The organism is Tahibacter caeni (genome assembly GCF_024609805.1).
Taxonomy (GTDB): Bacteria; Pseudomonadota; Gammaproteobacteria; order Xanthomonadales; family Rhodanobacteraceae; genus Tahibacter; species Tahibacter caeni.
Genome location: NZ_JANFVR010000001.1, coordinates 1 through 56,509, shown reverse-complemented (window position 1 = coordinate 56,509; position 56,509 = coordinate 1). Strand labels below are relative to the sequence as shown.

The window sequence follows — 56,509 nt, the reverse complement described above, 5'->3', positions numbered from 1 at the left end:
TGTCGGGGTGGATGTGGATGCGCAGGCTCATCGGCCGAGCCTGCGCATGGCGACGAAGTTCGTCAAGCGAGGCAGACTGTGGGCATGACTGCGGCGCGCGCCATCATCCACGTCGACATGGACGCCTTCTATGCGGCGATCGAAGCGCTCGATCACCCGCAGTGGCGCGGCCTGCCGCTGATCGTCGGCGAGCTCGGTCCGCGCAGCGTCGTGACCACGGCCAGCTACGAGGCGCGCCGCTACGGCGTGCGTTCGGCGATGCCGACGATGACCGCGAAGAAGCTCTGCCCGCACGCGTTGTTCGTGCCCGTACGTATGGGCCGCTACCGCGAACTTTCGGCCGAGGTCTTCGCCGTGTTCGGCGAAGCCACGCCGGAAATCGAAGGCCTGTCGCTCGACGAGGCCTTTCTCGATGTGACCCGCAGCCTGCGCCTGTTCGGCGGCGACGTGGAGAACATCGGCCGCTTCCTCAAACAGGAGATACTCCGGCGCACCGGCCTCGTCGCCTCGGTCGGGATGGCGCACAACAAGCTGCTGGCCAAACTCGGCAGCGAATTGTCCAAGCCCGACGGTTTCCTGCATATCCGGCCCGAGCAGGTGCATGCGATGCTCGATCCGTTGCCGGTGGGCCGGCTCTGGACCGTCGGCAAGGTCGCCGAGGCGCAGCTGCACCGGCTCGGCATCCGCACGGTCGGCGAGCTGCGTTTCAGCGATTCGCGCCGGCTGCGCCAGGCCTGCGGCAATCAGGCCGAACACTGGCAGCGGCTCGCGCGCGGCATCGACGAGCGCACGGTCGATGCCGACAGCGCGGAAAAATCGGTCAGTGCGGAGACGACTTTTGTCACAGACCTGACCCGTTTGGATCAGGCCGAGTCCTGGCTGGCCCGTCTCGGCGAGCGCGTCGGCGAGCGCCTGCGCGCGCACGAACTGCGCGGCCGCACGGTCACCGTCAAATTGCGCAAGCCGCCGTTCGAGACGCATACGCGCCAGCTCAGCCTGGGGCAGCCGACGGATTCGACGGCCGAGCTACTGCAGGCCGGCCGCGCGTTGCTGCGGCGCTGGTGGGAAAGCGAGGAAAATCCGCGTCTTCGGCTGCTCGGCATCGGCATGAGCCAGTTCGCTCCCGAGCTCCAGAGCGGCCTGTTCGCGCCGGCCGCCGGCGGCAAGGATCAGCTGGCCGACCGGATCAACCGGCGCTTCGGCGGCGGCAGCCTGGTACGCGGCGTGGTGTTGAAATCGCGCCGCGGCCAAACCGAAGAAAAATGAGCGCTGCCGTGATGCGATCCACAATCTGGCACGATTCGTGATTCGCCGTTGTTTGATTTTGCGTTACCGCTCCGCTAGAAAGAGTGCCAGCCCGCAGGGGGTTGCAGGATGCTTCGCATGAATGATCGCAACGTACGCGCGGGAATGCGCCCAGCTCGCATGAAGATCCGCTCGGCCGTGCTCATGATGCACGGCGGCGATGCGTGGTCCAGCGAGCTCGAGGACATTTCTGCAACCGGGGTGCTGGTGCGCCGGCCGGACGATTTCACCGGCAAGGCCGGCGACATGTTCGTGCTCGACATGATGATCGGCGATGAGCTCAACATTCATCTCGAGGCCACGGTTGCGCGCGTCACGACCGACAGCGTCGGCTTCGCCTATGCGCGGATCCCGGAGAACAAGGAAGAGCCGCTGTGGAACCTGCTTGGCGGCTACGCCGACTCGATCGAGTCCTACCGCAACTGAGCGCGCCGCGCCGGCGCCCGGCAGCCGCGAACGCCGTTCCACGACGAAAGCCCGCCGCAAGGCGGGCTTTTTCGTTGGGCCGTTCGTTGTCAGCTGCCGCGCTGCGGCCTGCTTCAGGCGGCGGTCTTCGGCGCGTCGCGCAGCTCGCGGCGCAGGATCTTGCCGACGTTGCTCTTGGGCAGCGAATCGCGGAACTCGATGTAGCGCGGCAGCTTGTAGCCGGTCAGGTTGGCCTTGCAGTGCTGGCGCAGATCCTCGGCCGTGAGGCTCGGATCTTTGCGCACGACGACGATCTTGACCGCCTCGCCGGATTTTTCGTCCGGCACGCCGATCGCGGCGACTTCGAGCACCCCCGGATGCGTCGCGACGACGTCCTCGACCTCGTTCGGATAGACGTTGAAGCCCGACACCAGGATCATGTCCTTCTTGCGGTCGACGATGTAGACGTAGCCTTTCTCGTCCATGCGCGCGATGTCGCCGGTGTGCAGCCAGCCGTCGGCCGTCAGCACCTTCGCGGTTTCCTCCGGCCGGTTCCAATAGCCCTTCATGACCTGCGGCCCGCGCACGCAGAGCTCGCCGATGTCGCCGATCGGCAGTTCGTTGCCGTTGTCGTCCTGGATGGAGACCTCGGTCGACGGAATCGGCAGGCCGATCGAACCGTTGTATTCGGGCAGGTCCAGCGGATTCATGCACGCCGCCGGCGAGGTCTCGGTCAGGCCGTAGGCCTCGACCAGGGTCACGCCGGTGACCTTCTTCCAGCGCTCGGCCACCGCGCGTTGCACGGCCATGCCGCCACCGAGGGTCAGGTGCAGGCTGGAGAAGTCGACCCGGTCGAAGCCCGGCGTGTTGAGCAGGCCGTTGAACAGCGTGTTGACGCCGGTGATTGCCGTGAAGCGGACCTGGCTCAGCTCCTTGACGAAGCCGGGCATGTCGCGCGGGTTCGTGATCAGGTAGTTCAGGCCGCCGAATTTCATGAACACGAGGCCGTTCGCGGTCAGCGCGAAGATGTGATACAGCGGCAGCGCCGTGATGATGATTTCCTGGCCGAGCTTCGCGTTGCGGCCGATCCAGATCGATGCCTGCTGCATGTTCGCGACGAGATTGCCGTGGGTCAGCATCGCGCCTTTGGCCACGCCGGTCGTGCCGCCCGTGTACTGCAGGAATGCGATGTCCTCGTGACCGAGCTCGGTGCGGCGGAAAGTCTGCCGCGCGCCGCGCGCGAGCGCGTCGTTGAAGCGGATCTGATGGTCGATGCGGAACGCCGGCACGAGCTTCTTGACGTACTTGACGACGAGGTTCGTGATCAGCGCCTTCGGAAAGCCGAGCAGATCGCCGAGTCCCGTCGTGATCACGTGCTTGACCGGCGTGTCGGCCAGCACCTCGGCCACGGTCGCGGCGAAGTTGTCGAGCACGACGATCGCCGCGGCGCCGGAATCCACGAGCTGGTGCTTGAGCTCGCGCGGCGTGTACATCGGATTCGTGTTGACGACGGTCAGGCCGGCGCGCAGCACGCCGAAGATCGCGATCGGATACTGCAGCACGTTGGGCATCATCAGCGCGACGCGGTCGCCGCGCTTGAGGCCGAGGTCGCCGGTCAGGAACGCGGCGAACTGGCGGCTCAGGCGATCGACGTCGTCGTAGCTGAGCACCTTGCCCATGTTCGAGAACGCCGGCCGGTCGCGGAAGCGTTCGCAGGCCGATTCGAGCACGGCGACGACCGACGCGAACTCGTGAAGATCGATCTCGGCCGGAACGCCGGATGGATAGTTCGCGAGCCAGGGTCGTTGGTTGCTCATTTCGTGGAAGCCTCGGGCTGGATTGGCGTATTGGCCGCTGTACCGCGGCGGATTCCGCCCGATTGGAGCACAGGCGCGGAAAATGCAGCAAGCCGCATTGCAGCGAGGCGGCTGCTGTGCGCCAATCGCATTTCCACGATTTCCGGATGACGCCATGCGCCACGCCCTGCGATTTGCCGCCGTCCTGGCGCTGCTGCTGCTGCTCGCCGCCTGTAGCCGCACGCCCGACGAAACCCGCATCCGCGACGCGATCGCGGCGATGGAATCCGCGGTCGAAACGCGCAATCCGCGCGACTTCATGGCGAATGTGACCGAGGATTTCGCCGGCCAGGACAGCAGTTTCGACCGCAACGCCCTGCACAACCTGCTGCGCGCGCAGTTCCTGCGCAACGATTCGGTGTCGGTGCTGATCGGGCCCATCGACGTGGCCGTGCAGGGCGACCGCGCGACGGCCTCGATGACCGTCACCCTGGCCGGCGGCGCCGGCGGACTGCTGCCCGAGCGCGGCGCGATCTACGAGGTCGAAACCGGCTGGAAGAAGGTCGGCGGCGACTGGCGCTGCCTCAGCGCGCGCTGGCAGCAGCGCTGAGCCGCCGCGTGGCGCGGCCTGGAACGGCCGCGTATAGTCCCCATCTGATAGCCGTTCCACTGTCATTTGGGAGAGATCGGATGAGCGCCACGGCCGAAGACGTCTCGCGCTTCCTGCAGTCCAACCGCGGCACCGCCCGGTTCCGCGTCCCCGCGACGGCGCTGCAGTTCGACGCGTTGCTGCGCAAAGGCCTGGCGCTGTCGGTCGCCGACGCGGCGGCCAGCCACCTCGGCATCGCGCGCGAGCGGCTCGCGCGCCTGCTGCGCGTGAGCCCGTCGACCCTGGAACGCCGCTTCAAGGACAAGGCCGACCTGACCGGTGCCGAGGCGGACGCGCTCTACCGCATCATCGGCGTGCTCGGCGTGGCCCAGCGCGTGCTGGTCAGCGAGGACAACGTGCGCTCGTGGATGAGCCGGCCGCAGCCGGGCCTGGACGGACGCACGCCGCTGGAGCTGCTCGACAACGCCGCCGGCACCGAAGCGGTGATCCTGCTCCTCGAACAGATCTATCACGGCATCGCGCCGTGATCGTCTGGCGCATCATCCGTCAGGAATTCCTCGCCTCGCCGCTGTCGGTCGAAGGCGCCAAGGCCTGGCCCGGCCGCTGGCATTCGGCTGGCACCGCCATCCTGTACACGGCGTCGACCGAGTCGCTCGCGCTGCTCGAGAAATTCGTCCACCTCGCGCTGGAGTTCCGTACGATCCCACACGTGAAGCTCTGCATCGAGCTGCCGGCCGATGCCGTCGTCGAAACCTTCGAGACGGTCGCGACCAGGCCGGTCGACTGGCGCAACGCCGATCCGACGGCCGCGCGAGCGCTCGGCGATCGCTGGGCGCGCGAATCGGCTGCGCTGGGCCTCAGCGTTCCGAGCGTGCTGTCCTCGAGCGAGCGCAACGTGCTGCTGCGCGCGGATTCGCCGCAGTTCGCCCAGCTGAAGATCCTCGCTACCGAACCTTTCCTCTACGACGAGCGCATGTGGAAGGCGGAGACGCGCGCCACGCAGAAGCGCACGCGCTGAGCGCAGCGCGGTCGGTTCAGCGCCGCGGCGCGAGCGGAGCCGCGCAGGCGCCAGGCGCCACCGCCGGCTGTAGCGGCATGTGGGTGTCCTGATCCGCTGTGCCGGCATGCACGGTTCCGGCGCGCGGTTCGTGGCACGCCTGAGTGACTGACGAAACGCGCATGCCGTCAGCCGGCGGCAGGTGCCGGTTCGCCGGCAAGTGCGAGCGCGCCGCCGATCAGCGCATGCGAATCGTCGGCCGGAGCGAGCCGGATCATCGCGTCCCAGTTCTGCCCCTGCTGCCAGCCCTGCCCGGGAAGGCACCGGACGATCGCCGCGCGCAGCGGTTCGCCGAGCCCTTCGGCCAGGCCGCCGGCGAACAGGAACCTTTCCATGCCGAGCGTGTAGTGGATCATGGCGACCGCTCGCGCCAGCGGCTCGGCGAAGGCGTCGAGTTCGACCGCGGCGCCGTCGCCCGCGGCGGCGTGTCCGATCCGGCGCTGCCAGGCGCGACCGGACGCCAGTGCACCCAGATGGCCGCGACCGCCGCAGTCGCACGTCGGGGCGTCGGCCGACCTGTCGAAGACCATGTGGGTCAGTTCGCCGCCGCGGCCGTGCGGGCCCACCTGGGGCTGGCCGTTGATGAACACCTTGAGGCCGACGCCGCTTCCGAGCGTGAACAGGGCGAAATCGGGATGCTCGGCGACGAAGCGGAAACCGGCCGCGCTGACGTCGTTGTAGATGCGCACCGGCATGTCCTGCAGTCGCCCGGCGAGCAGAAGGTCGAGCGCCAGCGGGCACAGACTCGCGCCTTCGCTGCCCCACAGGGTCGGCAGGGCGGCGACGCGCCCTTGTGCATCGAGCGGACCGGGAAAGGCCGCGGCCACGGCATCGGCTCCCACACGCCGACGGGCCTGGTCGGCGAATGCCACCATGAAGCCGATCACGTCGTCGAGCCGCTCCTGCGCGGTGACTTCCGGGACGAGCAGGTGGCTGGGTGTCGGCCGGCGCTGCTGTTCGAGCACTTCCGCACGGCGGCCGTCCACGGCGACGACGGCCGCGCGCATGTTGGCGCCGCCGATGTCGAAACTGGCGATGATCCGGGTCGCCACGGGTTCAGGCTTTGCCGGACGGTGGCGGCGCGATCGATTCGCGCAGCACGAGCCGGGCCGGATGCATGCTCGGATGCTGCTCGGACTCGCCGGCACGCAACTGCTCGAGCAGGATGCTGGTCGCGGTCTTGGCCATGTCGCGGATCGGCTGCTGGATCGTGCTGATCGACGGCCAGACCTGGCGCGAAATCGGCGCATCGTCGAAGCCGACCACGGAAAGCTGTTCGGGGATGCGCAGACCGTGGACGAGCGCCGTCTTGATCACGCCGCCGGCCATCTCGTCGTTGGCGGCGAAGATCGCCGTCGGCGGCGACGCCAGTTTCAGCAACTGGCGCGCGCCCTCCTCACCGGCATGAAAGAGGTTGTCGCCGACCGCCACCAGCTCGCCCTGGAAGGCGATGCCGTTCGCGCGCAGGGCCTTGCGATAGCCCTCGAAACGCAAGCCGACAGCGCGGTGATCGGGATGGCCGGTGATGAAGCCGATGCGGCGGTGGCCGAGGCCGATCAGCACTTCGGTCAGGTCGAACGAGGCGTCGAGATCGTTCGTCTCGACGAACGGGTGCGCGGCCTTGTCGACGGTCGGTGCGATCCGGACCAGCGGAATGCCGGCGTCCTTGAGCAATGCGATCGCCTCCATGTGGTCGGAGATGGGGGGCGACAGCAGCACGCCGTCGATGCGCCGGTCGAGAATCAGCTCGGAGATTTCATCGGCCAGATCGCCATCGCGAAACTCGCCCGGATGGATGACGAGCTCGTAACCGTGCGGCCGGCACATCTCGAGCACGCCCTCCTGGATGTCGAGCACATAGTGAGCACCGGGCTTGCCGTAGATCAGGCCGAGCATGAAGGAGCGATTGGCGGCGAGGCTGCGCGCTGACAGTCGCGGCCGGTAGTTGAGCTCGGCGATCGCCGCCTCGACTCGCTCGCGCGTCCGTTGCCTGACGTTGGGTTCGCGATTGACGACGCGGGAGACGGTCTTGATCGACACGCCCGCCCTGGCCGCCACATCGTCGATGATCGCCTTGCTCATCGGTTCGGCCTCCACGCCGAAGCGCTTTGTCTGCCCCGATTGTATAGGCAAGCACCTCGGCGGGCCGGCGTGGCGCGATCGGTCATGGAGCGGATCGCACCGGCGCGCGTGCGGCGATTTCGGCGACCAGCCGCGCGTGCGTGCCGGCGTCCAGCCGGTAGAACAGCATGACCGCACACGAGGCGAGCATGCCGAACATCGGGAACAGCGTGAACAGGTACCGGAGTCCCTCGACCGTCGACGGCGCCTGTTCCTGGTTCGGCACGTAGCCGATCCAGACCAGATAAAGGCCGACGAAGGCGGAGGAAAGGCCGAGCGCCGACTTCTGGATCAGGGTGACCAGGCCGAACACGAACCCCTCGACGCGCACGCCGGATCGCCACTCGCCGTATTCGACCGTGTCCGGCACGATCGACCAGAAGTTGACGGCGATCGCGGCCGAGCCGAACGCGGTGACCGCGACCAGCACGAACACCGTGGTCGGATCGGGTCTGTCGACCAGAATCAGCACGCCGAGCGCGGCCGTTGCGACGAGCAGGCCGATGATCCACGCCGCCCGCTTGCCGGTATGGCGGCTGATCAGCGTCCACGGCAGGATCGCCAGCATCTGCACGAACGGGATCATGCTGGCGAGGTCGCCGGTCATGGTCGGCTCGCCGCGCATGTAGTACTGCACGAAGTAGGGCAGGCTCGCGCTGGTGACCGTGCTGGCGAATCCGAACAGGGCGATCGCCGCGGCCGCCTGCAGGAAAGGCGTGTTCTTGGCCAGCATGCGCAGCAGTACGCCCAGCGGCGGATGAGCCTGCTGCTCGGCGACCGTTTCGAGGCGTTCCTCGGTCAACCCGTAGCTGGCGAAGATGATCAGGGTCGCGAGCGACGACAGGATCGCCGCCGACCAGAAATAGGCCGAGTCGGGACTGCCGATGCCGATCCATGCCACCAGCCGCGGCGTCGCAAAGCCGACCACGGCCGAGCCGCTGAAGGCGAACAGCATGCGCGCGCCGGCCAGCCAGTTTCGCTCCATCGAGTCACGTGTCATCGACGCCATCATGGCGCCGTAGGGGATGTTGACGGCGGCGTAGACCGTGCGGAACAAGAGCTGGGTCACCAGCGCATACACGACCAGGGCGGTATCGTGGAACGGCACCGGCAGGAACACGAAGCTGAAGGTCACGGCCAGCGGAACCGCGCCGAACAGCATGTACGGGCGATAGCGTCCGAAGCGCGTGCGCGTCTTGTTGGCGACGATGCCTATCAGCGGATCGACCAGGCCGTCCCAGATCAGGCAGATCATGACGATGATGCCGGCCGCGCCGCTGTCGAGGCCGAGCACGTCGGTGTAGTACTTGAGAAGAAAGACCTGCAGCGGCAGCCAGTAGAAATTGAAGGCGAAATCGCCGAGGCCATAGCCGAGGTAGCGTCGCGTCGGCAGCCGCTCCGGATGTGCCGCGAGAGGAATTGCGTTCATGGTTTCGGGTTCACTCCGGCTGGAGACGACGAGGCGGCGCGACAGCGCCGCGCCGCCTGTTTCGTGATGGTAGCGGCCGGCCGGCTGCCGGCGAGGCGCACGTCAGGCGATCGCATTGGCGGCCGCGACCTGCGCGAACCATCGCCCCGAGGCCTTGAGCGTACGCGTCTGGCTGCGCTCGAAATCGACATGCACGATACCGAAACGTTGCGAATAGCCTTCCGCCCATTCGAAATTGTCGAGCAGGCTCCACTGATGGAAGGCCCGCACCGGTACGCCCTCGGCCATTGCCGTGGCCATGGCCTTGAGGTGCTGGTGCAGGAAATCGATGCGTGCCTGGTCGTCGATCTCGCCGTCTGCGCCGGGTCCGGTATTGAAGGCCGCACCGCATTCGCTGATCTCGATCGGCCGGTGGCCGGCATGCTCGCGCATGCGCACGAGGATGTCGCGAAAGCCGTTCGCGTCGATGTCCCAGCCGATGTCGGTCTGCGGCAGGCGTCCGCGTCCCTTCGCCCATTCGGCGATGCAGTTCAGGCCCGGAATGTCGCTGCCGCCGGGGGCATGACGGACTAGCCATGGCGAATAGTAGTTGAGGCCGATGAAGTCGAAGTCGGCGCGCACGGTGACTTCGTCGCCCGGCAGGAAGCCGAGCAGCGCGTCGGTCTCGTCGACCGGCAGTACGCCGTCCGGATAGGTGCCGTGCAGGGCCGGATGCAGGAACCACAGGTTGAGAAAGCGATGCCAGCGCTCGGCGGCGGCGGCATCGGCGGCAGTGTCCGAATGCGGATACATCGGCGCGACATCGAAGGCACTGCCGATTTCGCAGTCCGCGCGTCGCGCCTTGAGGGCGCGGAAGCCGAGTCCCTGGGCGAGGTTGGCGACGTGCGTCGCGCGCAGGAAGCCCCGTGCATCGCATCGCCCCGGTGCATGCACGCCGAGCCAGTAGCCGGTCGACGTGAACGTCTTCGGTTCGTTGAGGACGATCCAGTGGCGCACGCGATCGCCGAGCGCGGCAGCGATCATGTCCGCATAGTCGCCGAAGCGCGCGGCGGTATCGCGCCGGGTCCAGCCGCCGGCGTCCTCGAGTTCCTGCGGCAGATCCCAGTGATACAGCGTCACGAGCGGGCGCAGGCCCGCCTCGAGTACGCAGTCGGTCAGCCGCCGGTAGTAGTCCAGGCCCTTCGCGTTGGGCCCCCCGCGGCCGCCGGGCTGCACGCGCGGCCAGGCGATCGAATAGCGATAGCTGTCGAGACCCATGGCCTTGACCAGCGCCACGTCCTCGCTGAAGCGGTGGTAGCTGTCGCAGGCAATGTCGCCGTTGTCGCCGCCGCGAATCTTGCCCGGCGTGTGCGCAAAGCGGTCCCAAATCGATTCTCCCTTGCCATCGACATTCCAGGCGCCTTCGATCTGGTAGGCGGCGGTCGCCACACCCCAGAGGAAGTCCGCGGGAAAGCGCTCAGGCTGCATTCGGTTTTCGTCTTTCGGCATCGTCTCGCTCGTGGTTCTCTGTAGGTTTCGTTCGCTGCGGTGGCGGGGCGCCAGGGGAGCCGCGCTGACCCGATGCATCGCCGTCGACGGGGGCCGGAATCCGTGGACACGGCCGGCAGGCGCGTCCACGGATTCCGGTCATCGCCGGGATGGGGTTTGTCCGATGCGTCGGACGAGCAGCGCGGCGGGTGCCAGGTGTCCTGTCTCGCAATCGCCATTGAATGATTCCGGTGTCTTTTCGCCGCGATACGTCGTTGCGGCTGATCGTGCCAATGCGGCTGCGTCTCCTCGACTCGCCCGCTCTCGCGACGAAATCCACCGGGTTTCTTCAACGCAGTTACACGGCAAGACGCTAGAACCAGACGCCGAAATTCATCCCGACGGTTCGTGGCGGCAGGTATTGCGAGATGTATTCGAAGCCGCTGCCGACGGCTGTCCGGCCTGCGCTCGTGCGCACTTTCTTGTCCTCGGCGTTGTCGACGTAGAAGTCGATGTACCAGGTGCCGTTCGGATTGAGATAGCGCGCGCTCAGATCCGTGCGGAAATAGCTGGCCTGTTTGTCGCCGTCGCCGAGGTTGAATGCACTGAGCCAGCTTTCGGTCTCGTAGTGGGTACTGATGCGCGGGGTCAGCCGGGCACCGCTCGCGAAGCGGAAATCGTGTTCGTAGACCAGGGTGAACGCGGCATCGGGAGCATGCGCGAGTTCGTTGCCCGACACGTCGAGACAGTTGCCGATGCCCGATTCGGCCGGGCAGGGCGGCAGTCCCTGATAGTCGTTGGAGCCGGCGTACCGCAGCGTGCCCAGCTTTTTGTGCGGAATCGCCGAGAACACGAACTGCAGGCGGTCGTCGTCGCTCAGGCGCGCATTCAGTTCGGATTCGAATCCCCAGACCTTGGTGCTGCCTTTCACGTTCGAGAAGCCGAGTCCGCGGCTGCCGTCGACGAACGTGATCGGTGCGGCAAGCTGGAAATCCTTGAAATCTTCGTAGTAGACGGCGTTGTTCCAGATCACCTGTCCGTCGAGGAAGGACGACTTGGCGCCGATCTCGAAATTGGTCAGCTCCTCGTGCCCGTACGGGACGCCGCCGTCCTGCAGGCCGCCGGATTTGTAGCCGGTCGAAACGCTGGCGTAGAGCAGGAAGCCCGGAGCCACGTCGTAGTCCGCGCGCGCCAGCCAGGTCAACTGCCCGTGGTCGTACTGGCCGTCGTTGATGCCGCCGACGCCGAATCCGAAACCGTTCGCGTTGCTCGGAATCGTGCCCGGGGCGATCGGTACCTGCGGAATGTCCGGATTGCCGGAGCCTTGCCAGCCCCAGCCGCGACCGCCGACGTTTTCCTTCGCGTCATCGGTGTAGCGCAGGCCGCCGGTGAGGCGGAACGCGTCCGACACATTCCAGGTGGCTTGGCCGAAGATGGCCTTGGAATCGACGGTCTGCTTGGGCTGGATGAACGAGCCTTGCCAGGCGACCGTGCCCTGCTGAGTGCCATTGAAGATCGGGATGTCGAAACGGATCTTGTTCTTCTCGGCGGCGTAGTAGAGCCCGAGGATCCAGTCGACGGTGTTCTCGCCGTTCGACGTCAGATTCAGTTCGTGGCTGTGATTGCGATACACGGAGTAGTTGGTGCGGTCTTGCTGGTACGTTGCACCGGTCGTGAAACTGGTCGGCACCTGCACGCCGCCGTCCTGATCGAAGTCCGCCGAACCTTCGAAGCGGCTGACGCCGGCAATGTAGGACAACGACAGGTAATCGCTGAGCTGCCAATCCATGCGGCTGCGCAAGGTGTTCACCTCGCGATCCAGCGACGGCGCCGTGTCGATCAGCGCGGACCAGAAATCCTGGCCCGCGCGCGGCCTCTGCATCAGGTTCATGTTCGGCGTGCCGGTATCGCGGAAGTATTCGTAGGCGACGTTCCAGCTGAATGCGTCGCTCGGCTGGAGCAGGCTGCTGATCCGGATCGCGGTCTGGTTCTGCGCGTTGTACTTGTCGCCGCCGGCGACGAACAGATTGGGATTGATGGGCTGGAACGCGGCCGGATCGCCGCCCGACGCCAGGTAGGCGGCGCGCTGCGAATCCATCGAGGGCAGCAGCGCGCCGGGATTCTGGTAGTCGACGTAGCCCTCGTGCTGTTCGTGGGCGAAGGCGACGCGCATCGCCCAGGTATCGCTGATGGGCAGGTTGAACGCGCCGCGGCCGCCCAGGCGCGCGTAGTTGCCGAAGCCGAACTGCAGATTGCCCGAGCTGTCGCCGATCACGGGCTTGGCGGTCTGCATGTTGACCGCGCCGACCGTCGAGTTGCGGCCCCACAGCGTGCCTTGCGGTCCGCGCAGCACCTCGACCGATTCGAGATCGAGCAACAGCGAGGCGGCACCCTCCGCGCGCGGCGTGTAGATGCCGTCGACGAACAGGGCGACCTCCGGATCGGCGTATTCGGTCTTGGCGCTGTCGTTGCCGATGCCGCGCAGGGTCAGCGTGATCACGCCGTGGTCGCCCTGAGTGGTCGCGGCCAGGCCGGGCACCAGGCTGGTGATGTCCTGCACCGTGATCACGCGTTCCTTGTCCAGCGCCTGCGCACTGATCGCGGTGATCGCTACCGGGGTTTTCTGCAGCGGCGTGCTGCGCTTGGTCGCCGTCACCGTGACCAGGTCGAGCGCGGTGGTCTCGACATCGCCGCCGGCGTCCGGCGCCGACTTCGAATCCGCGCTGGCGCCGTCCTGCGCCGCCGCCATGGCCGAACTGGCCGCGAGCACCGCGGCGATGGAACGGTGAAGCAAGGTCTTGCGAATGAACATGGGTGCCACCCTCCCGTTGATGACGCCCTCTGAGCCAGTCCCGGAGCGTCTTGAATACCTGCTGGCGACGCAGGGTGCATACCGATGGCAGCGCTGTCAATCGAAAATTGATAGCGCTGTCATTCGAAGAAAATCGCTGCTGCGATGCAAAATGACAGCGCAGTCATCCGAGCGTACGGTGCGCGGCTTGGTGTCAACCGGCGCGCCGTCAGCGCACGAATCGGGAGCTGCAACCATGCTGCGGAGCGTATTGATCGCGGGTGGCGGAACGGCAGGCTGGCTGTGCGCCTGCTACTTGGCGAAGACCCTCAACATCCGGTCACCGGGGAGCGTGCGCATCCAGCTCGTCGAGTCGCCCGACATCGGCATCCTCGGTGTCGGCGAGGGCACGTTCCCGTCGATCCGCGGCGCGCTCTCGCAGATCGGCATCAGTGAGGCGCGCTTCATCCGCGAAACCCAAGCCACCTTCAAGCAGGGCATCCGCTTCGTCGACTGGGTCCGGCCGGCGGGCTCACCGGGTCGCGATCATTACTTCCACCCCTTCAACCTGCCCAGTTCGCGCGTCGACGGACTCGATCTGGTCCCTTACTGGCTGCTCGGCGATGCCGGCGAAGGCATGGCATTCGCCGACGCGGTGACCTTGCAGGCCGCAGTCGCCGGCGCCGGCCGTGCGCCGAAGCGTCGCCAGGACCCCGACTACGAGGGGCCCATGAATTACGCCTACCACTTCGATGCCATGAAGGTCGCCGCGCTGCTCGCCGAGGAAGGGCGCGCACTCGGCGTCGACCATCGGCTCGCGACCATCTGCGACGTGACGCTCGCCGCGAACGGCGGGATCGCCGGCGTCGTCACGCGGGAAATCGGCACCCTGCAGGCCGACCTCTACGTCGATTGCACCGGCATGCGCGCGGCCCTGATCGGCAAGGCACTCGGGCAGCCGCTCGAGTCGGTGAGCGACGTGCTCTTCGCCGACCGCGCCGTGGCCATCCAGGTGCCCAACGCAGGTCCGGACACGCCCATCGCATCGCATACGATCTCCACCGCGCACGAAGCCGGCTGGACTTGGGACATCGGCCTGCAGGAGCGTCGTGGCGTCGGCTACGTCTACTCGAGCCGGCACACCAGCGATGATCGCGCCGAAGCCGTGCTGCGCCAGTACATCGGTCCCGCGGCGCAGGGATTGAATGCGCGCCGCCTGCCGTTTGAAACCGGTTTTCGGCGAGTGCAGTGGCGGCACAACTGCGTGGCGATCGGACTCTCGGCCGGTTTCCTCGAGCCCCTCGAAGCGACCGGCATCGGTCTGATCGAGATGGGCACCTATCTGCTCGCCCACCTGCTGCCGATGGACGCCTGCTTCGATCGCGCGGCGGCGCATTTCAACCGCATGATGAGCGAGCGCTACACGCGCATCGTCGATTTTCTCAAGCTTCACTACTGCCTGACCCAGCGCCGCGACAGCGCGTTCTGGATCGACAACGCCGATACGGCCACCGTTCCGCCGTCGCTGCGCGACCGCCTCGCCGAATGGCGCCGGCGTCCACCGCACCGTCTCGACTTCGTCACCGACCTGGAAATGTTCATGCCGGCGAGCTGGCAGTTCATTCTCTACGGCATGGAATTCCGGACCGACCTGCGCGATCAGCGCGGACGCTATCCGCGCGCCGAGGATGCGCGTCGCGAATTCGCCATGCTGCGCGCCGTCAGCCAGCACGCCATCAGGGACCTGCCTGCACACCGCGATCTCGTCGAGGTTCTCTCCGGATCCCGCACCGCGCAGCGGGCGACGGCCTGAGTGCGAACGCGCGCCGCGCGGCCGCCGCTGACGCTGGCGCTGAAGTCGATCTCGATGTCCAGCGCATCGCGCGCGAAGCCGTCGATCACGGTGAATGTACGGCCGGCCGGTTTCACGACAGCCCCCGCCTGCCGACGGTATTCGCCCCGGGCCATCCTGCCCGTTTGTTCTGGATCCAATTCCGTGGCAACCGATTGATTGCCAATCGGTTGGCGCTGGCCGAGCCAGGCTGTCCGGCCGCGGCCGGGCCAGGGGCCCAGCCACGGCTCTTGCGCCGGAGTGTCGCGGTCTTTCAAGCTCGCCGCCGGTCATGCGCAATGCCGGAGGCTCCATGCAGAGACGTTCGCCGATGCGGCTGCTACGCGGCAGCGCGCTGTTCGCCGCGGTGTTCGCCCTGACGCCCGTCGCGGCGCAGGACGCGCAGCGGGATTTCGATTTCGAGTTCGGCACCTGGAAGACCGAGGTGCGGCGCCTCGCCAAGCCGCTGTCGGGATCGCAGGAATGGATCGCGTACAGCGGCACTACGGTCGTCCGGCCGCTGCTCGGCGGACGCTCGAACGTTGCCGAGCTTTCGATCGAAGGCGCGTCGGGACGCATAGACGGTGTGAGCCTGCGGCTCTACGAACCGGCCGCGAAACAGTGGAGCCTGAACTTCGCCAACCTGCGCAGCGGCGTGCTGACGGCGCCGGTCGTCGGCGCTTTTCGCGACGGCCGCGGCGAGTTCCACGGCCGCGACGAGCTCGACGGCCGTCCGATCCGCGTGCGTTTCGTGATTTCGGAGATCACGCGCGACAGCGCGCGTTTCGAGCAGGCCTACTCGGCCGACGACGGCAGGACCTGGGAAACCAACTGGATCGCGACGGATACGCGAATCCGCTGAGGCAGGTCCGGAAACGACACGCGCCGCGGATGCGGCGCGTGTGTGGAAAGCCGGAGCGATGCCGGTGTCCCGGCACCGCGCGGGTCAGGCGGCCTTCGGCGCCGAGGCGAGCTGGCGCAGCACGTAGGGCAGGATGCCGCCGTGGCGGAAGTACTCGACTTCCTTCGGCGTCAGCAGCAGCACGCGCACGCTGAAGCGCTTGGTGTCGTGCGGGCCCGTGGCCACGACTTCGATCTCGCGCGACTCGCCGTCGTTGAGGCCGGCGATCTCGAACACTTCGTCGCCCTTGAGGCCAATGGTCTGCGCGTTCTCGCCCTCCTTGAACTGCAGCGGCAGCACGCCCATGCCGACGAGGTTGGAGCGATGGATGCGCTCGAAACTCTCGGCGATGACGGCCTTCACGCCGAGCAGCATCGTGCCCTTGGCCGCCCAGTCGCGCGAGGAGCCGGTGCCGTATTCCTTGCCGGCGATGACGACGAGCGGCACGCCTTCGGTCTTGTAGCGCATGGCCGCGTCGTAGATCGACAGCTTGGCGCCGTCCGGATAGTGATAGGTGTTGCCGCCTTCCTCGCCGCCGAGCATCAGGTTCTTGATGCGGATGTTCGCGAAGGTGCCGCGCACCATGACGTCGTCGTTGCCGCGGCGCGAGCCGTAGGAGTTGAAGTCGACCTTCTGCACGCCGCGGCTCTGCAGGAACGCGCCGGCCGGCGACGTCGCCTTGATGTCGCCCGCCGGCGAGATGTGGTCGGTCGTGATCGAGTCGCCGAACAGGCCGAGCACGCGTGCGCCGTGGATGTCCTGGATCTTGCCGACGGCCATCGTCATGCCGTCGAAGTAGGGCGGATTCTTGATGTAGGTCGACGAGCCGTCCCAGCTGTAGATGCCGCCTTCCGGCGACTGGATCTGGTTCCAGCGGCTGTCGCCCTTGAACACGTCGGCATAGTTCTTCTTGAACATCTCGGGGCCGACCGTGGCGGCGATGACGTCGCCGATTTCCTTGTTGGTCGGCCAGATGTCGCGCAGGAACACGGCCGCGCCGCTCGCGTCGTGGCCGATCGGATCCTTGGACAGGTCGACGTCGACGGTGCCGGCGATCGCGTAGGCGACGACCAGCGGCGGCGAGGCCAGGTAGTTCATCTTGACTTCGGGATGCACGCGGCCTTCGAAGTTGCGGTTGCCCGACAGCACCGAGGTCACGACGAGATCGCCGTCGGCGATGCCTGCCGAGACTTCTTCTGGCAGCGGGCCGGAGTTGCCGATGCAGGTCGTGCAGCCGTAGCCGACGACGTAGAAGCCGAGCCGTTCCAGATCGCTCAGCACGCCGGCCTTCTTGAGGTAGTCGGTGACGACCAGCGAGCCCGGTCCGAGCGAGGTCTTGACCCACGGCGCGACGTTGAGGCCCTTGGCCACGGCGTTGCGCGCGAGCAGGCCGGCGCCGAGCATGACGGCCGGATTGGACGTGTTGGTGCAGGACGTGATCGCCGCGATGACGACGGCGCCGTCCTTCAGCGTGTATTCGTTGCCGTCCTTGCGCACCGTGGCCGAGCCCGGCGTCGCGGACTTGGTCTTGATCGCGCGCGCATCGGCCATCGGCGCCAGCGCTTCGCGGTAGTTGGCCGCGACGTTCTCGAGCAGCACGCGGTCCTGCGGACGCTTCGGACCGGCCAGCGACGGCTTCACGTCGGCGAGGTCGAGCTGCAGGGTCGAGCTGTATTCCGCGGCGGCCTGGCCGGGTTCGCGCCAGAGGCCCTGGGCCTTGGCGTAGGCCTCGACCAGCGCGATCAGCGCGGCGTCGCGGCCGGACAGGCGCAGATAGTTCAGTGCCTCGTCGTCGATCGGGAAGATGCCGCAGGTCGCGCCGTATTCCGGCGCCATGTTCGCGATCGTCGCGCGGTCGGCAAGGGCGAGATGATCGAGGCCGTCGCCGAAGAACTCGACGAACTTGCCGACGACGCCGTGCTTGCGCAGCATCTGGGTCACGGTCAGCACGAGGTCGGTCGCGGTCGCGCCTTCGGGCAGCTTGCCGCTGAGCTTGAAGCCGACGACCTGCGGGATCAGCATCGACGAGGGCTGGCCGAGCATGGCCGCCTCGGCCTCGATGCCGCCGACGCCCCAGCCGAGCACGCCGATTCCGTTGATCATCGTGGTGTGCGAGTCGGTGCCGAACACGGTGTCCGGGAAGGCCCAGGTCTCGCCGCCGGCGCTGCGCGTCATGACGACGCGGGCGAGGTTCTCGAGATTGACCTGATGCACGATGCCGGTGTTCGGCGGCACGACCTTGAAGTTGTCGAACGCGTTCTGGCCCCAGCGCAGGAAGGAATAGCGTTCGATGTTGCGGCCGAATTCGATCTTGCCGTTGAGGTCCAGCGCCTCGGGCTTGCCGAACACGTCGACCTGGACAGAATGGTCGATGACGAGCTCGGACGGGATCTGCGGATTGATCTGGCTGGCGTCGCCGCCGAGCTTGACGACCGCGTCACGCATCGCGGCAAGGTCGACGACGCAGGGCACGCCGGTGAAGTCCTGCAGCACCACGCGCGCCGGCATGAAGGCGATTTCGGTGTCCGGCTCCTTGGCCGCTTCCCAGTTCGCGACGGCCTCGATCTCCTTGCTCGTGACGTTGACGCCGTCCTCGTGGCGCAGCAGGTTCTCGAGCAGGATCTTCATCGAGAACGGCAGGCGCTTGAGGTCGTAGCGTTCGCCGAGCTTGGCGAGACTCGCGATGGTGTAGCGCTGACCGTTGACCTCGAGCGAGGTGCGGGTCGAGAAAGAGTCTTTCATTCCGTTCTCCTGGCATGCAGCGGCTGGAACCGATGTGACGGCGGCCCGCAGGCGGCGGCGGAATACGGCCGTGCCGCGGCTACCGCGAAAAAAAGCGCCACATTATGCCTGAAACGCGCGTTTGACGGCACCGATCGCGCGCGACTTTGGTCGCGCAACGGGGACGACGGCGATAACGCGGCGGCATAGGCCGGACCGCTCGCGGGACCGTCGCGCGGCGCTCGCGCCGGCGACAGGCAGGCTCCGCCACGGCCTGCCGCACCGCCGTCCGGATCAGCCGCCGTCGAGGCGGGCGCGGCTCAGCAGGCCACGGGCCAGCATGACGGCGTGGCTGCGCTTGAACAGCAGATGCCACTGGCTGCCGCCGAGCTGGCGCCAGAGCACCGCCGCGCGCACGCCGGCCAGCAGGGTCGCGCGGATGCGCTCGACCTGGGCCGGCTGCTGCAGATACAGCGGATTGCCCTGCACGATCACGCGCGGGCGCAGGTTGGACAGCGTACTTGCATAGAGCTCGGACAGCCGCGCGAGCACGCTGGCATGGGTCACGCCCAGATGGTCGACCTGGCGCTGTATCGCTTCGAGGCCTTCCCGCAGGGTCTGCAGCATGGCCGGCCGCGCGACGAGCTTGCGCTCGACGCGCAACACGCTGACGGCGATCTGGCTCACGCTCAGATCGCCGGGCGCGCGGTCGAGCTGCTGCACGAGGGTTTCCAGCCCCAGGCGCAGACGCGCGACGCCGCCGAACGCGTCGGCCGCCTCGTCGACGTCGATGCGCATCACGCTCGCGACGCTGGCTTCGAGCGCCGTCGCGTCCTGGCTGCCCGTGGTCGCCGTCGCGCGTACCAGCGCGGCGGCCTGGAACACGCCGGCCAGCGCGATCACCTGTGCTTCGTTCATGCCCTCATCCTTGTGCCGCCAGTCCGCCATAGGGCGCGTCGGTCGCCGCGATCACCGCGCCTCCGAGGCATTCCTCGCCGTCGTAGAACACGATGGACTGTCCCGGCGTGACGGCGCGCTGCGCAACGTCGAAATGGACCATGAGGCCGTCCCCGGCGAATTCCAGCGTGCAGGACTGGTCGGCTTGGCGGTAGCGCGTCTTGGCCGTGCAGCGCAGTCCGTCCGGCGGCGGCCGGCCCGCGGTCCAGCTGGCTTCGTTCGCGCGCAGCCGGCGCGAGTCCAGCCAGTGATTGCTGTTGCCCTGCGCGACGATGAGCCGGCGCCGCGCGATGTCCTTGCCGACCACGTACCAGGGCTGGCCGTCGGCATCGCGGCGCCCGCCGATGCCCAGGCCCTGGCGCTGGCCGAGGGTGTAGTACATGACGCCCTGGTGCGTGCCGAGCACGGCGCCCTCGGGGGTCGCGATCTCGCCGGCCTGGGCCGGGATGTACTGGGCGAGGAACGCGCGGAAGTCGCGCTCGCCGATGAAGCAGATGCCGGTCGAGTCCTTCTTCGCGTGCGTGGCGAGGCCGGCCTCGCGCGCGAGTTCGCGCACCTGCGGTTTGGGCAGCTCGCCGATCGGGAACTCGGTCGCTGCTAGCTGTTCCTGGCCGAGCGTGTAGAGGAAATAGCTCTGGTCCTTGTTGTCGTCGCGGCCGCGCAGCAGGCGGTGGCGGCCGTCGCGCGCATCGGTGCGTGCGTAGTGGCCGGTCGCGATCGTCCGTGCGCCCAGCGTGCGCGCCTGCTCGAGGAAGGTGCGGAACTTGATCTCGCGATTGCAGAGCACGTCCGGATTCGGCGTGCGCCCGGCACGATACTCGGCCAGGAAATGGGTGAACACCTGGTCCCAGTATTCGCCGGAGAAATTGCACGCATGGAACGGCAGGTCCAGTGCGGCGCAGACGCGCAGCGCATCGAGGCGGTCGCGGTCGGCGTCGCATTCGCCGAGCCGGCCGTCGTCTTCCCAGTTCTTCATGAACAGCCCGGCGACCTCGCGCCCCTGGCGCTTGAGCAGCAGCGCCGCGACCGAGGAATCCACACCGCCGGACACGCCGACCATGACCAGGCCGCGGCTCATGCGCGCGCCGGCCCGGGTTCGAGCTGCTGCAGCAGCGTGAGCGGCAGGCGCCGGCCGCCGGTCCAGGCGTCGATGCTGGCCAGTATCAGCGGGCTGCGCAGGCGGTCGGCGGCCGCGGCGATCTCGGCACGGCTCATCCAGACCGCCGCGCGGATGCCGGTGTCGAGGGCCTGTTCCGGGTGGTGGCGCAGCGGCTGCGCGGCGAACGTGAAGCGCAGGAAATGGCGGTCGAGCTCGGGGTTGACCCATTGATGGATGCCGACGAGGCAGTCCAGCGCTACGTCCCAGCCGGTTTCCTCGCGGGTTTCGCGGAGCGCGGCCTCGAGCAGGGATTCGCCGGGTTCGAGGTGGCCGGCCGGCTGGTTCAGCAGCAGGCGGCCGCGGATTTCCTCCTCGACGAGCAGGTAACGGTCGTCCCTGGGCACGATAGTTGCCACGGTGACGCGGGGGCGCCAGACGACGTCGTCGTCGGTCGCCGGTCTGGAAAGGTCCGGGATCATCCACAGAATGTTACACGAGCCGCCGCCAAGCCTTTGTCAGCCCTTGCAAACCACGTCGTCGTCACCACTAGCGGCGCTATACTGGCCCCAGCTTACGGATGCAGCGCGACGATGTCAGGCAATACCGAACACAGACCGGATCACGAGCACGGACTGGCCGTCGAGGAGGCGCGCCCCGAGGTGGCGCGTCCGCCGATGTACCAGGTGCTCTTGCTGAACGACGACTACACGCCGATGGATTTCGTGGTCCATATCCTGCAGAGCTTTTTCGGCTTCGCCTACGAGCGCGCCCATGAGGTGATGCTCAACGTGCATTTGCGCGGACGCGGTGTTTGCGGGCTGTATACGCGCGAGGTGGCGGAGACCAAGGTCACCCAGGTCAACGAGTTTTCGCGTTCCAACCACCATCCGTTGTTGTGCACCATGGAAAAAGCCTGAGTGATCCCCATCTCCGGCGCATCCTGATACAGGGGTAAGGCATGTTCAGCAAAGACCTCGAACTCACCATCGGCCAGTGCTACAAGGATGCGCGCGAGCAGCGCCACGAATTCATGACCGTGGAGCACTTGCTGCTGGCTCTTCTCGAAAACCCGTCCGCGGCCGCCGTGTTGCGCGCCTGCGGCGCGGACATCGGCAAGATCGGCAAGGAACTCAAGGCGATCATCGCCGAGACCGTGCCGGTGCTGCCGCCGAGCGACGAGCGCGACACCCAGCCGACGCTCGGCTTCCAGCGCGTGCTTCAGCGCGCCGTCTATCACGTGCAGTCCTCGGGCCGCAAGGAAGTCACCGGCGCCAACGTGCTGGTAGCGATCTTCGGCGAAAAGGATTCCCACGCCGTGTATTTCCTCAACCAGCAGGAAATCACGCGCCTGGACGTCGTCAACTACATCTCCCACGGCATCGCCAAGATCGGCCACGAGCCGCAGCAGCAGCCCGGCGGCGGCAGCGAGCGTGAAGCCGAGGAGGGCGGCGAGCCCAAGGGCAACCCGCTGACCGAGTTCGCCTCGAACCTCAACGAGCTCGCGCGCCAGGGCAAGATCGATCCGCTGATCGGCCGCACCGAAGAGGTCGAGCGCACGATCCAGGTGCTCTGCCGCCGGCGCAAGAACAATCCGCTCTACGTCGGCGAAGCCGGCGTCGGCAAGACCGCGCTGGCCGAGGGCCTGGCCAAGCGCATCGTCGAAGCCGACGTGCCCGACGTGCTCAAGGAAGCGACGATCTACGCGCTGGATCTCGGCGCGCTCGTTGCCGGCACCAAGTACCGCGGTGATTTCGAGAAGCGCCTGAAGGCCGTGATCGCCCAGCTCAAGAAAGAGCCGCAGGCGGTCCTGTTCATCGACGAGATCCACACCATCATCGGCGCCGGCTCGGCCTCGGGCGGCACGATGGACGCGTCGAACCTGATCAAGCCGATGCTGGCCTCGGGCGAGATCCGCTGCATCGGCTCCACGACGTTCCAGGAATACCGCGCGATCTTCGAGAAGGACCGCGCGCTCGCGCGGCGCTTCCAGAAGATCGACGTCGTCGAGCCGTCGATCGCCGATTCGTTCGAGATCCTCAAGGGCCTGCGCTCGCGCTTCGAGGAACACCACAACGTCGAGTACACGAACGACGCGCTGATGGCCGCGGTCAACCTGTCGGTCAAGCACATCGCCGACCGTCTGCTGCCGGACAAGGCCATCGACGTCATCGACGAAGCCGGCGCGCGCCAGCGCCTCGTGCCCGAGGACGAGCGCAAGAACGTCGTCGACGTGCCGGAGATCGAATTCATCGTCGCGCGCATGGCGCGGATTCCGCCCAAGCAGGTGTCGGCGTCCGATCGCGACGTGCTGCGCAATCTCGACCGCAACCTCAAGATGGTCGTATTCGGCCAGGATCAGGCCATCGACGCGCTGGCCGGCGCGATCAAGATGGCCCGTTCCGGGCTTGGCAATTCGTCCAAGCCGATCGGCTGCTTCCTGCTGGCCGGCCCGACCGGCGTCGGCAAGACCGAGGTCACGCGCCAGCTCGCGCTGCAGCTCGGCATCGAACTGATCCGCTTCGACATGTCCGAGTACATGGAAGCGCATTCGGTGTCGCGTCTGATCGGCGCGCCGCCGGGCTACGTCGGCTTCGACCAGGGCGGCCTGCTGACCGAGCAGGTCGTCAAGCATCCGCACTGCGTGCTGCTGCTCGACGAGATCGAGAAGGCGCATCCGGACGTGTTCAACATCCTGCTGCAGGTCATGGACCGCGGTGCGCTGACCGACACGAACGGCCGCGAGGCCAACTTCAAGAACGTCATCGTGGTCATGACGACGAACGCCGGTGCAACCCAGGCCGCGCGGCGCACGATCGGCTTCGTCGCCCAGAACCACGCGACCGACGCGATGGAAGCGATACGCCGCCAGTTCTCGCCGGAATTCCGCAATCGTCTCGATGCGATCGTGCAGTTCGGCGCGCTGGACTTCGATCACATCCTGCGCGTCGTCGACAAGTTCCTGATCGAGCTCGAGACCCAGCTGCACGAGAAGCACGTGTCGCTGCACGTTGACCAGGAGGCGCGGCGCTGGCTGGCCGAGAACGGCTTCGACCCGCAGATGGGGGCGCGGCCGATGGCGCGCGTCATCCAGGACAACGTCAAGCGCGCGCTGGCCGACGAACTGCTGTTCGGCAAGCTCGTCGACGGCGGCCGCGTGCTGCTGTCGGCCAAGGACGGCAAGATCGACGTGCGCGTGGAGGCGTCCGACGAGAAGCTGGCGGCCGTGGTCGAATAAGCGCAGGCACACGGCAATAACGAAAAAGCCCGGGGAAACCCGGGCTTTTTCGTTTCGGCGCATCAGTGCTGCGGACGTCGCGAAGCGGCGGGGCAGGGATCCGACGGCACGGCGACGCCAGTCTGCAGACGGCGCGCCCGGTGGACCTCGCCGCTCTTGCGCGAAGTCTTCTGCACGGTGTCCGGCGACAGCCAGCGCAGCGCGTAGTGTTCGACGTAATAGTCCGAGGCTTTGACGCGCTGTCCGTTCACGGTCAGTGTGTCGGTGCGTTCGACGTTTCCGTCCACGCTCCAGCGGCCGGTTTCGACGACGGCCGGCTGCACGATGCCGTTCTTGCAGATGCGGAAATAGCTGACGAACGTGCCGTCGGCATTCAAGACCGTGAGATGGTCGCCGGCATCGCCGGTGTCGACGGTGTCGACGGTGGAAGCGTCGCCGTACCAGGCGCCGACGAGGGAGCGGCTGTTTGCCGATGCGGCAGGCGTCGGAATGGCGCCCGGCTTGTCCGCAGCGGCGGACGTATTGGCTGGCGCGGGCGTTGCCGCCGTCGCCGCGGAACTGCAGGCGACCGCGGCACTCAGCAGGACGACACGCCAGCCGAGCCGCATGATTACTTCATGCGGTAGGTGATGCGACCCTTAGTCAGGTCGTAAGGCGTCATCTCGCACTTGACCTTGTCGCCGGTCAGGATGCGGATGTAGTTCTTGCGCATGCGGCCCGAAATGTGGGCGGTGACCACGTGGCCGTTTTCCAGCTTCACGCGGAACATGGTGTTGGGCAGGGTTTCGAGCACCGTGCCTTCCATCTCGATGACATCGTCTTTGGACATTGGCCCTTCATATTGGCTGTGACCGGACCGGAAACCGAAACGAAATCAGTCTCCTGGCGCGCTCTTTGAGTGAATCGCCCGAAATGGGTGCCGGGCTGCGCAGGCGGTGCCTGCGACGGGCACAGAGATAAGGGGACGCAGGCGACCCTATCAAGTACCCGGGCGGAACGGCGCGGGATGATGCCACGTCGGCGCGGATACGGGAAGCAAGCGGCGGGAGCCCGGGCGCGGGCCGGACGTTGCGGGTCCGCAGGCAGGTGTCGCGCGACGCGCACGACCGGCCGTCGGCGCATGTCCGGTTCCGGCTCTTGTCTGCCGCTGCCGGGCCGGCCCCGACGCGTCGCCGGGCCGCTCAGCCGGTCGAGAGCAGGGCAGGGGTGATCGTGGCGAACTCGCTGCGCCAGGAGCCGATGCGGCCGGGCTGCCGCGCGAGTTCGGCGACGCGCGCGCAGAATGTGGCGCGCGGCAGCTCGCGCGCGCCGAGGGTCTGCAGATGGGCCGAGCTGACCTGGGCGTCGAGCAGCGGCCAGCCCCAGTCGCGCAGGCGCCGCGCCAGCGCGAGCAGGGCGACCTTGGAACCGTCGCTTTCGCGGCTGAACATGGATTCGCCGTAGAACATGCGCCCGACCGCGACGCCGTAGATGCCGCCGACGAGGGTATCGCCTGCATAGACCTCGACCGAATGCGCATGGCCGAGTTCGTGCAGGCGCACGTAGGCCGCGAGCATGCTGCGCGTGATCCAGGTGCCGTCGTGGCCGGCGCGCGGCGCGGCGCAGGCGCGCATGATGCCGGCGAAATCGCGGTCGGCCTCGATGCGCCAGTCGCAGCCGCGCAGCCAGCGCGCGAGGCGCCGCGGCACGTGCATCGCGTCGGTCGCGAATACCATGCGCGGATCGGGCGACCACCAGAGGATGGGCTCGCCCGGCGAGAACCATGGAAAGATGCCGTGCGCATAGGCCTGCAGCAGACGCGCGGGACTCAGGTCGCCGCCGGCGGCGAGCAGGCCGTTGGGTTCGCGCAGCGCCGCCTCGACGGCCGGAAACGCCTCGTCGCTGCCGGGCTGCAGTATCGGTATGCGGATCACGGCGCCCCCGCCGGCGGTGTCGCGAACGGCGACTGCGCCTGCAGCGATTCGCCCCAGCGCCGCACTTCGGCGCGCTCGGCGTCGAGGTGGCGGCGTATCGCGGCGCGGAACTCCGGCCGCGCGACGAAATGGAACGAGCGCGTGCGCTGCGGCAGGAAGCCGCGCGCGATCTTGTGCTGGCCCTGCGCGCCGGGTTCGAAGCGGCGCAGTCCCTCGCGCAGGCAATAGGCTATGCCCTGGTAGTAGCAGGCCTCGAAATGCAGGCCCGGGATCTCGCGCAGGCTGCCCCAGTAGCGGCCGTACAGGGTGCTCGCGCTGCGCAGGCAGAACGCCATCGCGACGCGCTCGCCGCGTTCACGCGCGAGGAACACGACGACCTGGCGCGGCATCGCGCGGCCGAGATGGCGCAGGAAATCTTCGGTCAGCGCCGGATAATTGCCTTTCTGCTCGAACGTCGCCGCGTAGCACGCGTGCACGAAGCGCCAGTCGGCGGCGTCGAGTTCGTCGCCGTGCAGCGCATCGATCTCGACGCCGGCCGCGGCGACGCGCGCGCGTTCCTGGCGGATGTTCTTGCGTTTCTTCGGCAGCAGCGCGGCGAGGAAGTCGTCGAAGTCGCGATAACCCGCGTCGTGCCAATGGAACTGCCAGTCGTGGCGTTCGAGCCAGAGCTCGCGATCGGCCGGCGCCGCCGCATCGGGCGGCGGGAAATTCAGATGCGCGGACGAAAAGCCGCGGCGCTGGCATTCCTCGCACAGGGCCCGCAGCAAGTCCTCGGCGTGGCCGTCGCCGAGCAGGCGCGGGCCGCAGACCGGCGAGTAGGGCGCGGCGCAGAGCAGCTTGGGGTAGTAGTCCAGGCCGTGGCGCTCGTAGGCCTCGGCCCAGGCCCAGTCGAATACGAATTCGCCGTGGGAGTTGTATTTGAGATAGACCGGCGCGGCGCCGACCAGCCGGTCCTGCGCATACAGCGCGAGATGATGCGGCTGCCAGCCGAGCTCAGGGCGGATGCAGCCGTGCGCTTCGAGCCCGGCCAGAAACGCATGCGACAGGAACGGATTGTCGTCGGGACGCAGCGCATCCCAGGCGGCCGGCGCGATGTCGGCCAGCCGCCCGTGGAAGACCGCCTTGCGGCCGCTGCCGCTCATGCGGCGCCGGCCCGGCCTCAGGCCAGGCCGAGCTTGTCCAGGTACTTCTCCGCATCGAGCGCGGCCATGCAGCCGAAGCCGGCCGAGGTCACGGCCTGGCGGTAGACCTGGTCGGCCACGTCGCCGGCCGCGAACACGCCGGGCACGCTCGTCGCGGTCGCGCCGCCTTCGAGTCCGCTGCGGATGCGGATGTAGCCGTTGCTCATGTCGAGCTGGCCGTCGAACAGCGCCGTGTTCGGCGTGTGGCCGATCGCGACGAACAGGCCGCTGATCGCCAGGTCGCGCGTGGAATTGTCGGAGGTGCTGCGCAGGCGCACGCCGGTCACGCCGCTCGCGTCGCCGAGCACTTCGTCGACGCCGTGGTTCCAGACGATCTCGACCTTGCCGGCCTTCTCCTTCGCGAACAGCTTGTCCTGCAGGATCTTCTCGGCGCGGAACTTGTCGCGGCGATGCACGACGGTGACCTTCTTCGCGATGTTGGCCAGATACAGCGCTTCCTCGACCGCGGTGTTGCCGCCGCCGATCACGGCGACTTCCTGATCGCGGAAGAAGAAGCCGTCGCAGGTCGCGCAGGCCGACACGCCCTGGCCCTTGAACTTGTCTTCCGACGGCAGGCCCAGGTACTTGGCCGTCGCGCCCGTGGCGATGATCAGCGCGTCGGTCGTGTAGCTGCCGTTGTCGCCGACCAGGCGGAACGGACGCTGCGCGAGGTCGACCGTATGGATGTGATCGAACACGATCTCGGTGTCGAAGCGCAGCGCGTGCTCGCGCATGCGTTCCATCAGCGCCGGACCCTGCAGGCCCTCCACGTCGCCGGGCCAGTTGTCGACGTCGGTGGTCGTCATCAGCTGGCCGCCCTGCTGCAGTCCGGTCACCAGCAGCGGCTTGAGGTTCGCACGCGCCGCATACACCGCCGCGGTATAACCGGCCGGGCCGGAACCGAGGATCAGCAGGCGACTGTGCCTGGGAGTGCTCATGTATAATCCCTCGCCGCTGAAAAAGCGGCCTTGATCGTGTCGTTTTCATGCGGCGGGCGCGGCGATTCGCTGCCGTGTCCCTGCCGTCCCTAACCAGTCCTCAAGCGCCGGTGCGTCGCAGTCGCTGCTGCGGGGCCGACGGCGTTCGGGCCACCAAGAGCCCGCAAGGATGGGGAGAAGGCGGCGGCGATTCAAGGGTTGTCGGTGCGAAGCTCGGGAGGGCGTCGCGCGCAGCGTCAAAGACCAAAGAGCTATTCACACCACGAGGATTTGCAATGCGTATCGGTATTCCGTCGGAAACCAAGACCCTTGAAGGCCGCGTCGCGCTCGTGCCCGCCGCCTGCGCCGATCTGGTCAAGCGCGGTCACGAGGTCTATGTGCAGTCCGGCGCCGGCGTCAAGAGCGGTTTCTCCGATGCGGACTTCACGCGCGTCGGCGTGAAGATCGCCGCGGACGCGGACGCGCTGTACGAATGCGGCGAGCTGATCGTCAAGGTCAAGGAGCCGATCAAGGGCGACCTGGAGCGCCTGCGCAAGCATCACCAGCTGTTCTGCTATCTGCACCTGGCGCCCGAGCCCGAGCTGACCAGGCGCCTGCTCGAGATCGGCCTGACCGGCGTCGCGTTCGAGTCGGTCGAGGAAACCGACGGCTCGCTGCCGCTGCTCGCGCCGATGTCGATCATCGCCGGCCGCATCGCGATCCAGGTCGGCACGCATCTGCTGCACCAGCCCATGGGCGGCAAGGGCAAGCTGCTCGGCGGCCTGCCGGCGACCGAACGCGGCAAGGTCGTGGTGCTCGGCGCCGGCGCGGCCGGCGGCAATTCCGCGGCGCTGGCCGCGGCCGGCGGCGCCAACGTCGTGGTGTTCGACAAGCGTCCGGACCGTCTCGCACAGATGATGGGTCTCGGCACGAACGTGACCGCGCTGTATCCGTACGAGGAATACGTCGCGCGCGAAGTCGCGACGGCCGATCTCGTCGTCGGCGCCGTGCTGATTCCGAGCGCGAAGGCGCCGCACGTGGTCACGCGCGAGATGGTCAAGTCGATGGAGCCCGGTTCGGTGCTCGTCGACATTTCGATCGACCAGGGCGGCTGCTTCGAGACCGCGCGTCCGACGACCTGGGCCGAGCCGACCTACCTCGTCGACGGCGTGACCCATTTCGCCGTGACCAACATGCCCGGCGCCGTGCCGCAGACCTCGTCGCAGGCGATCTCCGCGGCGATCCTGCCGTATGTGCAGCGCATGGCGGCCGGTCCGCAGTGGCGCGAGCATGCAGCGCTCAAGCGCGGCATCAACGTCGACGGCGGCCAGATCGTGCACCCGGCGCTCAAGGGCCTGGTCTGAGATCCGCCGCCGCGCGGCCGCAGTCCGGCGCGTTCCGGACGGCGACACCGTTCGCCGCAGAGCCGAATCCCCGCCGTCGCGGGGATTCGGTTTTTCTGGGGTTGCGTCGTACGGCCGGGTCCGCTTGCCCGAGCCGGGCCGCGGTTTCCGGCCGGCCGAGCCGGGCCGCATTGGCTGGCGCACTCGCGCCGGCCATGGTGCAATGCCCGCGGCCAGCATCGGGCCAGCCTCGGACGCTCGGCACAATCGTTTGCCTGAACAACATCTTGCAGCAGATTCTTGAGGTATAGTCCGGCGGTGTCGCGCAACTCCAGAGCCAATGCGTCCAGCGCTGCCGAGCCGGCCTCCAGGTCGGCGCAGAAGCCCTGGCAGGAAACCTCGCAACTGCAGAAGCGGCTGCGCGAAGTCGCGTTCCTGCTGCTGCTGCCGGTCGTCGTCTACCTGCTGGCCTGCCTGCTGAGCTACAGCCCGCAGGATCCGGGTTGGTCGCACGCGGGCGAGCCCGAGCGCATCCACAACTTCGGCGGCGCCGTCGGCGCCTGGATCGCCGATCTGTCGCTGTATTTCTTCGGCGGTCTCGCCTACGTGTTTCCGCTGCTGCTGCTCGCCGTCGGCGCGGCCATCCTGCGTCCGCGCGAGGACGCGCCGACCTCGGCGCTCGAGCCCTCGCTGCGCCTGATCGGCTTCGTCGCGTTCTTCCTGAGCGGCAGCGGCCTGGCCCATCTGCATTTCACCGGTCCGAGCCAGCTGCCCGAAAAGGCCGGCGGCATCCTCGGCAAGATGGTCGGCGGCGGCCTGCTGCACGGCTTCGGCTTCCTCGGCGCGACGCTTTTCCTGCTGGCCGTGTTCCTCGTCGCGGTCACCCTGGCCACGGGCCTGTCCTGGTTCAAGCTCATGGACAGCATCGGCCGCGGCATCCTCGCCGGCGGCGCCTGGCTCGTCGCCCGCCTGCGCAAGGCCGACGACGCGCGCGTCGCGCGCGCGGCGCGCAGCGAACGCGAGGAAGTGCGCAAGGTCGAGACGGTCAAGCAGGCCAAGCGCGAACCGGTGCGCATCGAGAAGCCCGCGGTCGCGGCGATCGAGAAAAGCGAACGCGCCGAACGCGAGCAGCAGATCCCGCTGTTCGTCGGCGCGCCCGTCGACGGCGAGCTGCCGCCGCTGTCGCTGCTCGACGAACCCAAGCCGCAGGCCGCCGGCTACTCCGAGGAAACCCTGGCCGTGCTGTCGCGCCAGGTCGAGCTCAAGCTCAAGGATTTCCGCATCGACGCGCAGGTCGTCGGCGTGTTCCCGGGCCCGGTGGTCACGCGTTTCGAGATGGAGCCCGCGGCAGGCGTACGCGGCAGCCAGATCAGCAATCTCGACAAGGACATCGCGCGCGGCCTGTCGGTCGTCAGCGTGCGCGTCGTCGACGTGATTCCGGGCAAGAACGTCATCGGCCTGGAAATTCCGAACGCCAAGCGCGAGATGGTCTATCTGTCGGAGATCCTGCGCTCGGACAAGTACGACGCGTCGAAGTCGCCGCTGTCGCTGGCGCTCGGCAAGGACATCGGCGGCCGGCCGGCCGTGGCCGATCTGGCCAAGATGCCGCACCTGCTCGTCGCCGGCACCACCGGTTCGGGCAAGTCGGTCGCGGTCAACGCGATGGTGCTGAGCCTCCTGTACAAGGCCAGCCCGCGCGACGTGCGCATGATCATGATCGATCCGAAGATGCTCGAGCTCTCGGTCTACGAGGGCATACCGCATCTGCTCGCGCCGGTCGTCACCGACATGAAGGAAGCGGCCAACGCGCTGCGCTGGTGCGTGGCCGAGATGGAGCGGCGCTACAAGCTCATGGCGGCGACCGGCGTGCGCAACCTGGCCGGCTTCAACAAGAAGGTCAGGGAAGCCGAGGAGGCCGGCCAGCCGCTGCTCGACCCGCTGTTCCGGCCCGACGCCTCGCAGCCCGAGCGCCGCGCCGAGCCGCTGCAGCCGCTGCCGTACATCGTCATCATCATCGACGAATTCGCCGACATGATGATGATAGTCGGCAAGAAAGTGGAGGAGCTCATCGCCCGTCTCGCGCAGAAGGCGCGCGCGGCCGGCGTGCATCTGATTCTCGCCACGCAGCGCCCGTCGGTCGACGTGATCACGGGCCTGATCAAGGCCAACATTCCGACGCGCATCGCGTTCCAGGTGTCGAGCAAGATCGACTCGCGCACGATTCTCGACCAGTCCGGCGCCGAGGCGCTGCTCGGCCACGGCGACATGCTCTACCTGCCGCCCGGCACGGCCACGCCCGAGCGCGTGCACGGCGCGTTCGTCGACGACCACGAAGTGCATCGCGTCGTCGAATGGCTGCGCGCCCAGGGCCGTCCCGAATACATCGCCGGCGTGCTCGAGGAAGTGCAGACCACCAACGACGGCAAGGTCATCGGCGAGACCGGCCTGCCCGAGGAGATCAGCGAGGGCAACAGCGACTACGACGAGCTCTACGACCAGGCCGTGCGCATCGTCACCGAGTCGCGCCGCGCGTCGATCTCGGGCGTGCAGCGGCGGCTGAAGATCGGCTACAACCGCGCCGCGCGCCTCGTCGAGCTCATGGAGCAGCAGGGCGTGGTCAGCCCGCCCGAGCACAACGGCAACCGCACCGTGCTCGCGCCGCCGCCGCCGGATCTCTGAGGCGATGACGTCGAAGTCGCCGCCGACGCGAATGCCGCCGCTCGCCGAGCTGAATGTCCGCGTGCGGCCGGGGAACCGACTGCGGCCCTGCCGGTCCAGTGAGCCGGCGCGATTGCCTTCGAGGAATTCCATGCTGAAACCCCTGCTCGCCGTTTGCCTCGCCGCCGCCGCCTCTACGGCCGCGGCCGATACCGCGCGCGGCCGTCTCGATGCGTTCGCCAGGAGCCTGCGCGCGGTCAGCGCCGACTTCGAGCAACGCGTGTTCGACGCGAATGACAAGCCCGGCAAGACCACGACCGGCACGCTCGCGGTGCAGGCGCCGCGCCAGCTGCGCTGGGAAGTCGCCAAGCCGTATCAGCAGCTCGTCGTCGCCGACGGCATGCACGTCTGGATCTACGACCCGGACCTCGAGCAGGTCACCGTGCGCAACCAGGGCGTGGAGGAGGCGCACAGCCCGCTGACCGTGCTGACCGACGTCAGCCAGCTCGACCGCGACTTCGCCGCGAGCGAGCAGGGCGAGCGCGACGGCCTGAGCTGGCTGCGCCTGAAATCCAAGGCCCGGGAGGCCGAGTTCGACTACGCCGATCTCGGCTTCGCCTGCGCCGAGGCCGGCAAGAGCGACTGCGGCGGCGCCGTGGTGTTCTCGCGCATGATCGTCAAGGACACGCTCGGCAACCGCACCGAGACGCGCTATTCGAACTGGCAGCGCAATCCGGACCTGCCGGCCGACCGCTTCCGCTTCACGCCGCCGCCCGGCGTCGACGTGATCGGCGAGGTCAAGCCCGAAGCGGAAGTGCACCCGATCAAAGACTGATGATCGTCTCGTCGTTGCCGCGCTGGGTAGGCACGGGCGCGTTCGCGCTGGCCCTGATCGCGGGCATGGTCAACGCGGTGGGCTTTCTCGCGTTCGAACACCAGGCCATCACGCACCTGACCGGCACGACGACGATGTTCGGCGTGGCCCTGGCCCAGGGCCAGGGCCGCATCGCGCTGAACCTGCTGCTGTTCCTGCTGAGCTTCATCGCCGGAGCGGCGGCCAGTGGCGCGATCGTGCGCAACAGCACGCTGCGCCTGGGCCGGCGCTACGGCGTCGCGCTGATGCTCGAGTCGCTGCTGCTGTTGCTCGCGATCCCGCTGCTGCGCGCGCATTCCACGGCCGGCATCTGCATCGCGACGGCGGCCTGCGGACTGCAGAACGCGATGGCCAGCACCTACAGCGGCGCGGTGCTGCGCACGACCCATGTCTCGGGCATCTTTACCGACCTCGGCATCATGCTCGGCCAGCGTCTCGGCGGCCACGGCCACGATCCGCAGCGGCGCAACCTCTACCTGCTGATCGTCGCGGGCTTCACGGCCGGCGCCGTCTGCGGCGCTGCCGGCTTCGGCCTGCTGGCCGAGCGCGTGCTGCTGATCCCTGCGCTGCTGACCGGCGCCGTCGGCCTGGCCTACGCGATCTACCACCACCGCGTCGTGCGCCGCGGCGCGTGAGCCGCGGCGCGGCGACGGCCGGGGAAGGGCGCCGCCACGGTATTTGTGCATTTGTAAAACAACGGCCTCCCTGCACGCAGACATCGCCAACCGTTACTCTCTGCCGCCATGTCTCCGAAGAAAACCGTGCCGGCCTCTGCCGGCCTGTTCGCCGAACCCGAAGGGCTCAAGCCGCTGGCCGAGCGCATGCGCCCGCGCGAGCTCGGCGAGATCGTCGGTCAGAGCCGCCTGCTCGCCGCCGGCAAGCCGCTGCGCCGCGCGGTCGAGTCCGGCCACGTGCATTCGATGATCCTCTGGGGCCCGCCGGGCTGCGGCAAGACCACCCTGGCGCTGCTGCTCGCACGTTACGCGGACGCGCAGTTCCGCGCGATCTCGGCCGTGCTGTCGGGTCTCGCCGACGTGCGCGCCGCGCTCGACGAGGCCGCGGCCAACTTCGCGCGCGGCGTGCGCACCGTGCTGTTCGTCGACGAGGTGCACCGCTTCAACAAGGCGCAGCAGGACGCGTTCCTGCCGCACATCGAAAAGGGCGTCATCATCTTCGTCGGCGCGACGACCGAGAACCCGTCGTTCGAGCTCAACTCCGCCTTGCTGTCGCGCTGCCGCGTGCACGTGCTCGAAGCCGTCGCCGCCGCCGACATCGTCGCGGCGCTGCAGCGCGCGCTGGCCGACCGCGAGCGCGGCCTGGGCGCGCTCGCGCTGCAGGTCGACGACGCGGCGCTCGGACTCATCGCGCAGGCGGCCGACGGCGACGTGCGCCGCGCGCTGACCCTGCTGGAGATCGCCGCGGAGCTCGCCGAGGACGGCGTCGTCGACGAGGCTACCCTCACGCAGGTGCTGGCCGACCGCACGCGCCGCTTCGACAAGGGCGGCGAGCAGTTCTACGACCAGATCTCGGCGCTGCACAAGTCCGTGCGCTCGTCGGATCCCGACGCGGCGCTGTACTGGTTCGCGCGCATGCTCGACGGCGGCTGCGATCCGGCCTATCTCGCGCGCCGGCTCACGCGCATGGCGGTCGAGGACGTGGGCCTCGCCGACGCGCGCGCGATCGGCATGGCCATCGAAGCCTGGGAGACCTACGACCGCCTCGGCAGCCCCGAGGGCGATCTCGCGCTGGCCCAGCTCGTCGTCTACATGGCCGTCGCGGCCAAGAGCAACGCGGTCTATAGCGCGTTCGACGCCGTGCGCGGCGAGATCCGCGCGAGCGGTACCCTGGACGTGCCGATGGCCATCCGCAACGCGCCGACGAAGCTCATGAAGAATCTCGGCTACGGCAAGGGCTACCGCTACGACCACGACGTCGAAGGCGGCGTCGCGCTCGACCAGCAGTGCCTGCCCGACGCGCTGGTCGGACGCGAGTTCTACCAGCCCACCGAACGCGGTCTCGAAGCGCGCATCGCCGAAAAGCTGCGCGAACTCCGGGCGGCGCGCGCGGCGGCGCTCGTGCAGCGGCCGCCGGCCCGGAAGAGCGAATGATCCGCGACGCGCTGTCCCTGCCGCGCACGGTCTGGCTGCTCGGCCTGATCAGCTTCGCCAACGACGCGGCCAGCGACATGATCTATCCGCTCGTGCCGCTGTATCTGGCCGGCGTGCTGATGGCCGGCCCCAAGGCGCTGGGCCTGATCGAAGGCCTGGCCGAAGCGTTCGGCAGCGTGCTCAAGCTGTTCGCCGGCGTGCTGGCCGACCGCCTGCGCCGCATGCGCGGCTGGGTCATCGCCGGTTACGCGCTGTCGGGCCTCGTGCGGCCGCTGATCGCCGTGAGCACGAGCTGGCTCGGCGTGCTGGCCTGCCGCTTCGGCGACCGTGTCGGCAAGGGTCTGCGCGCGGCGCCGCGCGATGCGCTGCTGACCTTGAGCATCGCGCCGGGTCAGCGCGGTCTCGCGTTCGGGCTGCATCGCGCGATGGACAATCTCGGCGCCGTGGTCGGTCCGCTGATCGCGGCCGGCCTGCTCGGCCTCGGCTTCGGCCTGCGCGACGTGTTCTTCTGGGCCATCGTGCCGGCCGTGCTCGTCGTCGTGCTGACCCTGTTCGTGCGCGAGCCCGAGCGCGCCGAGCTCAAGGCTCGGCCGTTCCGTTGGGACCTGTCCGACCAGCCGCGCGCGCTGCGCCGCTATCTGTTCGTGCTCGCGCTGTTCACGCTCGGCAATTCCTCGAACATGTTCCTGCTGCTGCGCGCGCGCGATCTCGGCCTCGCCGAGGCGCAGGTGCCGCTGATCTGGGCGCTGGTCTGCGGCGTCGCCGCGCTGGCCGGACCGCCGCTGTCGGCCCTGTCCGACCGCGTCGACCGGCGCCGGCTCATCGTCGTGGGCTGGACCGTGTATGCGGTGTTCTATCTCGCGTTCGGGCTGCTGCCGGCACGGCCCTGGCTGCTCTGGCCCATGTTTGCCGGCTACGGCCTGTTCCTCGCCGCGACCGAAGGCGCCGAGAAGGCGCTCGTCGCCGATCTCGTGCCCGGCGAGCAGGCCGGCACCGCATTCGGCTGGTACAACCTCGTGACCGGCGTGCTGCTGCTGCCGGCCTCGCTGCTGTTCGGCTGGCTCTGGTCCGATGTGGCGCCGCTGGCCGCGTTCGCGTTCGGCTCCGCCTGCGCCGTGCTGGCCGCCGTGCTGCTGGCCTTCTGGGTCGGCGCGCGGCGCGGCGTGTCCGTCGAAGGTGTCGCCGAAACCTAGGCGGGCCGCGCGCGGCGTGCGTTGCGTAGTCTCGGCGGCGTCGCGATAATCGCCGACTTCGTTGAATTTCCAAGGATTGCCATGCTAGACCCAGCTCTGCTGCGCAGCCAGCTCGATGCCGTGGCCGAACGCCTGGCCACGCGCGGCTACACGCTCGACACGGCCGCGATCGAGGCGCTGGAAGCGCAGCGCAAGGCCGTGCAGGTCGAGACCCAGGACTTGCAGAACCGGCGAAACACGTTGTCCAAGCAGATCGGCACGGCCAAGGGCAAGGGCGAGGACGCCTCGGCGCTGATGGCCGAAGTCGGCGGCATCGGCGATGCGCTGAAGGCCAACGAGGCGCGCCTGGCCGAGGTGCAGGCGCAGCTCGCCGCGATCGTGCAGAGCATTCCGAACCTGCCGCAGGCGTCGGTGCCTCCCGGCGCCGACGAAACCGGCAACGTCGAACAGCATCGCTGGGGCACGCCGCGCAGCTTCGACTTCCCGGTGCGCGACCACGTCGATCTCGGCGCGCGCAAGGGCTGGCTCGACGGCGACGCCGGCGCGAAGCTGTCGGGCGCGCGCTTCACGGTACTGCGCGGCGAACTGGCCCGGCTGCATCGCGCGCTCGCCCAGTTCATGCTCGATCTGCACGCCAACGAGCACGGCTATCTCGAAACGAACGTACCGCTGATCGTCAATGCCGATTCGATGCTGGGCACGGGCCAGCTGCCGAAGTTCGAGGAAGACCTGTTCTCGACGGCCGTCGGCGACACGCGCCGCTATCTCATCCCGACGTCGGAAGTGCCGCTGACCAATCTCGTGCGCGACAGCATCGTCGAAGCCGACTCGCTGCCGCAGCGCTACACGGCGCATTCGATGTGCTTCCGCGCCGAAGCCGGCTCGCACGGCCGCGACACGCGCGGCATGATCCGCCAGCACCAGTTCGAGAAGGTCGAGCTCGTCAGCATCGCCAAGCCGGCCGACAGCGACGCCGAGCACGAACGCATGACGCGCTGCGCCGAGAAGGTGCTCGAAGCGCTGGAACTGCCCTACCGGCGCATGCTGCTGTGCACCGGCGACATGGGTTTCGCCGCGACCAAGACCTTCGATCTGGAAGTCTGGCTGCCGTCGCAGAACACCTATCGCGAGATCTCGTCGTGCTCCAACTGCGGCGATTTCCAGGCGCGCCGCATGCTCGCGCGCTGGCGCAATCCGGAAACGGGCAAGCCCGAGCTCGTGCACACCTTGAACGGCTCGGGTGTGGCCGTCGGCCGCGCGATGATCGCGGTCATGGAGAACTACCAGCAGGCCGACGGTTCGATCGCGATTCCGGCCGTGCTGCGGCCGTACATGGGCGGGGCGGAAGCGATTTCCTGAATTTCACGGGGAGCAGTCGCTGCGAGCCCGGTCCCGCCGAAACCTTGCGGCCCGTCGGGGTTCGAGGCCGTCGGAACTGCGGTTCCGGGCGGCGGCCTTTCACCTTCTCGAAAGGACGGGTTTTCCGGAGCCGCAGCGCTGGTGTTTTCCAGGGCGGCGGCGCTCCGGACCGCTCCTCACCCATGCGCCTTCTGCGACCGCTCGAACGCGGCGAGCTGTTCCGGCGTGGCGTCCTTCTGGTGCTGCGCCTTCCACTGCGCGAACGGCATGCCGTAGATCCGCTCGCGCGCCGCGTCCTTGTCGAGTTCGATACCGCGCTCGGCGGCGGCTTCGCGGTACCAGTCGGCCAGGCAGTTGCGGCAGAAGCCGGCCGTGATCATGAGGTCGATGTTCTGCACGTCGCTGCGTCCCGACAGATGGGCGAGCAGGCGGCGGAACGCGGCGGCTTCGAGCTCGACGGTGGCGGACATGGGCGGCTCCGGGTCGGAAAAACTGCATGGTAGCTGAGCGCCGCCGCCGCGCGGTTTGAGGCGGCCCCGCCGGACATGGATAATGCGCGCCTTGTCGTGCCGGGCCGGCGTCTTCCACCCGGCGCCGTCTGCGTGACCTCCCTGCATCTCCGGCCGTGGGCCGGTCCTGGAACTGCTCACCGATGACCGCCCGGATACTGGACGGCAAACACATCGCCGACGAACTGCTGGAGCGCATCAAGGGCCGCGTCAGCGCCCGCGTCGCCGCCGGCCAGTCGCGGCCGGGTCTCGCGGTCGTGCTCGTCGGCGCCGATCCGGCGTCGGCGGTCTACGTCAAGAACAAGCGCAAGGCCTGCAAGGAAGTCGACATCCGTTCGTTCGACTACGACCTGCCGGCGGAAACCTCCGAAGCCGAGCTCTACGCGCTGATCGACCGACTCAACGCCGACGCGCGCGTGCACGGCATCCTCGTGCAGCTGCCGCTGCCGGCGCACATCGATGCGACGGCGCTGATCAACCGCATCGACCCGCGCAAAGACGTCGACGGCTTCCATGCCGCCAACGTGGGCGCTCTGGTGCTGCGCCAGCGCGGCCTGCGGCCGTGCACGCCCAAGGGCGTCATGACCCTGCTCGCGCATACCGACCGTCCGGTGCGCGGCCAGCACGCGGTCATCGTCGGCGTGTCCAATCACGTCGGCCGGCCGATGGCGCTGGAGCTGCTGCTGGCCGGCTGCACGACGACTTCCTGCCACAAGTTCACGCGCGACCTGCCGGGCTTCGTCGCGCAGGCCGACATCGTCGTCGTCGCGGTCGGCCGTCCGGGCCTGGTCAAGGGCGACTGGATCAAGCCGGGCGCGATCGTCGTCGACATCGGCATCAACCGCCTCGACGACGGCAGCCTCGTCGGCGACGTGGAATTCGACGTCGCCGCGCAGCGCGCCTCCTGGATCACGCCGGTGCCCGGCGGAGTGGGGCGCATGACCGTCGCGACCCTGATCGAAAACACCCTCGAAGCCGCCGAAACCTTTTTCGACCGATGAAACCGATGCACCGATTCCCGCTGCTGCTTTGCGCAGCCGCGCTGACCCTGCTGTCCGGCTGCGCCGGCATCGTCAACAAGGCCTCGCAGCGTTTCGCCGACAACCTCGGCGGCGCCGTGCTGAACCAGGACGACCCGGGCACCGTGCGCGAAGGCCTGCCCGCGTATCTGCTGCTGCTCGATTCGCTGATCGAAGGCGATCCGCAGAATGCCGGCAGCCTGCTCGCCGCGGCCAAGCTCTACGGCGCCTATGCCGGCGGCTTCGTCGCCGAGCCCGAGCGCGCCAGGCGCCTGGCCGGCCGCGCGTTCGGCTATGCGCGGCGCGCGACCTGCGTGCGCAGCCCGGCGCTCTGCGGCGTGCTCGACCAGCCGTTCGAGGCATTCTCCGGCGTGGTCGCCGAGGTCGGCGCCAAGGACATCGACCTGCTTTACGGGCTGGCTTCGGCCTGGGCCGGCCGCATCCAGCAGGACAGCGGCGACTGGAACGCGATCGCCGACCTGCCGAAGGTGCAACTGCTAGTCGAGCGCGTACTCGCGCTGAACCCGGACTACGCCGCCGGCGAGCCGCACATGGTGCTCGGCGTGCTGCATTCGCTGCGCCCGGCCCAGCTCGGCGGCAGGCCCGAGCTCGGCAAGGCCGCTTTCGAGACCGCGATCGCGATGTCGCAGGGCAGGAACCTCATGGCCAAGACGCTCTACGCGCAGTACTACGCGCGGCTGGTGTTCGACCAGGAGCTGCACGACCGTTTGCTCGGGGAGGTCATCGCCGCCGCGCCCGAGGCACCGCGGCTGACCCTGACGAACGTGCTGGCGCAGCAGCGCGCGAAGGCGCTGCTGGCCTCCGGCAAGGACTATTTCTGAAGCCGCCGCGGCGGCTTCGCCTCATTGCACTGCGGGCGTCCGTGCCCTGGGAGTACGACATGAATCTGCGTAAATCCTTTCTGTCCGTCCTGCTGACCCTGAGCGCGGCGGCTGCCGCGCAGGCCGATGTCATCAAGATCGCGACGACGGCGCCCGACGGCACCGCCTGGATGAAGGAAATGCGCGCCGGGGCCGACGCGGTCAAGGCGCGCACCGAAGGCCGCGTCGAGATCAAGTACTACCCCGGCGGCGTCATGGGCGACTCGGCCACGGTGCAGCGCAAGATCAAGATCGGCCAACTGCAGGGCGGCGCGTTCACCGGCGGCGAGATCGCCAACGCCAATCCCGACGTGCAGGCCTACGGCCTGCCGTTCCTGTTCCGCACCCAGGCCGAAGTCGACGCCGTGCGTGCGAAGTTCGACGAGCGCATCAAGGCCGGGTTCGAGAAGAGCGGCTTCGTCGCACTGGGCCTGTCCGGCGGCGGCTTCGCCTACATCATGAGCACGCGCGAGATAAAGACGCGCGACGAGCTCAAGGCCGCCAAGGTCTGGGTGCCGCAGGGCGACTTCATCGCCGAGATCGCTTTCAAGGCCGCCGGCGTCACGCCGATCTCGCTGCCGCTGGCCGACGTCTACACCAGCCTGCAGACCGGCCTGATCGACACGGCCGCGAACACATTCGCCGGCGCGATCGCGTTCCAGTGGCACACCAAGGTCAAGCACATCGTCGACCTGCCGGTCAGCTACGTCGTCGGCGTCATGGCCGTGGACAAGAAGGCCTTCGACAAAGTCAGCGCGGCCGACCAGGCCGTGCTCAAGGACGAAATCGGCAAGGCCTTCGCGCGCCTGGACCAGATCAGCATCGAGGACAACGCCAAGGCCGTCGACGCGCTGAAGAAGCAGGGCATCACGATCTATCAGCCCAGCGCCGAGGAAGTCGCGAACTGGCAGAAGATCGGCCCCGAGTCGGCCAAGCAGATCACCGGCGACACGGCGCCGTCGACCGAGCTGATCCGGGCCATCGATGCCGAAATCGCCGCGGTACGCAAGCAGTAAGCACGGCGCTCCGGAAGGACACGATGACTACCGCCTACCAGCGTCATCTCGCGCGCCTGCACCGTTTCGAGGACTGGGTGCTGACCGTGCTCGTCGTGTTCATGGTCGTGCTGGCCGGTGCGCAGATCCTGCTGCGCAACGTGTTCGACAGCGGCTTCGCCTGGGCCGAACCCATGCTGCGCGCGCTCGTGCTCTGGAGCGCGATGCTCGGCGCGGTCATCGCCACGCGCGAGGACCAGCACATCGGCCTGGACTTCATCGCGCGCTTCGTCAGCGGCGCGGCGCTGCGCGTCGCGCGCTTCGTTGCGCTGGCCTTCGCCGCGGCGCTCTGCGCGCTGATGGCCTGGCACAGCTGGGGCCTCGTCGAGCTCGATCGCGAAGGCGGCACGGCCGGCGTGCTCGGCCTGCCGGCCTGGGTGCTGGAACTGATCCTGCCGCTGGGCTTCGGCCTGATGGCGCTGCGTTTCCTGATCCGTTCGCTGCTGCCGCCGAAATCGCACGATCCGCTGCCGGAGGGCGAGGCGTGATCTGGCTGATAGTCGGTCTTTTGATACTGCTCGCGGCGCTCGGCGCGCCGCTTTTCGCGATCCTCGGCGCGATCGCGCTGATCGGCTTCCACCTGGCCGGCCAGGAAGGCATCGCCGTCGCGGTGGAGTTCTATCGCCTGTCGGACATGCCGGCGCTGATCGCGATCCCGCTGTTCACCCTGGCCGGCTACATCCTCGCCGAGAGCAAGACGCCGCAGCGTCTCGTGCGGCTCACGAACGCGCTGGTCGGCTGGCTGCCCGGCGGACTCGCGATCGTCGCGGTACTCGCCTGCACCCTGTTCACGGCCTTCACCGGCGCTACGGGCGTGACCATCATCGCGCTCGGCGCCGTGCTGTATCCGGCGTTGCGCCAGGCGCACTACGGCGAGAAATTCAGCCTCGGCCTGCTGACCGCCTCGGGCAGCCTCGGCCTGCTGCTCGTGCCGTCGATGCCGCTGATCCTCTACGGCGTCGTCGCGCAGCAGTTCCAGACCACGCCGCCGGTCAGCATCGACGCGCTGTTCAAGGCCGGCGTGCTGCCCTGCCTGCTGATGGTCGCGATGCTCGGCGTCTACAGCGCCTGGCACGTGCGCGGCGTCGCGCGGCCCAGGGCTGCGGCGCCCGGAGAACTCTGGGCCGCCGTCAAGGACGCGGCCTGGGAGATCCCGCTGCCGTTCGTGATCCTGGTCGGCATCTATTCGGGCAAGCTCGCCGCGTCCGAGGCGGCGGCGGCGACCGCGCTCTACGTGCTGCTCGTGACCGTGCTGATCCGGCGCGAGATCAAGCTGGCCGAGCTGCCGCGCGTGATCCGCCACGCGATGGTGCTGGTCGGCGGCATCCTCGTCATCCTCGGCTTCTCGCTGGCGCTGACCAACTGGCTCATCGACGCCGAAGTGCCGGAGAAGCTGTTCCAGTTCCTGCGCACGCACATTCCCGAGAGCAAGCCGTTCCTGTTCCTGCTCGCGCTGAACCTGTTCCTGCTCGTGTTCGGCATGCTGCTCGAAGGCTTCCCGGCCATCATCCTGCTCGTGCCGCTGGTGTTGCCGGTCGCCGTGCGCTACGGCATCGATCCGGTGCATCTGGGCATCATCTTCCTGGCCAACCTGCAGCTCGGCATCTTCCTGCCGCCGCTGGGTATCAATCTCTACATTGCGAGCGCGCGCTTCCGCCAGCCCGTGATGACGCTCGTCCGCGCCGCCGTGCCGTTCTTCCTGATCATGCTGGCCGCGACTCTGATCATCACCTACTGGCCCGGGCTGTCGCTCTGGCTCGCGCGGTGACCGTCGGTTCCCGCGAGTCGCGCACGAACCGCGATACCGCGGTCCCGCGCCTGCGCAAAGCCCGCGACGATGCAGCGCTAACCTGCCTGCGTCGCCCGTTCTCTGCGGCCTGGCTGCCGCGGAGCGGATTTGCACCGCCATTCCGAACTACCACGGCCGCGTCCGCTTCGCCTTTGGTCGTGGTCGCCTTGATCCCGCGGCGACCGGACGCATGTCGCCGGTCCGGTCGGGACGGCCTCTGCGTTATTTGAGCGCGGCGGACCTTCCCGTATAATCCCGTTTTTGCGACGGTCCAAAAGCGTATGCGCATCCTCGCCGAAGCCTTGACGTTCGACGACGTCTCGCTGGTTCCCGCCTATTCCAACGTCCTGCCCAAGGACGTCAGCCTCGCCACCCGACTGACCCGCGGCATCCGGCTGAACATCCCGGTCCTCGCCGCCGCGATGGACACCGTCACCGAAGCACGGCTGGCCATCACGATGGCCCAGTGCGGCGGCATGGGCATCATCCACAAGAACATGCCGGTCGAGCGCCAGGCCGCCGAAGTCCGCCTGGTCAAGAAATTCGAGGCCGGCGTAATCCGCGATCCGATCACGGTGACTCCCGACACCTCGATCCGCGAAGTCATGCAGATCGTGCGTGCGCGCAACATCTCCGGCGTGCCGGTCGTCGACGGCGAACAGCTCGTCGGCATCGTGACCAACCGCGACCTGCGCTTCGAGAAGAAGCCCGACGATCCGGTGCGCCACATCATGACGCGCAAGGATCGCCTGATCACCGTCAACGAAGGCGCGCACGAGGAAGAAGTGCTCGCGCTGCTGCACAAGCACCGCATCGAGAAAGTCCTCGTCGTCGACGACAGCTTCCGCCTGCGCGGGCTGATCACGGTCAAGGACATCCAGAAGGCGCGCGACAATCCGAACGCGGCCAAGGACAAGCACGAACGCCTGCGCGTCGGCGCTGCGGTCGGTGTCGGCGGCGACACCGAGGACCGCGTCGCCGCGCTCGTCGAAGCAGGCGTCGACGTCATCGTCGTCGACACGGCGCACGGCCATTCCCAGGGCGTGCTCGACCGCGTCGCCTGGGTCAAGAAGAATTTCCCCGAGATGCAGGTCATCGGCGGCAACATCGTCACCGCCGACGCCGCGCGCGCGCTCGTCGACGCGGGCGCCGACGCGGTCAAGGTCGGCGTGGGTCCGGGCTCGATCTGCACGACGCGCATCGTCGCCGGCGTCGGCGTGCCGCAGATCTCCGCGGTCAGCATGGTCGCCGAAGCGCTGCGCGACGCCAACGTGCCGCTAATCGCCGACGGCGGCATCCGCTATTCGGGCGACATCGCCAAGGCCCTCGTCGCCGGCGCGTCCTGCGTCATGATCGGCGGCATGTTCGCCGGCACCGAGGAAGCACCCGGCGAAGTCGAGCTGTACCAGGGCCGCTCCTACAAGAGCTATCGCGGCATGGGTTCGCTCGGCGCGATGCAGAAGGGTTCCAAGGACCGCTATTTCCAGGACGAGGCCGACGCCGACAAGCTCGTTCCCGAAGGCATCGAAGGGCGCGTGCCGTACCGCGGCCCGCTGCGCAACATCATGCACCAGCTCGTCGGCGGCCTGCGCGCGTCGATGGGCTACGTCGGTTGCGCGACGGTCGACGAACTGCGCGTCAAGCCGCAGTTCGTGCGCATCACGAGCGCCGGCGTCCGCGAGTCGCACGTGCACGACGTGGCCATCACGAAGGAAGCGCCGAACTATCGTCTCGACTGAGGTCGGGACGATGGCGGGAATGGGGAATCGTGAATCGAAGGCGCCTGACGGCACGTTCGACGTTTTCGATTTGCCGGCGACGATGCGCCCCGGATAGCCGCGACCTGCTTCTCCGATTCCCGATTCTCCATTCCCGATTCCCGGCCCCATGACCAACATCCACGACGACAAGATCCTGATCCTCGATTTCGGCGCGCAGTACACCCAGCTGATCGCGCGGCGCATCCGCGAAATCGGCGTCTACTGCGAGATCTGGGCCTGGGATCACGATCCCGCCGAAATCCCGGCTTTCGCGCCGCGCGCGGTGATCCTGTCGGGCGGACCCGAATCGGTGACCGAAGAGAACTCCCCGCGCGCGCCCCAGGTCGTGTTCGATCTCGGTGTGCCGGTGCTCGGCATCTGCTACGGCATGCAGACCATGGCCGAGCAGCTCGGCGGCAAGGTCGAGAGCGGCCATCACCGCGAATTCGGCTATGCGCAAGTCAGTGCAGACACGGCCTGCAGCCTGTTCCGCGGGCTGGCCAGCGACAGCGGCAGCCTGCCGGCCTACGGCGAAGGCGAATCCTGGATGGGCGCGCAGGGCGCCTCCGCCGTCGCGGCGACGACCGCGGCGACGCGCGTCGCGCTCGACGTCTGGATGTCCCACGGCGATCGCGTCGTGGAACTGCCGTCGGGCTTCGCCGCGACCGGCGCGACCGAATCGCTGCACTACGCGGCGATGGCCGACGAAGCGCGCCGCTACTACGGCGTGCAGTTCCATCCCGAAGTCACGCACACCAAGCAGGGCGCCGAGCTGCTGCGCCGCTTCGTCGTCGACATCGCCGGCTGCCGCACCCTGTGGACGCCGGCCAACATCATCGAGGACGCCGCCGCGCGCGTGCGCGCCCAGGTCGGCAGCGACAAGGTGCTGCTCGGCCTGTCCGGCGGCGTGGATTCCTCGGTCGTCGCGGCGCTGCTCGAGCGCGCCATCGGCGACCAGCTGGTCTGCGTCTTCGTCGACACCGGCCTGCTGCGCTGGCAGGAAGGCGACCAGGTCATGTCCACGATGGCCGAGCACATGGGCGTCAACGTGATCCGCGTGAACGCGGCCGAGCGCTATTTCGCGGCGCTCGCCGGCATCGAGGATCCCGAAGCCAAGCGCAAGATCATCGGCCGCCTTTTCGTCGAGATCTTCGAGGAAGAATCGGCCAAGCTGACCGACGTCAGATGGCTGGCCCAGGGCACGATCTATCCCGACGTCATCGAGTCGGCCGGCTCCAGGACCGGCAAGGCCCACGTCATCAAGAGCCACCACAACGTCGGCGGCCTGCCCGAGCACATGAAGCTCGGCCTCGTCGAGCCGCTGCGCGAGCTGTTCAAGGACGAAGTGCGTCGCCTCGGCGTCGAACTCGGCCTGCCGCGCGAGATGGTCTATCGCCATCCGTTCCCGGGACCGGGCCTCGGCGTGCGCGTCCTCGGCGAGGTCAAGCCCGAGTACGTCGAACTGCTGCAGCGCGCCGACGACATCTTCATCCGCGAGCTGCGCGCGCACAACCTCTACGACAGGACCAGCCAGGCCTTTGCGGTCTTCCTGCCGGTCAAGTCCGTCGGCGTCGTCGGCGACGCGCGCGCCTACGAATGGGTCATCGCGCTGCGCGCCGTCGAGACGATCGACTTCATGACCGCGCACTGGGCGCATCTGCCGTACGACTTCCTCGGCGCCGTGTCCACGCGCATCATCAACGAACTGCGCGGCGTCTCGCGCGTCGTCTACGACATCAGCGGCAAGCCGCCGGCGACGATCGAGTGGGAGTGAGGCCGGGGCTTCCGGGTACTGTCGTCAGCAGCCGAAGCCTGACTTGACGTAGCGGCCGGACGGAAATGCCTCGCCGAGGTGATTCCGACCTTTGCAGGCGCCGTGCCGACTGGCGGCAAGGTCGCGCGGCATCGCCGTGCGGTCGACGCCCTGCGCGCCGCCGTTTTCCGGCGGAGGCCCGAGGCAACCATTCGCTCGGTCACGGCGCATCGGCGGCCCACTCAGCTGCCGGCGACCGGGTGCTGCCGGAGGAATACCGGCAGATCCGTGGTCGGCGGAAATATGTCGAGGTAATAGAGAATCCCCGCCGCATGACCTCGGTGGTAGGTGGTGTGGTTGACGACATGCAGGATGATGTCGCGGCGGCTCATGCGGCCGGCACCGCCGCCGATGAACTCGAAGTCGACCGACTGCGCCGGCTCGTTTCCGGCGAGAGAATCGGCGTAGTCCACGTACCATGCGTCGATCGCGCGCTGGTTCTCGATCAGTTCCGCCAGTCCAGGGCAATGTTCGGGATTGCGCGTCGTCAGTCCGTGCGCTTTGCCGAGCAGATGGCATTGCCAGACGTAGTCCATCGCATACGAGTGATGGAGCGTGCGGATCAGGCTGCCGAAGACGATAGGGCGCGGAGCGGCGAGTTCCGCGCCTGGGACGGTCGAGATGACGGACAGAAAGACCTCGTCCGCCCACGCCTTGTAGCGCGTGAGTACCTGCATATCGTTCATTGGGGCTCCTTCGGCTTGCACCGCAATCGAATGGCCGGGTCCGCGGCCTGCGCAGGCGTCGAGCGAGCTGCCGTGGCATGCCATGTGCACCCGGATGTCGGAGCGTATTGGAGTCTCGACGGTGTTTGAAACGTAGTGTCCGGCCGGACGTCTTTCGAGCGAAAACCGACACGAGGAAATTTCGGCGGAACGCGCCGACGAGCCCGGATCCGCTCCGGTTTGCTGGAGCCTTCACCCGGGAAAAGCAAAAATGCGCAGCCTGGTATCACCGATTCCCGACGAGGCTTCGGTGCCGGATCCGTTGCGGTTGGAAACGATGCAATGAATGCGCCTGCAAGACGCGGCTGCGCCGGCAGGCGAACGGGAAGTCATCGGTGAACGGTCGAAGTTCAATCGGCAAGACGCTTCCGCGCTCCTTCTACCGGCGAGATCCCCGGGTGGTCGCGCCCGAGCTCCTGAACAAGCTGCTGGCGAGGAATGACGGCCGTGTCGGGCGCATCGTCGACGTGGAAGCGTATTGCGGCGAGGAAGACCAGGCCGCTCATACCTTCGGCGGCCTCACCGCGCGCAATGCGACGATGTTCGGTGACGGCGGCCATCTGTACGTCTACTTCACCTACGGCATGCACTGGTGTGCGAATGCGGTCTGCGGCCGAGCCGGCCAAGGCGTCGGCGTCCTGTTGCGCGCCATGGAACCGGTGGCGGGGCTGGATGCGATGCGCGAGGCGCGCAACTGGCCGCGTCGCGATCGCGACATCGGCAGCGGTCCCGCTCGCCTGGCACAGGCTTTCGGCATAACGCGCGCGCTCGACGGTGCGGATCTCGTCAAAGGGGACCGGAGCATCGGTATCCTCGATGACGGGATGTCGCCTCCGACGCATCCCGTGACCGGTCCCCGTATCGGAATTTCCAAGGCCGTCGAACATCTGTGGCGCTGGCACGTTGCGGGAAACCCGAACGTGTCGGCCCATCCTTCCCGCCGTTCCCGGGAGCGCCAATGACTCCGCTCGACAAACCCCTGCGTCGCGAACTGGCGATAGGCAAGGAGATCTACACGCTGACGATCGGCCCCGACGGCCTGAAGCTCGTTCCGAAAGGCAAGCGAAAAGGCCTCGAACTGAAATGGACGGATCTCGTCAGCGGCGATGCGGCGCTCGCGACGGCGCTGCAGGCGTCGCTGCGAGCCTAGTTCTGCGGCGCCGGCCGCATGCAACGAAGCGAAACAGTCGGCTGATTCATCAGGCGCCGGGTCGGGGCAGCGGAGCCAGATGATCCGCGATCGGCTCGAGGATGATCTCGGGCAGACTTTCGGCGACGGCCTCGCGCATCCGTTGCCAGGCTTCCGGATCCACCGACGGCCGGGCGAGGCCCTCCGCCTTTGCTTCGGCCGACGGCCATTGCGTGTAGCTGTACCAGACGTCGTCGGGGCCGCGATGCAGGCGCGACCCCAACGAGCCGCGCTCGGCCCGCAGCAACCGGGTTATGCGCGACCACGCCTGCACGAAAGATTCTTCCGAGCCGGGATGCAGGCGCCAGCGGTAAATCGCACAGAAAGCAGGCGGTGGATTAGTCATATCGCGAAACCCGGTTCAGGCGCCCGACGCCTGGTCAGAGCAGGCCCCGAAGAGGCCGCGGCGTGAATGAATCGTCAGGCGCCGGCCAACCGGACCGGAACCACGAGCGAGATGCCGAACAGTACACCCGGGAGCCGGGTCGCTGCAGCCATGGCCTGCAGCGGAGCCGGGAGCTCGGTCAGATGCCGCAGTCGCAGAGGACGGGCCTGGAGCTCGTATCCGCCGAGTACTTGGGAGTAGGGGCGGTGGACGTCCGACCAGTCATAGGCGAACAGCCCGCGCCTGGCGAACGCAATGAAGTCGTCGGGGCGGTGGACGTGCGTCAGCAAGTCGAAGCCGGATATTTCCGGGAGCGCAAGAGCCGACTCCTCGCCGGACTCGACGGCCGACTCCGGCACGGGTCCCTCACCGCCCGTGGTAAAGACGGCGACTTGCCCGGTGGCATCGGCGGCGAGCCATGCGGCGTCGATTCCTTGAAGATCGCGAGGACCAGCCATCGGAAGCCGGCGCCAGATCAGGGCGCCCAACCTAGGGCAGGCCAGGCCGCAGCGGACCTTTTACCTGCCACGGCTCGGCCGGAACGACGCGAATCGACCTGGGTCACCTGTTGGTCTCATGTGGAAGTGTGGAAAAAGAAGTGCAGGATTGCCCAGGTCGCAAGCACCAGGACTGCCGGGCATGCCCAGCCAAAACGCAGCGCGATCGGGCGGTAGTTCTCCGTGTTCCGTGGATCGGCAGCAGCGGCCCACGTCACGTTCAACGCCCATCCGGAAGCAACGGAAATGGCGGCCGCGGGCAGGGCGCTCAGATTCGTGCGCGAAGACAACAGCAGGAACGCCGCGACCGGAAGGACGAGAGCAACCAGCAACACCGAGTTGACGGCGATCTTTCCCATGATCATCCCGAACGCTGGCGGTCGGCGAGCCGCGGCCGCAAGAGTAGCGCGAACTTCCCGGGATCGCAGACAACCTCGATGCGATTTCTTTGCCAGGCAAGGTTGCCCGGCCTGAAAGCCGGCCATGACTTATCCTGGTGATGTCAGCTAACCGGGGGGAGAAGAATTGGACTTCGATGATCTCGTCACGGTTCTGGAGCCGCCGCCGAATCGCGTCGGAAAGTCGGGCGGCTCCCATGAGCAGCATCTTCATGAGGGGGCGGTCATGCTCGCCTACGCCATGCACCTGCTTCGCACGCAAGGCGCACACGATGTCCATATCCACCCAGACGGTGAGCACGGAAAGCAATTCGATTTCGGCGAGTGGCTTGGACGCAGAGGTTTCATCAAGGCCTCGAGGCTGGGCAGCACTGCTTACGGCGGCGTCTATCGAAGCGCGACGAACCAGAGCGTAACGGTCCATCCGAAATCGGGCGTCGGCGACGTCGTCGCGCAGCTCGGCGACCGCGTGCTGTTGGCGGAGTGCAAGGGCGGCATCATCAACACGCGGCATTCGGGTCAGGTGTCGCGGCTCCGTCGCGGCCTTTGCGAGGCAGTCGGGCTGTTGATGGCGACGCCGCCCCAGGGACGTCAGGTCGCCGTAGTTCCCCTGACCGACGTCACGCTGCGCTTGGCCAAGCGGCTGGCTGGGCGCTGTACGTCGGCTGGCATCGAAATCGCCCTTGTGGACGGTCGCGGCGCCGTCCTGGATGCGACACAGGCAGCGATCGCCGCCTCGACGGGCGAAGGGAACGACCAATGAGAAGAGCAGCGCTCTTTGCCGGGGGCCGAACCGCAGTTCCCGATGAGTGCGCGAGCCGCCGGGCTGATCTTGGCCGGCCCCCGGCGGCTCACGGCACGTCGACGATGTGCGGCATGGGGCTGGCCGAGGAATATGCCGCGGACGACGTCCGATCGATCGTGCCTGTCGACCGGCGATAGCGCCCTGGGCACCCGCCGTATCCGATGTGCTGCCCGATCGCCCTTCGTCGCCGTTCCTAGCGCATCGCGAAAAGCTCCTGATGGAAATGCCGTTCCACCGGAAATCCCTGGGCCGCCAGATCGCGTTTCAGGGCCTCGCCGAAGCCCGCCGGTCCGCAGAACCAGATGCTCGCCTCGCGCCAGTCGGGAACGGCAGCGCGCAGGCGCTCGCCGGTCAGCCGGCCGTCGCGCGCGTCGATCAGCACGTGCAGCCGCACTTCCGCGGACTTCGCGTCGGCGGCGAGCCTGGCCAGCGCTTCCTCGTCGACTTCCGCGGTGGTGTGGAACAGATCGACCTGCTGGTCCGCGGGCCAGTCCGGGTTCGTTTCCAGCGCCATGTGCTGCATGCGTCCGATGAAGGGCGTGATGCCGATGCCGCCGCCGATCCAGATCTGGCGCGTGTGGCCGTCGTCGAACGTGAAGCACCCGTACGGCCCTTCGATCGTCACCGTCTGCCCGACGCGCAGCTTCTCGCGCAGGCGCCGGGTGTGGTCGCCGAGCTCCTTGACCACGAAGGTGATCCGGGAACTGTCCGTGCGCCAGCTCGAGGCGATGGTATAGGGATGGGCGCCTTCCGCCGCATCCGAGGTGACGAACGCGAACTGTCCGGTCCGATGGCCCGGCCAGCCGGGTGTCCGGGTCTCGATCTCCAGCGCTTTCACGCCGGCGAAATAGTGCATGGCCGTGATCGTGCCCTGCACGCGGCGGCCCGCGCCGATCCGGCGGACCAGCGTCACGAGCGCCGCCCAGATCGCGCCGGCGAGCAGCAGGGCCGTCAGCCAGCCCAGCGGCGACGACCAGTAGCTGAAATTCATCAGCACGACGGAGTGGAACGCCAGCACCAGATAGGCGACGGCCAACAGGCGATGCGTCTTGTAGAACAGCCGGTACGGGAACCGGCGAATCAGCGCGACGGCAATCAGCGCCACGACGGCATAGAACGCCCATTCGCCGAGGTCTTCGGCCAGTCCGCGCCGGTCCGACAGCCAGGCCGCCAGCGGATTCTCGATCGCCTTGCGCGCGCCGCGCGCCGGGCGTTCGAGCCAGCCCCAGCCGACCGCCCATTTCGGTCCCTTCGCCCAGAGCCAATGAATGACGGAGACGACCAGCGCCGAGATGCCCAGCCACTTATGCAGGCGGTACATCTTGTCGAGGCCGCCGAGCCAGGCCTGCGGCCAGAGCGGCCGCAGCGCCAGCAGCAGGGCGAGGCTCATGCAGCCGATCGCGACGACGCCGGTCAGTTGCACCATGGCGCTGCGCAGGGCGAAGAACGTGGCCGACTGGAACACGCCCGGTTCGGCGACGAGCCAAAGCAGGACCAGGACAGCCAGGATCGTCCAGAACGCGCGCTTGAGGTTTCGCATGTGGCACCGTCGCAGTCGTTCGCACCGGCGAACGGTCGGCGCGGGCGGATCGGCGTCGTCGCGCCCGCTGTGGGCGATTGGATACCAACGGCCGGCGATGTCTACTGATGCAAGTCAAATGCAGGGACGGACTTGCGGCTGCCGCGTCTCGGCGGCCTGTCGGGACGGCCGTCTGCGGTTTTCGTTCCGGCTGCGCTGTCGATTTCCGGCAGTCCCGTTCGTCGTTCCCGTGTCAGGCCGATGCGGCCGATTTGAACGAAGGAGGCAGACGATGCGCGTCATGGTGCTGGTAAAGGCAACCGAAGACAGCGAAAAGGGTTTCGAGCCCGGCGCCGAAACGATGGCGTCGCTCGAAGCGATGGGCCGGTTCAACGACGAACTCGCCGCGGCCGGCATCCTGCTCGCCGCCGACGGCCTGACGCCGTCCTCGCAGGGCAAGCGCATCGCGTTCGACGGCACCCGCCGCACGGTCGTCGACGGGCCTTTCGCCGAGACGCGCGAACTCGTAGCGGGTTTCTGGCTCTGGCAGGTCAAGGACATGGACGAGGCCGTCGCCTGGGTCGAGCGCTGTCCGAATCCGATGCCCGGACCGAGCGAGATCGAGATCCGGCCGCTGTACGAGCTGGCGGAGTTGCTGCCGGACCACGACGCCGCGCCGGGCCGGTAAACAGGCGACCGCAGAAGCGTCGATGGTGAAAATCGGCGCATCGGTCGCTGTCGCATCGCGGCCGCATGGCGACGGCGAATGCGCGCTCGACGGGACGCATGACAGGCATCGACGGTGTCGCCGGATTGATCCCTGCGGTCGCGCGTACTCGCGGGTTCGACCGCGAAGCGAAGTCCCGGCCGGCTGCTGTATCCTGAGGCGCGACCGACGGCGCCGCGTGCGGAGCCGTCGACGCTCGCCTTTCCCGGCTTTCCGTAACGGACTGAACGCTTGTCGAAAAAAAGCATGGCGACGGCAGCGGCCCTGTCGGCCATCGCCAATCCCGTTGGCCGCGCAATCCTGCGGAGCGCGGCGTGATCCGGCTCGACGCGGACGCGATGTGTGCGGCGCTGGCTTCGCTGGATCGCCTGGGCCTCAATACCGGCTTCGCGCGGGCCGTGCTCGACGGCAAGGTCGACGGAACGCTCGTGGGCGACCGCGCGTCGGCGCCGCGCGTGCTGCATGCGCTGCATCCTTACGGCATGTCCCTGGTCTGGGGCGAGGCCGTCGACGAGGCTTTCGACGCGGTCGTCGCGCATCTGCGCGCAGGCGCGTATCGCGGGCGCGCGGAGTGGCTGCAGGTCGATCCGCGCTGGGACACGCTGCCGTGGGACCGCGCGCTCGGCGCCGTGCCGGCCGAGGGTGCCGACGAATCGGCGCCCTGCACGCGGTACGCGCGGGTCAATTTCCGTTTCGACGCGGCGTGCTTCCTCGCGCGTACTCCGGCGGCGGTGGCGGCCGGCTGGCAGTTGCGCCGCGCCGTCGCATCGGATTTCGCGCTCGCCGGCAGCGTGGTGCCGGCGCATTTCTGGCGCGATGCGGACCAGTTCCTCGCCGCGGGCGGCGGCTGGTGCGCCGAGCGCGACGGCAGCGTCGGCGCGATCGCCTTCACCTCGTTCCGCAGCGGCGACGAACTCGAGCTCGGCATAGAGACCTTCGCCGCCGCGCGGCGGCAAGGACTGGGACGGGCCGTCGCGGCGCGGATGGTGGGCGAACTGGTGCAATCCGGCATCACGCCGGTATGGTCCTGCCGGCGCGAGAACGTCGCGTCGCACGAACTCGCGCAACAGCTGGGTTTCGTGCCTACGCTGATCTTGCCTTACTACCGGCTGGCGGCCTGAGGTCGCGAGATCGTCGAGCTGGCGGCGCGGGCGCGAGTGCGCAGGGCGTGCCCGATGCCGTCGATTGCCGACGGCCTGCGCGCCGGGGGCGCCGGGGCGAGGCTCGCGGCCGTCGTCGCGCAATCGCCGGGATCGCCGTCACCATGCCGCGACAGCGGCGAATGCGACGGACCGCTGCCTGGTCCGGCGGCGATCGCGGCGGTCAGGCGTGCGCTGCCGGAGCGGATGCTTCGGTCGTCGCCGTCAACACGGCGATCAGCGCCCGCGCCGCCGCCGACTGGCGGCGATGCGGCGCGTAGACGATCGAGAACGGCCGCGTGCGTCCGCGCAACTGCGGCAGCAGTTCGACGAGATCGCCGCGTGCGATCGGCTCGCGGACGATGAAGTCGTAGCTCTGGCAGATGCCGAGGCCGTGCCGGGCCAGCGACACGACGCCGAGCACGTCGTCGGATACCAGGAGCGCCGACGACGGCAGCCAGTCGATGTCGCTCTCTCCATCCTTGAACGCCCACGCGGCGATGCGGCCCGTGCTCGGCATGACGAAGGGCAGGCAGGCATGGCGGCGCAGATCGTCGAGGGTCTGCGGCGTTCCGGCTTCGCGCAGGTACCCCGGCGAGGCCACGAGGCACAATGCGGCATCTTCCAGTTTGCGCGCGACGAGCCCGCTGTCGGGCAGCTGGCCCAGGCGTATCGCGAGGTCGAAGCCTTCGGCGACGAGATCGACGTTGCGGTTCGTGATGTTGAGCTCGATCCGGACGTCCGGATGCCGGCGCGCGAACCGCGCGAGCAGCGGCGGCAGCCGGTAGTGGCCGTAGGTCGTCGGCACGCTCAGGCGCACGCGTCCCTTGAGCTCGGCCTGCTGGCCCTGGGCGTCGCGCTCGGCTTCGTCGAGCAGATGGAACGCGGTGCGCACCTGTTCGAGGTAGAGCCGGCCGGCCTCGGTCAGTCCGAGCCGCCGCGTCGTGCGGCGCAGCAGTTGGTTGCCGAGCCGCGCTTCGAGCCGCGTGACGGCGCGGCTGAGCACCGAAGCCGTCGTCGACAGCGCGACCGCGCCGGCCGTGAACGAGCCGTGCTCGGCCACGGCCAGGAACGCTTCGACGTCGTCGAGGTAGTCGAATTGGCGGCTCATCTTGTCTTCCCGGGAACGAATGAATGTCCTGGTGGCTAATTTATCGACTCGGATGGCCGCAATACAGTGCGTTCCCGTGTTCGATCCGGAAGACCTCGATGAAGCTCCTGCGCCACGTGCTGCCCCTGTTGCTGTTCGCGATCGCCGCCCCGGTTCCGGCCAGGACGCCGGTCGATTCCCAACCCGAAAAAGGTATCGAAACCATGAGCGCTGCCCCCCGTTCCGACATCAAGCCCGTCCTGTTCGTCCTGACCAGCCATGGCACCAAGGGCAGCACCGGCGAGGCGACCGGCTATTACCTCGGCGAAGTCACGCATCCGCTGGCCGAGCTGCAGGAAGCCGGCATCGCGGTCGAGTTCGCGTCGATTCAGGGCGGCGAACCGCCCGTCGACGGACTGGACCTCAAGGACGCGATCAATGCGCGCTACTGGAACGATGCGGCGTTCCGCGATGCGGTGCGTCACACGCAGCGCGTGGCCGAGGTCGAGGCGGCGAGGTATTCGGCGGTCTTCTTCGCCGGCGGCCACGGCGCGATGTGGGATTTTCCGACGAGCCCCGACGTGCCGCGCGTGACACAGGCGATTTACGAGGCCGGCGGCGTCGTCGGCGCGGTCTGCCACGGTCCCGCGGCGCTGGTCAACGTGAAGCTCGCCGACGGATCCTATCTCGTGGCCGGCAGGAACGTCAGCGCGTTCACCGACAGCGAGGAACGCGCGGTCAAGCTCGACAAGGTCGTGCCGTTCCTGCTCGCGACGACGTTGACGCAGCGCGGCGCGACGCATCACGCGGCCCCGGACTGGACGGCCAAGGTCGTCGTCGACGGGCGCCTCGTCACGGGACAGAACCCGCAGTCGGCCGCCGGCGTCGGCGCGGCGATACGCGATCAACTGCTCGCGAAACCCGCGGGAAAGTGACGACGGTGCGGGCATCCCGGATGTCTGCGAGCCGATGCCGGGGTATCGCCTCCGGCATCGGTATTCCGAGCAGCGTTCGTGTTTTTCGGCACGCCCGGATCGTTGCGGCCGGATGAAGCGGCAGCCGATTGCCGGCTCCCGGCCGACGGTGTCCGGCCTCAGGCTTTCCTGCCGCCGGCGCCGTGCGCTGCGGCCGCAGCACGCGTGCGTCGCGGCCGCTTGACCGCGCGGATCTTGCCGCTCGGTCCGCCGCCGCAGAAGAAGCGGTCGGCGCCGTCGGATTCGAGGCCGGACACGTAGGTGCCCGCCGGCATCTGCAGGCTTTCGAGCACTTCGCCGCTGTCCGCGTCGACGCGGCGCAGTTCGCTCTCGTCGTTTTCCCAGGTCGCATGCCAGAGTTCGCCGTCGACCCAGGTCACGCCGGTCACGAAGCGGTTCGATTCGAGCGTGCGCAGCACGGCACCGGTGTCGGGATCGACCTGATAGATCTTGCGTTCGCGATAGTGGCCGACCCAGAGAGAGCCTTCGGCCCAGGCCATGCCCGAATCGCCGCCGCCGCCGGGCGCCGGAATCGTCGCGAGCACGCGGCCGCTGTGCGGATCGATCTTGTGGATGCGGTCCTCGGCGATCTGGAACAGATGTTCGCCGTCGAACGCGGTGCCCGCATGCGCGGCGACCTCGAGCGCGCGCCGCATCGCGCCGCTGTCCGGATCGAGCGTGTTCAGCGCATTGCCGGCCGCGAACCAGACCCGACGGCCGTCGTAGGTCACGCCGCCGACGTTGCCGCCGTCGGCGAACGGGCCGTATTCGCGGAGGATTTCGGCGGTCGGTCGATTCATGGCGCGGCTCCTGCGGCGGAAAGGTAGGGAAATGATCACTCGTCGGGCGGCGGCGCCGGGAGTAACAAGATCGTCGCGAATCCGGGCAGCGCCGGAATCATCCAGCGCCGCGCGCGGCCGCGGCCGAACGTGCGGACCTGGCCGGCCGCGGCCAGCGCGTCGAG

General features: G+C 68.1%; 53 protein-coding genes (1 of these 53 cut by a window edge). 29 read left to right on the top strand and 24 right to left on the bottom strand.

What is annotated here, in order from left to right:
• Positions 1 to 31, bottom strand: partial view of an L-threonylcarbamoyladenylate synthase gene (locus NON22_RS00265; protein WP_257384880.1) — the 5' portion only. The gene continues 587 nt to the left of window position 1, outside the view; only the first 31 of its 618 coding nucleotides appear in the window; its start codon is at positions 29 to 31; the stop codon falls past the left edge of the window.
• Positions 32 to 84: 53 nt separating this feature from the next.
• On the opposite strand from NON22_RS00265, the gene dinB reads away from it, so the two are divergent.
• Both dinB and NON22_RS00255 read left to right on the top strand, forming a co-directional pair.
• Entirely contained in the window at positions 85 to 1,266 is a 1,182-nt protein-coding gene (gene dinB / locus NON22_RS00260) for a DNA polymerase IV (protein ID WP_257384879.1), read from the top strand.
• Between the two features lie 117 nt (positions 1,267 to 1,383).
• Positions 1,384 to 1,731: a PilZ domain-containing protein gene (locus tag NON22_RS00255; protein WP_257384878.1), complete on the top strand. Its 348-nt coding sequence runs from the start codon at positions 1,384 to 1,386 to the stop codon at positions 1,729 to 1,731.
• 113 nt (positions 1,732 to 1,844) lie between these two features.
• On the opposite strand, the gene NON22_RS00250 is transcribed toward NON22_RS00255, so the two are convergent.
• A complete protein-coding gene (locus NON22_RS00250; RefSeq protein WP_257384877.1) occupies positions 1,845 to 3,527 on the bottom strand; it encodes a long-chain fatty acid--CoA ligase in 1,683 nt (560 codons plus the stop codon).
• Between the two features lie 154 nt (positions 3,528 to 3,681).
• Between NON22_RS00250 and NON22_RS00245 the strand changes: the two genes are divergently transcribed.
• From NON22_RS00245 to NON22_RS00235, 3 genes are all read left to right on the top strand, one after another.
• Complete coding sequence (locus NON22_RS00245; protein ID WP_257384876.1) at positions 3,682 to 4,116, top strand: nuclear transport factor 2 family protein; 435 nt, start codon at positions 3,682 to 3,684, stop codon at positions 4,114 to 4,116.
• 80 nt (positions 4,117 to 4,196) lie between these two features.
• The gene (gene parS / locus NON22_RS00240) at positions 4,197 to 4,643 is read left to right on the top strand and encodes a type II RES/Xre toxin-antitoxin system antitoxin (RefSeq protein ID WP_257384875.1); all 447 of its coding nucleotides are present in this window, start codon (positions 4,197 to 4,199) and stop codon (positions 4,641 to 4,643) included.
• Positions 4,640 to 5,134, top strand: coding sequence for an RES family NAD+ phosphorylase (locus NON22_RS00235; protein WP_257384874.1), 495 nt, complete (start codon positions 4,640 to 4,642; stop codon positions 5,132 to 5,134). Before parS ends, NON22_RS00235 begins: the two co-directional genes overlap by 4 nt.
• Positions 5,135 to 5,301: 167 nt before the next feature.
• Here the strand turns inward: NON22_RS00235 and NON22_RS00230 are convergent, their stop codons facing one another.
• From NON22_RS00230 to NON22_RS00210, 5 genes are all read right to left on the bottom strand, one after another.
• Entirely contained in the window at positions 5,302 to 6,225 is a 924-nt protein-coding gene (locus NON22_RS00230) for an ROK family protein (protein WP_257384886.1), read from the bottom strand.
• A 4-nt stretch (positions 6,226 to 6,229) separates the two neighbouring features.
• Positions 6,230 to 7,255: a LacI family DNA-binding transcriptional regulator gene (locus tag NON22_RS00225; protein WP_257384873.1), complete on the bottom strand. Its 1,026-nt coding sequence runs from the start codon at positions 7,253 to 7,255 to the stop codon at positions 6,230 to 6,232.
• A gap of 82 nt (positions 7,256 to 7,337) precedes the next feature.
• On the bottom strand, positions 7,338 to 8,723 hold the full coding sequence (locus tag NON22_RS00220) for an MFS transporter (protein ID WP_257384872.1): 1,386 nt from the start codon (positions 8,721 to 8,723) through the stop codon (positions 7,338 to 7,340).
• 102 nt (positions 8,724 to 8,825) lie between these two features.
• Positions 8,826 to 10,190 (bottom strand): GH1 family beta-glucosidase, encoded by a 1,365-nt coding sequence (locus NON22_RS00215; RefSeq protein WP_257384871.1) that lies wholly within the window; start codon positions 10,188 to 10,190, stop codon positions 8,826 to 8,828.
• Positions 10,191 to 10,563: 373 nt separating this feature from the next.
• The gene (locus tag NON22_RS00210) at positions 10,564 to 13,002 is read right to left on the bottom strand and encodes a TonB-dependent receptor (protein ID WP_257384870.1); all 2,439 of its coding nucleotides are present in this window, start codon (positions 13,000 to 13,002) and stop codon (positions 10,564 to 10,566) included.
• A gap of 235 nt (positions 13,003 to 13,237) precedes the next feature.
• Between NON22_RS00210 and NON22_RS00205 the strand changes: the two genes are divergently transcribed.
• Together NON22_RS00205 and NON22_RS00200 are read left to right on the top strand one after the other, a co-directional pair.
• Entirely contained in the window at positions 13,238 to 14,794 is a 1,557-nt protein-coding gene (locus NON22_RS00205) for a tryptophan halogenase family protein (protein WP_257384869.1), read from the top strand.
• 331 nt (positions 14,795 to 15,125) lie between these two features.
• Positions 15,126 to 15,674 carry a hypothetical protein gene (locus NON22_RS00200; RefSeq protein WP_257384868.1) on the top strand — a complete coding sequence of 183 codons (549 nt, stop codon included), beginning with the start codon at positions 15,126 to 15,128 and terminating at the stop codon, positions 15,672 to 15,674.
• Positions 15,675 to 15,758: 84 nt separating this feature from the next.
• Here NON22_RS00200 and acnA read toward each other — a convergent pair whose 3' ends face one another.
• The 4 genes from acnA to NON22_RS00180 form a co-directional block, all read right to left on the bottom strand.
• A complete protein-coding gene (gene acnA / locus NON22_RS00195) occupies positions 15,759 to 18,455 on the bottom strand; it encodes an aconitate hydratase AcnA (RefSeq protein WP_257384867.1) in 2,697 nt (898 codons plus the stop codon).
• Positions 18,456 to 18,728: 273 nt separating this feature from the next.
• The gene (hflD, locus tag NON22_RS00190; RefSeq protein ID WP_257384866.1) at positions 18,729 to 19,352 is read right to left on the bottom strand and encodes a high frequency lysogenization protein HflD; all 624 of its coding nucleotides are present in this window, start codon (positions 19,350 to 19,352) and stop codon (positions 18,729 to 18,731) included.
• Between the two features lie 4 nt (positions 19,353 to 19,356).
• Entirely contained in the window at positions 19,357 to 20,469 is a 1,113-nt protein-coding gene (mnmA, locus tag NON22_RS00185) for a tRNA 2-thiouridine(34) synthase MnmA (protein WP_257384865.1), read from the bottom strand.
• Positions 20,466 to 20,969 (bottom strand): NUDIX hydrolase, encoded by a 504-nt coding sequence (locus NON22_RS00180; RefSeq protein ID WP_257384864.1) that lies wholly within the window; start codon positions 20,967 to 20,969, stop codon positions 20,466 to 20,468. Before NON22_RS00180 ends, mnmA begins: the two co-directional genes overlap by 4 nt.
• 111 nt (positions 20,970 to 21,080) lie before the next feature.
• On the opposite strand from NON22_RS00180, the gene clpS reads away from it, so the two are divergent.
• Both clpS and clpA read left to right on the top strand, forming a co-directional pair.
• Entirely contained in the window at positions 21,081 to 21,407 is a 327-nt protein-coding gene (gene clpS / locus NON22_RS00175) for an ATP-dependent Clp protease adapter ClpS (RefSeq protein WP_257384863.1), read from the top strand.
• 41 nt (positions 21,408 to 21,448) lie between these two features.
• Positions 21,449 to 23,725: an ATP-dependent Clp protease ATP-binding subunit ClpA gene (clpA, locus tag NON22_RS00170; protein ID WP_257384862.1), complete on the top strand. Its 2,277-nt coding sequence runs from the start codon at positions 21,449 to 21,451 to the stop codon at positions 23,723 to 23,725.
• Between the two features lie 62 nt (positions 23,726 to 23,787).
• On the opposite strand, the gene NON22_RS00165 is transcribed toward clpA, so the two are convergent.
• From NON22_RS00165 to trxB, 5 genes are all read right to left on the bottom strand, one after another.
• On the bottom strand, positions 23,788 to 24,333 hold the full coding sequence (locus tag NON22_RS00165; RefSeq protein ID WP_257384861.1) for a lipocalin-like domain-containing protein: 546 nt from the start codon (positions 24,331 to 24,333) through the stop codon (positions 23,788 to 23,790).
• A gap of 2 nt (positions 24,334 to 24,335) precedes the next feature.
• A complete protein-coding gene (infA, locus tag NON22_RS00160; protein WP_133820089.1) occupies positions 24,336 to 24,554 on the bottom strand; it encodes a translation initiation factor IF-1 in 219 nt (72 codons plus the stop codon).
• 352 nt (positions 24,555 to 24,906) lie between these two features.
• Positions 24,907 to 25,638, bottom strand: a complete 732-nt coding sequence (gene aat, locus NON22_RS00155; protein ID WP_257384860.1) for a leucyl/phenylalanyl-tRNA--protein transferase — start codon at positions 25,636 to 25,638, stop codon at positions 24,907 to 24,909.
• The gene (locus tag NON22_RS00150; RefSeq protein ID WP_257384859.1) at positions 25,635 to 26,780 is read right to left on the bottom strand and encodes a GNAT family N-acetyltransferase; all 1,146 of its coding nucleotides are present in this window, start codon (positions 26,778 to 26,780) and stop codon (positions 25,635 to 25,637) included. The genes aat and NON22_RS00150 overlap by 4 nt, the downstream gene beginning before the upstream one ends.
• Before the next feature lie 17 nt (positions 26,781 to 26,797).
• Entirely contained in the window at positions 26,798 to 27,757 is a 960-nt protein-coding gene (gene trxB / locus NON22_RS00145) for a thioredoxin-disulfide reductase (protein WP_257384858.1), read from the bottom strand.
• A gap of 275 nt (positions 27,758 to 28,032) precedes the next feature.
• On the opposite strand from trxB, the gene ald reads away from it, so the two are divergent.
• The 7 genes from ald (at position 28,033) to serS (ending at position 37,271) form a co-directional block, all read left to right on the top strand.
• Positions 28,033 to 29,100, top strand: a complete 1,068-nt coding sequence (ald, locus tag NON22_RS00140; protein ID WP_257384857.1) for an alanine dehydrogenase — start codon at positions 28,033 to 28,035, stop codon at positions 29,098 to 29,100.
• Positions 29,101 to 29,397: 297 nt separating this feature from the next.
• Complete coding sequence (locus NON22_RS00135; protein ID WP_425507943.1) at positions 29,398 to 31,758, top strand: DNA translocase FtsK; 2,361 nt, start codon at positions 29,398 to 29,400, stop codon at positions 31,756 to 31,758.
• Between the two features lie 130 nt (positions 31,759 to 31,888).
• A complete protein-coding gene (gene lolA / locus NON22_RS00130; RefSeq protein WP_257384856.1) occupies positions 31,889 to 32,572 on the top strand; it encodes an outer membrane lipoprotein periplasmic chaperone LolA in 684 nt (227 codons plus the stop codon).
• Positions 32,572 to 33,246, top strand: a complete 675-nt coding sequence (locus NON22_RS00125) for a YoaK family protein (RefSeq protein ID WP_306673554.1) — start codon at positions 32,572 to 32,574, stop codon at positions 33,244 to 33,246. The genes lolA and NON22_RS00125 overlap by 1 nt, the downstream gene beginning before the upstream one ends.
• Before the next feature lie 108 nt (positions 33,247 to 33,354).
• Positions 33,355 to 34,719: a replication-associated recombination protein A gene (locus NON22_RS00120; RefSeq protein WP_257384854.1), complete on the top strand. Its 1,365-nt coding sequence runs from the start codon at positions 33,355 to 33,357 to the stop codon at positions 34,717 to 34,719.
• Positions 34,716 to 35,912 (top strand): MFS transporter, encoded by a 1,197-nt coding sequence (locus tag NON22_RS00115; RefSeq protein ID WP_257384853.1) that lies wholly within the window; start codon positions 34,716 to 34,718, stop codon positions 35,910 to 35,912. The genes NON22_RS00120 and NON22_RS00115 overlap by 4 nt, the downstream gene beginning before the upstream one ends.
• A gap of 81 nt (positions 35,913 to 35,993) precedes the next feature.
• Positions 35,994 to 37,271, top strand: a complete 1,278-nt coding sequence (gene serS, locus NON22_RS00110) for a serine--tRNA ligase (RefSeq protein WP_257384852.1) — start codon at positions 35,994 to 35,996, stop codon at positions 37,269 to 37,271.
• Positions 37,272 to 37,447: 176 nt separating this feature from the next.
• Here serS and NON22_RS00105 read toward each other — a convergent pair whose 3' ends face one another.
• Positions 37,448 to 37,741 (bottom strand): DUF1244 domain-containing protein, encoded by a 294-nt coding sequence (locus NON22_RS00105; RefSeq protein WP_257384851.1) that lies wholly within the window; start codon positions 37,739 to 37,741, stop codon positions 37,448 to 37,450.
• Positions 37,742 to 37,923: 182 nt separating this feature from the next.
• On the opposite strand from NON22_RS00105, the gene folD reads away from it, so the two are divergent.
• The 7 genes from folD to guaA all read left to right on the top strand — a co-directional run bounded on the left by folD (position 37,924) and on the right by guaA (position 46,058).
• Positions 37,924 to 38,781, top strand: a complete 858-nt coding sequence (folD, locus tag NON22_RS00100; protein WP_257384850.1) for a bifunctional methylenetetrahydrofolate dehydrogenase/methenyltetrahydrofolate cyclohydrolase FolD — start codon at positions 37,924 to 37,926, stop codon at positions 38,779 to 38,781.
• 5 nt (positions 38,782 to 38,786) lie between these two features.
• Positions 38,787 to 39,641: a TRAP transporter TatT component family protein gene (locus NON22_RS00095; protein WP_257384849.1), complete on the top strand. Its 855-nt coding sequence runs from the start codon at positions 38,787 to 38,789 to the stop codon at positions 39,639 to 39,641.
• Positions 39,642 to 39,700: 59 nt separating this feature from the next.
• On the top strand, positions 39,701 to 40,696 hold the full coding sequence (locus NON22_RS00090) for a TRAP transporter substrate-binding protein (RefSeq protein ID WP_257384848.1): 996 nt from the start codon (positions 39,701 to 39,703) through the stop codon (positions 40,694 to 40,696).
• 23 nt (positions 40,697 to 40,719) lie between these two features.
• Entirely contained in the window at positions 40,720 to 41,223 is a 504-nt protein-coding gene (locus tag NON22_RS00085; RefSeq protein WP_257384847.1) for a TRAP transporter small permease, read from the top strand.
• Positions 41,220 to 42,503: a TRAP transporter large permease gene (locus NON22_RS00080; RefSeq protein WP_257384846.1), complete on the top strand. Its 1,284-nt coding sequence runs from the start codon at positions 41,220 to 41,222 to the stop codon at positions 42,501 to 42,503. The genes NON22_RS00085 and NON22_RS00080 overlap by 4 nt, the downstream gene beginning before the upstream one ends.
• A 302-nt stretch (positions 42,504 to 42,805) precedes the next feature.
• On the top strand, positions 42,806 to 44,263 hold the full coding sequence (gene guaB, locus NON22_RS00075; protein WP_257384845.1) for an IMP dehydrogenase: 1,458 nt from the start codon (positions 42,806 to 42,808) through the stop codon (positions 44,261 to 44,263).
• Between the two features lie 148 nt (positions 44,264 to 44,411).
• Positions 44,412 to 46,058, top strand: a complete 1,647-nt coding sequence (gene guaA / locus NON22_RS00070) for a glutamine-hydrolyzing GMP synthase (protein WP_257384844.1) — start codon at positions 44,412 to 44,414, stop codon at positions 46,056 to 46,058.
• Positions 46,059 to 46,279: 221 nt separating this feature from the next.
• Here the strand turns inward: guaA and NON22_RS00065 are convergent, their stop codons facing one another.
• Positions 46,280 to 46,783, bottom strand: coding sequence for a DinB family protein (locus tag NON22_RS00065; protein ID WP_257384843.1), 504 nt, complete (start codon positions 46,781 to 46,783; stop codon positions 46,280 to 46,282).
• A 374-nt stretch (positions 46,784 to 47,157) separates the two neighbouring features.
• On the opposite strand from NON22_RS00065, the gene NON22_RS00060 reads away from it, so the two are divergent.
• Together NON22_RS00060 and NON22_RS00055 are read left to right on the top strand one after the other, a co-directional pair.
• Complete coding sequence (locus NON22_RS00060) at positions 47,158 to 47,784, top strand: DNA-3-methyladenine glycosylase (protein WP_257384842.1); 627 nt, start codon at positions 47,158 to 47,160, stop codon at positions 47,782 to 47,784.
• The gene (locus NON22_RS00055) at positions 47,781 to 47,972 is read left to right on the top strand and encodes a hypothetical protein (protein ID WP_257384841.1); all 192 of its coding nucleotides are present in this window, start codon (positions 47,781 to 47,783) and stop codon (positions 47,970 to 47,972) included. Before NON22_RS00060 ends, NON22_RS00055 begins: the two co-directional genes overlap by 4 nt.
• A gap of 49 nt (positions 47,973 to 48,021) precedes the next feature.
• On the opposite strand, the gene NON22_RS00050 is transcribed toward NON22_RS00055, so the two are convergent.
• From NON22_RS00050 to NON22_RS00040, 3 genes are all read right to left on the bottom strand, one after another.
• A complete protein-coding gene (locus NON22_RS00050; protein WP_257384840.1) occupies positions 48,022 to 48,357 on the bottom strand; it encodes an antibiotic biosynthesis monooxygenase family protein in 336 nt (111 codons plus the stop codon).
• A gap of 74 nt (positions 48,358 to 48,431) precedes the next feature.
• Complete coding sequence (locus NON22_RS00045; protein WP_257384839.1) at positions 48,432 to 48,884, bottom strand: hypothetical protein; 453 nt, start codon at positions 48,882 to 48,884, stop codon at positions 48,432 to 48,434.
• Positions 48,885 to 48,970: 86 nt separating this feature from the next.
• Entirely contained in the window at positions 48,971 to 49,252 is a 282-nt protein-coding gene (locus NON22_RS00040) for a hypothetical protein (RefSeq protein WP_257384838.1), read from the bottom strand.
• 166 nt (positions 49,253 to 49,418) lie between these two features.
• Here NON22_RS00040 and NON22_RS00035 point away from each other — a divergent pair, with 166 nt between their 5' ends.
• The gene (locus tag NON22_RS00035; protein WP_257384837.1) at positions 49,419 to 50,054 is read left to right on the top strand and encodes a hypothetical protein; all 636 of its coding nucleotides are present in this window, start codon (positions 49,419 to 49,421) and stop codon (positions 50,052 to 50,054) included.
• 235 nt (positions 50,055 to 50,289) lie between these two features.
• On the opposite strand, the gene NON22_RS00030 is transcribed toward NON22_RS00035, so the two are convergent.
• The gene (locus NON22_RS00030) at positions 50,290 to 51,636 is read right to left on the bottom strand and encodes a ferredoxin reductase family protein (protein ID WP_257384834.1); all 1,347 of its coding nucleotides are present in this window, start codon (positions 51,634 to 51,636) and stop codon (positions 50,290 to 50,292) included.
• 280 nt (positions 51,637 to 51,916) lie between these two features.
• Between NON22_RS00030 and NON22_RS00025 the strand changes: the two genes are divergently transcribed.
• Positions 51,917 to 52,303, top strand: coding sequence for a YciI family protein (locus tag NON22_RS00025; RefSeq protein WP_425507941.1), 387 nt, complete (start codon positions 51,917 to 51,919; stop codon positions 52,301 to 52,303).
• Between the two features lie 353 nt (positions 52,304 to 52,656).
• Positions 52,657 to 53,463: a GNAT family N-acetyltransferase gene (locus tag NON22_RS00020; RefSeq protein WP_257384829.1), complete on the top strand. Its 807-nt coding sequence runs from the start codon at positions 52,657 to 52,659 to the stop codon at positions 53,461 to 53,463.
• Positions 53,464 to 53,665: 202 nt separating this feature from the next.
• On the opposite strand, the gene NON22_RS00015 is transcribed toward NON22_RS00020, so the two are convergent.
• On the bottom strand, positions 53,666 to 54,592 hold the full coding sequence (locus tag NON22_RS00015; protein WP_257384828.1) for a LysR family transcriptional regulator: 927 nt from the start codon (positions 54,590 to 54,592) through the stop codon (positions 53,666 to 53,668).
• A 98-nt stretch (positions 54,593 to 54,690) separates the two neighbouring features.
• Here NON22_RS00015 and NON22_RS00010 point away from each other — a divergent pair, with 98 nt between their 5' ends.
• Positions 54,691 to 55,506, top strand: a complete 816-nt coding sequence (locus tag NON22_RS00010; protein WP_257384826.1) for a type 1 glutamine amidotransferase domain-containing protein — start codon at positions 54,691 to 54,693, stop codon at positions 55,504 to 55,506.
• A gap of 158 nt (positions 55,507 to 55,664) precedes the next feature.
• Here NON22_RS00010 and NON22_RS00005 read toward each other — a convergent pair whose 3' ends face one another.
• A complete protein-coding gene (locus NON22_RS00005; protein WP_257384825.1) occupies positions 55,665 to 56,345 on the bottom strand; it encodes a Vgb family protein in 681 nt (226 codons plus the stop codon).
• Between the last annotated feature and the right edge of the window lie 164 nt (positions 56,346 to 56,509).

Coding starts and splice junctions, on each gene's coding strand:
- guaB (WP_257384845.1), top strand. CDS start 42,806: ATGCGCATCCTCGCCGAAGCCTTGACGTTCGACGACGTCTCGCTGGTT.
- NON22_RS00090 (WP_257384848.1), top strand. CDS start 39,701: ATGAATCTGCGTAAATCCTTTCTGTCCGTCCTGCTGACCCTGAGCGCG.
- NON22_RS00215 (WP_257384871.1), bottom strand. CDS start 10,190: ATGCAGCCTGAGCGCTTTCCCGCGGACTTCCTCTGGGGTGTGGCGACC.
- serS (WP_257384852.1), top strand. CDS start 35,994: ATGCTAGACCCAGCTCTGCTGCGCAGCCAGCTCGATGCCGTGGCCGAA.
- NON22_RS00115 (WP_257384853.1), top strand. CDS start 34,716: ATGATCCGCGACGCGCTGTCCCTGCCGCGCACGGTCTGGCTGCTCGGC.
- acnA (WP_257384867.1), bottom strand. CDS start 18,455: ATGAAAGACTCTTTCTCGACCCGCACCTCGCTCGAGGTCAACGGTCAG.
- NON22_RS00065 (WP_257384843.1), bottom strand. CDS start 46,783: ATGAACGATATGCAGGTACTCACGCGCTACAAGGCGTGGGCGGACGAG.
- NON22_RS00010 (WP_257384826.1), top strand. CDS start 54,691: ATGAAGCTCCTGCGCCACGTGCTGCCCCTGTTGCTGTTCGCGATCGCC.
- NON22_RS00220 (WP_257384872.1), bottom strand. CDS start 8,723: ATGAACGCAATTCCTCTCGCGGCACATCCGGAGCGGCTGCCGACGCGA.
- NON22_RS00105 (WP_257384851.1), bottom strand. CDS start 37,741: ATGTCCGCCACCGTCGAGCTCGAAGCCGCCGCGTTCCGCCGCCTGCTC.
- mnmA (WP_257384865.1), bottom strand. CDS start 20,469: ATGAGCCGCGGCCTGGTCATGGTCGGCGTGTCCGGCGGTGTGGATTCC.
- NON22_RS00210 (WP_257384870.1), bottom strand. CDS start 13,002: ATGTTCATTCGCAAGACCTTGCTTCACCGTTCCATCGCCGCGGTGCTC.
- clpA (WP_257384862.1), top strand. CDS start 21,449: ATGTTCAGCAAAGACCTCGAACTCACCATCGGCCAGTGCTACAAGGAT.
- ald (WP_257384857.1), top strand. CDS start 28,033: ATGCGTATCGGTATTCCGTCGGAAACCAAGACCCTTGAAGGCCGCGTC.
- trxB (WP_257384858.1), bottom strand. CDS start 27,757: ATGAGCACTCCCAGGCACAGTCGCCTGCTGATCCTCGGTTCCGGCCCG.
- NON22_RS00025 (WP_425507941.1), top strand. CDS start 51,917: ATGGTGCTGGTAAAGGCAACCGAAGACAGCGAAAAGGGTTTCGAGCCC.
- folD (WP_257384850.1), top strand. CDS start 37,924: ATGACCGCCCGGATACTGGACGGCAAACACATCGCCGACGAACTGCTG.
- NON22_RS00150 (WP_257384859.1), bottom strand. CDS start 26,780: ATGAGCGGCAGCGGCCGCAAGGCGGTCTTCCACGGGCGGCTGGCCGAC.
- NON22_RS00250 (WP_257384877.1), bottom strand. CDS start 3,527: ATGAGCAACCAACGACCCTGGCTCGCGAACTATCCATCCGGCGTTCCG.
- NON22_RS00085 (WP_257384847.1), top strand. CDS start 40,720: ATGACTACCGCCTACCAGCGTCATCTCGCGCGCCTGCACCGTTTCGAG.
- infA (WP_133820089.1), bottom strand. CDS start 24,554: ATGTCCAAAGACGATGTCATCGAGATGGAAGGCACGGTGCTCGAAACC.
- clpS (WP_257384863.1), top strand. CDS start 21,081: ATGTCAGGCAATACCGAACACAGACCGGATCACGAGCACGGACTGGCC.
- NON22_RS00040 (WP_257384838.1), bottom strand. CDS start 49,252: ATGGGAAAGATCGCCGTCAACTCGGTGTTGCTGGTTGCTCTCGTCCTT.
- parS (WP_257384875.1), top strand. CDS start 4,197: ATGAGCGCCACGGCCGAAGACGTCTCGCGCTTCCTGCAGTCCAACCGC.
- NON22_RS00005 (WP_257384825.1), bottom strand. CDS start 56,345: ATGAATCGACCGACCGCCGAAATCCTCCGCGAATACGGCCCGTTCGCC.
- NON22_RS00165 (WP_257384861.1), bottom strand. CDS start 24,333: ATGCGGCTCGGCTGGCGTGTCGTCCTGCTGAGTGCCGCGGTCGCCTGC.
- lolA (WP_257384856.1), top strand. CDS start 31,889: ATGCTGAAACCCCTGCTCGCCGTTTGCCTCGCCGCCGCCGCCTCTACG.
- NON22_RS00055 (WP_257384841.1), top strand. CDS start 47,781: ATGACTCCGCTCGACAAACCCCTGCGTCGCGAACTGGCGATAGGCAAG.
- NON22_RS00050 (WP_257384840.1), bottom strand. CDS start 48,357: ATGACTAATCCACCGCCTGCTTTCTGTGCGATTTACCGCTGGCGCCTG.
- NON22_RS00095 (WP_257384849.1), top strand. CDS start 38,787: ATGCACCGATTCCCGCTGCTGCTTTGCGCAGCCGCGCTGACCCTGCTG.
- NON22_RS00030 (WP_257384834.1), bottom strand. CDS start 51,636: ATGCGAAACCTCAAGCGCGCGTTCTGGACGATCCTGGCTGTCCTGGTC.
- NON22_RS00120 (WP_257384854.1), top strand. CDS start 33,355: ATGTCTCCGAAGAAAACCGTGCCGGCCTCTGCCGGCCTGTTCGCCGAA.
- guaA (WP_257384844.1), top strand. CDS start 44,412: ATGACCAACATCCACGACGACAAGATCCTGATCCTCGATTTCGGCGCG.
- hflD (WP_257384866.1), bottom strand. CDS start 19,352: ATGAACGAAGCACAGGTGATCGCGCTGGCCGGCGTGTTCCAGGCCGCC.
- NON22_RS00200 (WP_257384868.1), top strand. CDS start 15,126: ATGCAGAGACGTTCGCCGATGCGGCTGCTACGCGGCAGCGCGCTGTTC.
- dinB (WP_257384879.1), top strand. CDS start 85: ATGACTGCGGCGCGCGCCATCATCCACGTCGACATGGACGCCTTCTAT.
- NON22_RS00245 (WP_257384876.1), top strand. CDS start 3,682: ATGCGCCACGCCCTGCGATTTGCCGCCGTCCTGGCGCTGCTGCTGCTG.
- NON22_RS00205 (WP_257384869.1), top strand. CDS start 13,238: ATGCTGCGGAGCGTATTGATCGCGGGTGGCGGAACGGCAGGCTGGCTG.
- NON22_RS00255 (WP_257384878.1), top strand. CDS start 1,384: ATGAATGATCGCAACGTACGCGCGGGAATGCGCCCAGCTCGCATGAAG.
- NON22_RS00225 (WP_257384873.1), bottom strand. CDS start 7,255: ATGAGCAAGGCGATCATCGACGATGTGGCGGCCAGGGCGGGCGTGTCG.
- NON22_RS00015 (WP_257384828.1), bottom strand. CDS start 54,592: ATGAGCCGCCAATTCGACTACCTCGACGACGTCGAAGCGTTCCTGGCC.
- NON22_RS00125 (WP_306673554.1), top strand. CDS start 32,572: ATGATCGTCTCGTCGTTGCCGCGCTGGGTAGGCACGGGCGCGTTCGCG.
- NON22_RS00180 (WP_257384864.1), bottom strand. CDS start 20,969: ATGATCCCGGACCTTTCCAGACCGGCGACCGACGACGACGTCGTCTGG.